This window comes from Pseudoxanthomonas sp. 97-1-1, assembly GCF_057773125.1.
Map to the genome: position 1 here is coordinate 954337 of NZ_JBYMTJ010000002.1, position 45713 is coordinate 1000049.

36 protein-coding genes and 1 pseudogene (1 of these 37 running past the window's edge) are annotated in these 45713 nt (G+C 64.9%); 16 read left to right on the top strand and 21 right to left on the bottom strand.

Translation table 11 applies throughout. The features are described 5' to 3' along the window. Positions 1-1670: the 5' portion of an ABC1 kinase family protein gene (locus AC3DET_RS11700; protein WP_337732221.1), read on the bottom strand. 16 nt of this gene lie to the left of the window's left edge; only the first 1670 of its 1686 coding nucleotides appear in the window; it begins with the start codon at positions 1668-1670; the stop codon falls past the left edge of the window. 504 nt (positions 1671-2174) lie between these two features. Here AC3DET_RS11700 and AC3DET_RS11705 point away from each other — a divergent pair. Together AC3DET_RS11705 and AC3DET_RS11710 are read left to right on the top strand one after the other, a co-directional pair. Further along, on the top strand, positions 2175-3080 hold the full coding sequence (locus AC3DET_RS11705; protein WP_446539282.1) for a L,D-transpeptidase family protein: 906 nt from the start codon (positions 2175-2177) through the stop codon (positions 3078-3080). Between the two features lie 3 nt (positions 3081-3083). Beyond that, complete coding sequence (locus tag AC3DET_RS11710) at positions 3084-3770, top strand: M23 family metallopeptidase (protein WP_446539138.1); 687 nt, start codon at positions 3084-3086, stop codon at positions 3768-3770. A gap of 326 nt (positions 3771-4096) precedes the next feature. Here AC3DET_RS11710 and AC3DET_RS11715 read toward each other — a convergent pair whose 3' ends face one another. After that, the gene (locus AC3DET_RS11715; protein WP_337731979.1) at positions 4097-4561 is read right to left on the bottom strand and encodes a hypothetical protein; all 465 of its coding nucleotides are present in this window, start codon (positions 4559-4561) and stop codon (positions 4097-4099) included. A 670-nt stretch (positions 4562-5231) separates the two neighbouring features. Here AC3DET_RS11715 and AC3DET_RS11720 point away from each other — a divergent pair. The 4 genes and pseudogenes from AC3DET_RS11720 to AC3DET_RS11735 all read left to right on the top strand — a co-directional run bounded on the left by AC3DET_RS11720 (position 5232) and on the right by AC3DET_RS11735 (position 10634). Then, positions 5232-5999 (top strand): histidine phosphatase family protein, encoded by a 768-nt coding sequence (locus AC3DET_RS11720; RefSeq protein ID WP_337731980.1) that lies wholly within the window; start codon positions 5232-5234, stop codon positions 5997-5999. Continuing rightward, a pseudogene (locus tag AC3DET_RS11725) lies at positions 5996-6856 on the top strand (NAD(P)H-hydrate dehydratase); the annotation flags it as partial. The gene AC3DET_RS11720 and the pseudogene AC3DET_RS11725, both read left to right, overlap by 4 nt. 71 nt (positions 6857-6927) lie before the next feature. Next, positions 6928-9558 carry an excinuclease ABC subunit UvrA gene (locus AC3DET_RS11730; RefSeq protein WP_488391688.1) on the top strand — a complete coding sequence of 877 codons (2631 nt, stop codon included), beginning with the start codon at positions 6928-6930 and terminating at the stop codon, positions 9556-9558. Between the two features lie 95 nt (positions 9559-9653). After that, the gene (locus tag AC3DET_RS11735) at positions 9654-10634 is read left to right on the top strand and encodes an NAD(P)/FAD-dependent oxidoreductase (protein WP_446539136.1); all 981 of its coding nucleotides are present in this window, start codon (positions 9654-9656) and stop codon (positions 10632-10634) included. Between the two features lie 146 nt (positions 10635-10780). Here AC3DET_RS11735 and AC3DET_RS11740 read toward each other — a convergent pair whose 3' ends face one another. From AC3DET_RS11740 to AC3DET_RS11755, 4 genes are all read right to left on the bottom strand, one after another. Next, complete coding sequence (locus AC3DET_RS11740) at positions 10781-11509, bottom strand: DNA-formamidopyrimidine glycosylase family protein (RefSeq protein WP_446539135.1); 729 nt, start codon at positions 11507-11509, stop codon at positions 10781-10783. Then, the gene (locus AC3DET_RS11745; protein ID WP_446539134.1) at positions 11502-12263 is read right to left on the bottom strand and encodes a DUF72 domain-containing protein; all 762 of its coding nucleotides are present in this window, start codon (positions 12261-12263) and stop codon (positions 11502-11504) included. Before AC3DET_RS11745 ends, AC3DET_RS11740 begins: the two co-directional genes overlap by 8 nt. A 160-nt stretch (positions 12264-12423) precedes the next feature. After that, the gene (locus AC3DET_RS11750) at positions 12424-13050 is read right to left on the bottom strand and encodes a DUF4142 domain-containing protein (RefSeq protein ID WP_446539133.1); all 627 of its coding nucleotides are present in this window, start codon (positions 13048-13050) and stop codon (positions 12424-12426) included. Positions 13051-13640: 590 nt separating this feature from the next. Continuing rightward, positions 13641-13967, bottom strand: coding sequence for a helix-turn-helix domain-containing protein (locus tag AC3DET_RS11755; protein ID WP_488391689.1), 327 nt, complete (start codon positions 13965-13967; stop codon positions 13641-13643). 127 nt (positions 13968-14094) lie between these two features. On the opposite strand from AC3DET_RS11755, the gene AC3DET_RS11760 reads away from it, so the two are divergent. Then, positions 14095-14814: a hypothetical protein gene (locus AC3DET_RS11760; protein ID WP_488391690.1), complete on the top strand. Its 720-nt coding sequence runs from the start codon at positions 14095-14097 to the stop codon at positions 14812-14814. On the opposite strand, the gene AC3DET_RS11765 is transcribed toward AC3DET_RS11760, so the two are convergent. Then, the gene (locus AC3DET_RS11765; RefSeq protein ID WP_488391691.1) at positions 14811-15209 is read right to left on the bottom strand and encodes an H-NS family nucleoid-associated regulatory protein; all 399 of its coding nucleotides are present in this window, start codon (positions 15207-15209) and stop codon (positions 14811-14813) included. The genes AC3DET_RS11760 and AC3DET_RS11765 overlap by 4 nt on opposite strands. 129 nt (positions 15210-15338) lie before the next feature. On the opposite strand from AC3DET_RS11765, the gene AC3DET_RS11770 reads away from it, so the two are divergent. Next, a complete protein-coding gene (locus AC3DET_RS11770; RefSeq protein ID WP_488391692.1) occupies positions 15339-16301 on the top strand; it encodes a toll/interleukin-1 receptor domain-containing protein in 963 nt (320 codons plus the stop codon). Between the two features lie 28 nt (positions 16302-16329). Here the strand turns inward: AC3DET_RS11770 and AC3DET_RS11775 are convergent, their stop codons facing one another. Then, positions 16330-17355: a hypothetical protein gene (locus AC3DET_RS11775; RefSeq protein WP_488391693.1), complete on the bottom strand. Its 1026-nt coding sequence runs from the start codon at positions 17353-17355 to the stop codon at positions 16330-16332. Between the two features lie 73 nt (positions 17356-17428). Between AC3DET_RS11775 and AC3DET_RS11780 the strand changes: the two genes are divergently transcribed. From AC3DET_RS11780 to AC3DET_RS11805, 6 genes are all read left to right on the top strand, one after another. After that, positions 17429-17725 (top strand): hypothetical protein, encoded by a 297-nt coding sequence (locus AC3DET_RS11780; RefSeq protein ID WP_488391694.1) that lies wholly within the window; start codon positions 17429-17431, stop codon positions 17723-17725. Positions 17726-17968: 243 nt separating this feature from the next. Beyond that, entirely contained in the window at positions 17969-18214 is a 246-nt protein-coding gene (locus tag AC3DET_RS11785) for a hypothetical protein (protein ID WP_488391695.1), read from the top strand. Between the two features lie 111 nt (positions 18215-18325). Continuing rightward, positions 18326-19045 (top strand): hypothetical protein, encoded by a 720-nt coding sequence (locus AC3DET_RS11790; RefSeq protein ID WP_488391696.1) that lies wholly within the window; start codon positions 18326-18328, stop codon positions 19043-19045. Between the two features lie 7 nt (positions 19046-19052). Beyond that, positions 19053-20888, top strand: a complete 1836-nt coding sequence (locus AC3DET_RS11795) for a hypothetical protein (RefSeq protein WP_488391697.1) — start codon at positions 19053-19055, stop codon at positions 20886-20888. Positions 20889-20949: 61 nt separating this feature from the next. Further along, complete coding sequence (locus AC3DET_RS11800; RefSeq protein WP_488391698.1) at positions 20950-21960, top strand: P-loop NTPase family protein; 1011 nt, start codon at positions 20950-20952, stop codon at positions 21958-21960. Continuing rightward, complete coding sequence (locus AC3DET_RS11805; protein ID WP_488391699.1) at positions 21960-23396, top strand: hypothetical protein; 1437 nt, start codon at positions 21960-21962, stop codon at positions 23394-23396. Before AC3DET_RS11800 ends, AC3DET_RS11805 begins: the two co-directional genes overlap by 1 nt. Before the next feature lie 687 nt (positions 23397-24083). On the opposite strand, the gene AC3DET_RS11810 is transcribed toward AC3DET_RS11805, so the two are convergent. Next, the gene (locus AC3DET_RS11810; protein WP_488391700.1) at positions 24084-24845 is read right to left on the bottom strand and encodes an SseB family protein; all 762 of its coding nucleotides are present in this window, start codon (positions 24843-24845) and stop codon (positions 24084-24086) included. 2 nt (positions 24846-24847) lie between these two features. Continuing rightward, the gene (locus AC3DET_RS11815; protein ID WP_488391701.1) at positions 24848-25120 is read right to left on the bottom strand and encodes a BPSL0761 family protein; all 273 of its coding nucleotides are present in this window, start codon (positions 25118-25120) and stop codon (positions 24848-24850) included. A gap of 440 nt (positions 25121-25560) precedes the next feature. Here AC3DET_RS11815 and AC3DET_RS11820 point away from each other — a divergent pair, with 440 nt between their 5' ends. Next, a complete protein-coding gene (locus AC3DET_RS11820; protein WP_488391702.1) occupies positions 25561-25914 on the top strand; it encodes a hypothetical protein in 354 nt (117 codons plus the stop codon). Between the two features lie 822 nt (positions 25915-26736). On the opposite strand, the gene AC3DET_RS11825 is transcribed toward AC3DET_RS11820, so the two are convergent. From AC3DET_RS11825 to AC3DET_RS11860, 8 genes are all read right to left on the bottom strand, one after another. Then, positions 26737-27750, bottom strand: a complete 1014-nt coding sequence (locus tag AC3DET_RS11825) for a glycoside hydrolase family 43 protein (RefSeq protein ID WP_488391703.1) — start codon at positions 27748-27750, stop codon at positions 26737-26739. A 244-nt stretch (positions 27751-27994) separates the two neighbouring features. Then, positions 27995-28849 carry an aldose epimerase family protein gene (locus AC3DET_RS11830; protein WP_488391704.1) on the bottom strand — a complete coding sequence of 285 codons (855 nt, stop codon included), beginning with the start codon at positions 28847-28849 and terminating at the stop codon, positions 27995-27997. Next, positions 28839-29876: a glycoside hydrolase family 43 protein gene (locus tag AC3DET_RS11835; protein WP_488391705.1), complete on the bottom strand. Its 1038-nt coding sequence runs from the start codon at positions 29874-29876 to the stop codon at positions 28839-28841. The genes AC3DET_RS11830 and AC3DET_RS11835 overlap by 11 nt, the downstream gene beginning before the upstream one ends. After that, the gene (locus tag AC3DET_RS11840; protein WP_488391706.1) at positions 29873-31378 is read right to left on the bottom strand and encodes an MFS transporter; all 1506 of its coding nucleotides are present in this window, start codon (positions 31376-31378) and stop codon (positions 29873-29875) included. The genes AC3DET_RS11835 and AC3DET_RS11840 overlap by 4 nt, the downstream gene beginning before the upstream one ends. 66 nt (positions 31379-31444) lie before the next feature. Then, positions 31445-34087 (bottom strand): glycoside hydrolase family 3 protein, encoded by a 2643-nt coding sequence (locus AC3DET_RS11845; RefSeq protein ID WP_488391737.1) that lies wholly within the window; start codon positions 34085-34087, stop codon positions 31445-31447. Between the two features lie 56 nt (positions 34088-34143). Beyond that, positions 34144-35820, bottom strand: a complete 1677-nt coding sequence (locus AC3DET_RS11850) for a glycoside hydrolase family 43 protein (protein ID WP_488391738.1) — start codon at positions 35818-35820, stop codon at positions 34144-34146. A gap of 83 nt (positions 35821-35903) precedes the next feature. Further along, on the bottom strand, positions 35904-37844 hold the full coding sequence (locus tag AC3DET_RS11855) for a sialate O-acetylesterase (protein WP_488391739.1): 1941 nt from the start codon (positions 37842-37844) through the stop codon (positions 35904-35906). 38 nt (positions 37845-37882) lie between these two features. Continuing rightward, positions 37883-40024, bottom strand: coding sequence for an alpha-glucuronidase family glycosyl hydrolase (locus tag AC3DET_RS11860; protein WP_488391740.1), 2142 nt, complete (start codon positions 40022-40024; stop codon positions 37883-37885). A gap of 173 nt (positions 40025-40197) precedes the next feature. Between AC3DET_RS11860 and AC3DET_RS11865 the strand changes: the two genes are divergently transcribed. Further along, entirely contained in the window at positions 40198-41265 is a 1068-nt protein-coding gene (locus tag AC3DET_RS11865; protein WP_337732931.1) for a LacI family DNA-binding transcriptional regulator, read from the top strand. A gap of 75 nt (positions 41266-41340) precedes the next feature. Here the strand turns inward: AC3DET_RS11865 and AC3DET_RS11870 are convergent, their stop codons facing one another. The 3 genes from AC3DET_RS11870 to xylB all read right to left on the bottom strand — a co-directional run. Beyond that, positions 41341-42771, bottom strand: coding sequence for a sugar porter family MFS transporter (locus AC3DET_RS11870; RefSeq protein ID WP_488391707.1), 1431 nt, complete (start codon positions 42769-42771; stop codon positions 41341-41343). Between the two features lie 83 nt (positions 42772-42854). Continuing rightward, complete coding sequence (xylA, locus tag AC3DET_RS11875) at positions 42855-44189, bottom strand: xylose isomerase (protein WP_488390327.1); 1335 nt, start codon at positions 44187-44189, stop codon at positions 42855-42857. A 41-nt stretch (positions 44190-44230) separates the two neighbouring features. Then, positions 44231-45713 (bottom strand): xylulokinase (xylB, locus tag AC3DET_RS11880; RefSeq protein WP_488391708.1); only part of this gene is annotated, 1483 nt, incomplete at its 5' end.

The window sequence follows — 45713 nt, forward strand, 5'->3', positions numbered from 1 at the left end:
TCTTCCCGCTTGCGCGCACGGTGATCGCTCAGCAGTGAGCTGATAACGATCCCGCAGCCCAGCATTACGCCGACCAGGAACAATGCCAACGCCACTACGGGATATCCCCACACCGTGTGCGGGGTCGAAACACGCATCATCAGCGACGAGGCCATGATGAGTGCTGCGGTAATTACCCCGATCGAAATGCGGTTCGCGATCTTCTGCAGGTTCTCCATCAACCGCGACTCTTCCAATCCGGTGACGCGCATCTGCAAGCGGTTCTCAGCGACGAGCGACAGAATATCGGATACTTTGCGCGGTCCGTCGCGCATCAGCGCCTGCACCTCCATCATCTCGCTGGCCAGATTGGGCGAGGACAGCGACTTGCGCAGGCGCGCACGCATCACGTGCTGCAACTGATCTTCCACCAGCCGCTGTGTGTCCAGCCCGGGGGCCAATGCATGGCACACGGTATCCAGATTCAAGAGCGTCTTGCCCAGCAAGCTCAGTTCCGGCGCCGTACGCAGACCGCACTGCGTCGCGATGCGGACCAGTTCCAGGACGACACGGCCCTCCGACATCGAGGCCTGGTGCGCGCTGTACCGCGAGATCAACTGCCCTACCTCGCGCAGGTAGCGCGGTTCGTCGTAGTCATCAAGGCGGACTCCCAGCGAGATACTCTCTTCGGCGACCTGCTCGCCCCTGCCGTCCACGGCGGCGAATAGCAGCTTCAACAAGCGGTCGCGCTGACGCGGAGGGACATTGGCCACCATGCCCAGGTCGAAGATCGCCAAGCGTCCGTCATCGGTGACGCGCAGGTTGCCGGGATGGGGATCGGCATGGATCTCGCCATGCACGAAGATCTGGTCCAGATAGCCGCGCAGCAGCTCCTCTGCCAAGGGTGTCATCGACTCCTCAGTGCGGCGCAAACCGGTGATCTGGTCGACCCGCGTGCCCTGGGCCAGCTCCATGGTCAACACACGCTTGCTCGTGTAGTCCCAGATCGGCGCGGGTACCCACAGCCGTTTGAATGGCAGCAGGTGCTGGCGGAACCGCTCGAGGTTCTCCGCCTCGGCAATGTAGTCCAGTTCCGCCATCAGCGAACGTGAGAATTCCGCCAACCACTCGGAGAAGCGCACGTGCCTGCCCAGCTCGGTCATGCGATCCGCGGCGTCGGTGACGCCCCGCAGCAGTTCCAGGTCACTAAGCAGTTGCTGCGCCACGCCCGGCCGCTGGACCTTGACCGCGACCTCGCGTCCATCGCGCAAGGTCGCGCGGTGCACCTGCGCTAGCGACGCGCATCCCAACGGTGTTTCATCGAAGGCTTCGAAAGCCTTGCTGATCCGCACACCCAGCGCATCCTCGACTTGTTCACGCACCAGATCGTAAGGAATCGGCGCGACGTTTTCCTGCATCCTCTCCAGGGCGGCGGCGTACGCAGGTGGCACGAAGTCGGGGCGCGTGGAGAGCATCTGGCCAAGCTTCACGAAGGTCGGACCCATCGCCTCCAGCTCGTCGGCGAAACGTTCCGGGCTGCCTTCCTCGGCTACGTCCTCCTGTTCGAGGTCCGCGTCCAGTGCCAGTCCGTTGAAGACCCCGGATTTCCGGTAGCGGAACAGGAACTGCAGAATGGTGGCGCGCCTTGCCAGCCGGCCGGTCTGCGGAGTCGATTCTGTCTCACTGCTCATGCCGAACCTCAATGTTGCTGTTCCGGATTGTTATGACCGAGGTAGTGAGCTTGTCGTGAACGAACACGCGGCATGATCACGTTGCGATAACCGCTGGGGCATGCTCAATGCGTATACGCCCATTCCGGGCTCTAATGAATGCAGGCACCCATATGAATCGGACCCGCACGCATCGCGATAACGCTCACAGCGACAGCGCCAAGGCGGACACGCCCGACAAGCACAGGAACGAGAAAGCACGCTGGAAGGACCACGATCAACTCCAGGATCGGGACAGCCCAAAACCCGATCCGGAACAAGACTACCCGGGGGCACACGACGCAGTACCGCGCTGAGTGCGGCCTCAGGTTTCGGCGGGCTTCGTGCCACGCACCCTACCCGCCTTCACGGAGCAAATATGCCTCTCGCGCATTCTTTAAAGCATCTCTTGTTTCCTCTGGATCATTCATGACGCGCATTCCCCGCTGTCTGTCGCTTCCGCTGGTCATTGCTCTATTGAGCACGATGACCGCCTACGCTGCGGAAAGTCCACTCGCCGTGGCAGCCAATGAACTCGACACCACCGTAGGTGCCGCAGGTCAGCTGCGTGCCCAGGTGCTGCTGGATCGCGCTCACTTTTCGCCAGGCGAAATCGATGGGTTTGCCGGCTCCAACCAGCGGCGCGCCGTTCGTGGCTACCAACAGGCCAAGGCGCTTCCAGTGACCGGCGACTTGGACGCTGGCACTTGGGCCGCACTCAATGCGGACATGGCCCCCGTGCTGGTGGCGTACGCCCTTACGGTCGAAGACGTGGGCCAGAACTACGCCTCGCTGCCCCAAGACATGATGGAGCAAGGCAAGCTGAAATCTCTTGGCTTCGAATCCATCGAAGAAGCACTGGGTGAACGTTTCCACGCCAGCCCGGCCCTACTCCGCAAGCTCAATCCCACGGCAGACTTCAGCAAGGCCGGCACGCAGCTTCAAGTGCCCAACGTCGTGGGGGTCGCAGCTCCGGCGAAGGCAACCAAGGTGGTGGTGGACAAGTCCGACTCGACCCTTACCCTGGTTGATGCCGCAGGAAACCCCTTCGCGCAGTACCCCGTGTCTTCGGGCAGCCAGCACGATCCGCTGCCCCTAGGCGAGTGGAAGATCGTGGCCACCGCGGTCAATCCAACCTTCCACTATAATCCCGCCCTGTTCTGGGATGCGGACCCCACACATGCCAGAGCCACATTGGCTGCCGGACCGAACAATCCGGTCGGCACGCGCTGGATCGACCTATCCAAGCCACACTACGGCCTGCATGGCACAGCGGAGCCTGCCAGCATCGGCAAGACCCAGTCACATGGCTGCGTTCGTCTCACCAACTGGGATGTCGAACGCGTCGCGGCGGCGATCGGGCCCGACGTCGTTGTCGTCATGCAGGAGTGAGGCATGAGATACCTGCTGGCGCTGATCGCGGCGGTGATCCTGGGTGTGGCGCTCTACCGCGGCATTGACATCTCGCGCACCCCCGATAGAGAAATGACGGCAGCATCGCAAGCTCTCACGGTACCGCCTGCCAATGCCTCGTCGGCGGTCAACGCGACGCCGTTGGAAGCCACGCATCCCGTCGTCCCCGAGATGCTGCCTCCCCCTGCCTTGCCGATCTCCAACGCGCCGTTCTCCCTGCGCGAGAAGACGTCACCTGGATTGCTCATCCCCGTGCAAGGCAAAGTTGCTTCCGACCTGGCCGACACTTTCACCGATGCGCGCAGCGAGGGCCGTTTGCACGATGCCATCGACATCATGGCGAGCGCGGGCACCCCCGTACTCGCCGTCTCGGACGGGCATGTGGAAAAGCTGTTCTACAGCGAACGCGGCGGCTTGACGATCTATCAGTTTGATCCCCAGAGAAAGTACGCCTACTACTACGCCCATTTGCAGGGGTACGTGGCCGGTCTTGCAGAAAAACAGCCGCTCAAGCGTGGACAGATGATCGGATATGTTGGTAGCACCGGCAATGCGAGCCCGGACGCTCCGCACCTGCACTTCGCCATCTTCGTGCTGGGGGCAGAGCGTCGCTGGTGGGAAGGAACCGCCATCAATCCCTATCCACTGCTTGCCTCGTCGGGTGGGTGACCGCAATAGGAACAGACGGCATCCTGCGGCGAGATTGTCCGACTTCCTTTGCACGGGAAGAATCCGTGTAAGAGAAAGCCCCCGTTGTACGGGGGCTTCGATCACTCATCTTATTCGCCCGGTTCCCTGTCCTTGCGACTGGGTGCCTTATGCGGTTCGTTCGGATTCTGCCCGGGTTGCAGTTGGCGATTGCCCTGTTGTTCGCGTGGAGTAGTCATGGGAAATCATCCGTGGCGGCTGCCACTTTCAGTGGAGTGCACTCCATAGCATGAAGTGCCTGTGTCCGCGACTGATCCATCGTCGCGTCGGATTTTCACCGAGGGAGCTCAGCGGCCGTCCCGATCGAAATCGCCCGGAAGCTTGCGCTCGATATAGTGCCAACCGTCCTTGACGGCACCTTTCGCCTGTGGCCAGTCCAGGCGCGAGCTATCGCGGGTGGCTGCCCATTTACGTTCGAGCTCGCCTTCGACATCTTCGAACTTCTGGCCGCTGTATTCGCCATACGTGTCGTAACCGTACTTGTAGGCTGGACGGTAGTCATCCCACTCTCGACCCTCCGTATAGTACGGCGTCTGGCGATACTGGCCTTCGAAGTTGGCGATGTACTCGGTCGGATTCACCAACTCTGCGAGCGAATCGCCTGCCTTCGCTCCCAGCACACCGCCCGCCACTGCGCCAACGACCGTACCGACGGGGCCTCCGACGGCGGTGCCCGCCACGGCGCCCGCGATCGCACCGCCGACGGCGCCGGTACCCGCACCAATGTTGTGGTCTTTCTTGATGTCGCTCATTGCATGTCACTCCAGCGTAATGAACCGATTGGGGAAACTGAAGCCTTTGGCATCAGTGGAGTGACAGTGAACGCAACTGCTATGCGTGCACGTGAAAATAAGCCAATTTTCTGCTCACGAGCGCGCAACGTTTACCACGGATTCCCAAAGATCAAGCTCGCGCTCACCATCGTGCATTGACTCGTTTCCGGCTTTCGTTTCCGGAGTCATCTTCCTCACGGTCTGCACACGGCGACGGGAGCAACGTGGGATTGTCTTTCGGAAGTCCAGACATGGTTATGAAGAACTCTAGACCCACACAACACCAGCCCAATGTATTCGAGAAACCGCGACGGCCCACCGCGCCTACCGTGCAAGGAGAGAACCCGGGCAAGCGGACGAATGAAGAGCGCAATGATCCCGAGTCGGAGCACGGCGCCACCGGTGGGCAACCCCGCCGCCGGACGGCTCAGGCACATGCAGGTCCATGAGGCTGCATAACATGGTCGTTGAAGCGCGATTCTGGACGCGGGCGATGGTTGTTGATCGCCAAGGCGTACTCTGAAAGTCACCTCATAGGGCTCATGGATCATCGTTACGATGGATCTGTGGGATGTATGCACGGGCGTCGCCAAAGATTTCACGCCGCTCCCGGTACGCTGAGCCTCCCATCCAGCATCAGGGAAGCGCAGTGCCGAAGCTCCAGCACACGGATTGGCCCGCCCGCCTCTGGGTGATCCGCCACGGGCAGAGTGCCGGCAACGTCGCGCGCGATGCGGCCGAACTCGCCGGCGCCACGTTGATCGATCTCGCCCACCGCGATGCCGACACACCGCTTTCCGAACTGGGTGAACAGCAGTCGCAGGCGCTGGCCGCATGGTTCGACGCGCTGCCGGCTGACGAGCGCCCCACCCACCTGATGAGTTCGCCCTTCGTGCGGTCGTACCAGACGTGTGCGGCGATCGCGACGCGCCTGCGCATCGATGCCGATGAGATCTCGCTGGATGAGCGTCTGCGCGAGAAGGAGTTCGGCATCCTGGACCGCTATACCAGCCAGGGTATCCGGGCGACCTTTCCCGAGCTGGCCGAGCAACGCGCACTGGTAGGCAAGTTCTATTTCCGCCCCCCTGGTGGTGAGAGCTGGTGCGACGTGATCCTGCGCCTGCGCAGCGTGGTGGAAGTGCTCAGGCGCGACCACGTCGGCGACCGTGTCGTGATCGTGGCGCACCAGGTCATCGTCAACTGCTTCCGCTACCTGCTCGAATGCATGGACGAGAAGGCCATCCTGGAGATCGACAGGCTGGCGGATGTTCCCAACTGCTCGATCACCGAATACGGCTTCGTGCAGGGACACGAAGGCGAGCGCTTCGCCCTGCGGCGGGCAAACTACGTGCCTCCGGAACTGGAAGACCACGCCACCGTCACGGTCGCGGCAGATGCACCCGCAGGCCCGAAATGAAGCGTGTCCACGCACCGGTGCCCGTCAATGCCAGGCTGCTGCGTGCCTGGCCACTTCCCGCGCCTGACGCCATCCGCAGCAAGGAAGATCGTGGCCGCGTGCTGGTGGTTGCCGGCTCGCCGGACGTACCGGGTGCCGCGCTGCTGGCCGGCGAAGCGGCATTGCGTGCCGGCGCGGGCAAGCTGCAGATCGGCACACCGGCCAGCGTGGCAGCGGGCCTTGCACTTGCCGTTCCGGAGGCCAAGGTAACGCCGCTGTCCACGACGCGCAGCGGCGGTTGCCGTTCGTCGCCGGCGCTCGAGCAGGCATGCGCCGGCGCCGACGCGCTCCTGATCGGCGCCGGCATGGACGACACGCCGACCCTGCGCAACCTTGTCGCCCGGTTGTCCCGGCATGCCGCGGGCGTGGTGGTCGCCGATGCAGGTGCCATCGCCGCATTTCAGCACGTGCATGGATTCCGGTCTGCCCCGGTCATCACGCCGCACGCCGGCGAGATGGCGTCCTTGTTGGACACGCCGATCGAAGACGTGCACGCGCGGCCTGCGGAACTGGCACGGGAATTCGCGGCGCATGCGCGGGTGATCGTCGTGCTGAAGGCGCCGGAGACGCTGATCGCCGCTCCGGATGGACGCCTGTGGCGGCACACCGGGGGCGGACCCGGACTGGGAACATCGGGTTCGGGTGACGTCCTCGCCGGCATCATCACCGGGCTGGCCGCCCGGGGCGCGAGCGCGGAACAGGCCGCCGTCTGGGGGGTGTACCTGCATGGCCGTGCCGGGGAGGCGCTTGCCAGAGCACAGGGCAGCCTTGGTTTCCTGGCGCGCGAACTGCCAGCGCAGGTGCCGCGTCTGCTGGAAGCATTCGGTCCGTCGCCATCGAAAGCGGCACGGAGCGGCAAGCCACGCCGCACGCTGGCAGGGGCCGCGGCATGACTGCGCGCAAGCGAGCAGGCCGTCGCCCGCCTGACAGCTTCGTCCGTGTCAGGGGCGCGCGCGAACACAACCTCAAGGACATCAATGTCGATGTGCCGCGCGATGCGCTGGTCGTGTTCTCCGGCATTTCGGGGTCCGGCAAATCATCGCTTGCCTTCGGCACCCTCTACGCGGAAGCGCAGCGTCGCTATCTGGAATCGGTGTCGCCGTATGCGCGCCGCCTGATCGACCAGGCCGGCGTGCCGGACGTGGACAGCATCGAGGGACTTCCGCCCGCGGTAGCGCTGCAGCAGCAGCGCGGCACCCCCAACGTGCGTTCCACGGTGGGCAGTGTCACCACGATTTCCAGTTCGCTGAGGATGCTGTACTCCCGCGCGGGCACCTATCCCGCCAACCAGCCGATGCTGTATGCGGAGGACTTCTCTCCCAATACGCCGCAGGGTGCCTGCCCGCATTGCCATGGCCTGGGCCACGTCTACGATGTCACCGAGAAACTGATGGTGCCCGACCCCTCGTTGAGCATCCGCGAGCGTGCGATCGCAGCGTGGCCCCCCGCCTGGCATGGCCAGAACCTGCGCGACATCTTGGTCACCCTGGGCTACGACGTCGACGCGCCCTGGCGGACGCTTCCTCGCAAGGATCGCAACTGGATCCTGTTCACCGACGAACAGCCGACCGTGCCGGTCTATCCCGGCTTCACGCCGGCGGAGACGCGCACCGCACTGCGTCGCAAGACCGAGCCCAGCTACATGGGCACCTTCATCGGCGCACGGAAGTACGTGCTGCATACCTTTGCCACCACGCAGAGCGCGCAGATGAAAAAGCGCGTGGCACGCTTCATGACCGGTGCCCCCTGTCCCGTGTGCAAGGGGCGGCGGATCAAGCGCGAAGCCTTGTCGGTGACCTTCGCTGGCATGGACATCGGAACGCTCTCCCACTTGTCACTGGACCGCATCGCCCAGACGCTGGCGCCCGCGGCGCTGGGGAAGTTTTCCCGACCCGCCCGCATGGGTACGCGGAGCAAGGCAGCCAGCCGACACGATACCGCCCAGCGCGTGGCCAAAGGCGGCCTGGCCCACGCCGGCAGCACGGATGTACGCCGCACGCCGGACTTGTCCGAAGAGAAGCGCATCGCGGCGGCACGCATTGCACAGGACCTGACCAGGCGGATCGCCGCATTGCAGGCCCTGGGCCTCGGCTACCTGTCGCTGGATCGCACCACGCCCACCTTGTCCGCCGGCGAACTGCAGAGACTGCGGCTGGCGACCCAGATCCGCTCCCAGCTCTTCGGCGTGGTGTACGTGCTGGACGAACCCACCGCCGGCCTGCATCCGGCGGATGCCGATGCACTCCATGAATCCCTCGACCAGTTGAAGGCGGCCGGAAATACCCTGTTCGTGGTCGAACACGACCTGGACATGCTGCGTCGCGCGGACTGGCTGGTCGACGTGGGGCCGGGCGCGGGACAACATGGGGGACGCGTGCTCTACAGCGGCCCGCCGGCCGGCTTGCAGCAGGTGGCCGAGTCCCATACCCGACGCTACCTGTTCCCCACCGTTGCGGTGACGCCGCGCACCCGCCGCGAAGCTTCGGGATGGTTGGGGCTTGCGGAGGTCCATCGCAACAACCTGCATGGCATCCACGTCCGTTTTCCGCTGGGCGCGTTGACCGCGGTGACGGGGATCTCGGGCTCCGGCAAGTCGAGCCTGGTGAGCCAGGCATTGGTCGAACTGGTGAGTGACCATCTGGGCCATGAACCCGTTGCCGAAGACCATGACATCGAACCGCGGCAGCCCCCGGAATCCGCCCGCGCGTCCGGCAGGCTGGTGGAGGGCGCGGCCGCGATCGATCGCCTGGTGAACGTGGACCAGAAACCCATCGGCCGTACACCACGTTCCAACCTGGCCACGTACACCGGCCTGTTCGATCACGTCCGCCGGTTGTTTGCGGCCACTCCCGCGGCCAGGGCCAGGAAGTTCGGTGCCGGCCGCTTCTCTTTCAATGTGGCGCAGGGACGATGCCCGACGTGCGAGGGCGAGGGCTCCGTGCATGTCGAGCTGCTCTTCATGCCCAGCGTTTACGCGCCATGTCCTACCTGCCATGGCAGCCGCTTCAACGAGAAGACGCTCCAGGTCCGTTGGCGCGGCAAGGACATCGCGCAGGTGCTGGCGATGACCGTCGACGAAGCATCGGCCCTGTTCCGGGAGGAAGCCTCGGTCTGGCGACCGCTGCACCTGCTGCAGGACATCGGGCTTGGCTATCTGCGGCTCGGCCAGCCGGCAACCGAACTCTCCGGCGGCGAGGCCCAGCGCATCAAGCTCGCCAGCGAACTCCAGCGGGCCCAACGCGGCCACACGCTGTACGTGCTGGACGAGCCCACCACGGGCCTGCATCCCGCCGACACGGACAAGCTGATGACGCAGCTGCACAGCCTGGTCGACGCCGGCAACACCGTCATCCTGGTGGAGCACGACATGCGCGTGGTCGCCGACAGCGACTGGGTGATCGATGTCGGGCCCGGGGCCGGCGAACAAGGGGGGCGGATCGTGGCGGAAGGCACCCCGGAGAAAGTTTCGCGCTCGAAAGGCCCCACATCGCACCATCTAGCCAATGCACTGCGCGGCTAGCTTGGAACGGGACGCGCTTCCATGCAGTTCTCTTTGGAGCACGCTCTCTGGTTCGGCCACAGCGCTTTGACGCGTCAACATATAGGGCAGCCAGGATGAGACTCAAACGCGCAGAAACGACGGCCTCCACCTACGACCCCGAGGGAGGGGACCATGGCGGCCATGCCCGACTTGATTGCATCATCGTAGGTGGCGGCCCTGCAGGACTTACGGCTGCCACATACCTGCGCCGATTCCATAGAAGTGTGCGGCTCTTCGATGATGGTTTCAGCAGGGCCCGCTGGATCCCGGAGACTCACAATTGTCCCGGTTTCCCTCAGGGCGTCTCTGGTGAGAAACTCCTCCACAAACTGCGAGAGCAGGCGCTTACCTATGGCGTTGCTCCCGTGCAACGACGCGTTGTTGGAATCTCAGCTAGCCCCAATGGCTGGCAAGTCCGTGATGAAAACCAGACCTGGCATGCGGGAAGTGTCGTACTGGCCACCGGTGTTCGGGATCGGGTTCCTGACCTGCAAGACGGATCCATTGATGATGCGATAGCGCGCGGACTGATCCGCTTGTGCGCAATCTGCGACGGATATGAGGCGACGGACCAGAACATCGGGGTTGTGGGACCCTTGGTGCAAAGCATCCAGCACGCCTGCTTTCTGCGCACTTTCTCGTCTCGCGTCAGCGTGGTTCCCTTGTCAGATTCCGTGCCTGTCCTGGCGGAGGTTCGAGAAGAGGCGTTGCGCCGTGCGGCCGAACTTCGCATCCAGGTCCTCCCCGAACTGCACCATCTCTCCTGCAGGGACGACACCTGTGAAGCGAGCGACGTGGCGGGCGGCACGCATCGGTTTGATACCCTTTATGCCGCTATGGGGGCGCCCGCGCGCAGCAATCTGGCAGCCATGGCCGGCGCGACGATGGCAAAGGACGGCGCGATCCTAACGGATGCCCATCTGCAGACGTCGCGGCCGGATCTCTACGCCATTGGCGATGTGGCTACGGATCTGAACCAGATATCCGTGGCCTTCGGCCATGCAGCCATCGCGGCTACCGCCATCCATCGTCGTCTAGACCCGGTCCTGCGCTAACGCAAAGAGTTTGCTCTTGAATCTCCTGGAAAGGATGAGCCTAGTGCTGCATTAGAAGCTACGGCTGACACTTCAGCAATTGGCTACCGGCAGCATCCAAATGGCCCTTTTTAGCAGGCCGAAAGCTGCGCTCTCCCCGCCTCCAATCAATAGAGTGTCTGGCAACGCGTGCAGAAAAATGATCGCCGTTTGCGCACGCCCAGGTATTCTTTTGTGATGCGCTGGCCGCATTGGGGGCATGTGGACTTGGTATGCACCAGCCAGTGCTTGCGAAGGACGAACTGCTTCTTCCATTCAAGGAACTCGAAGCTGTACTGGCGAGCCTGCACTATCACTTGGCCGAGCTTCCGCGGCGGGAGCGCCCCCACCTCGCTGGCAGGATGGACGCCGACGCGGAAAAGCACCTCGTTCTTGATGATGTTTCCAACGCCTGCAAAGATGTCTTGATCCAGCAAGGCATCGCAGACCAGTACCGAAGGCTGTAGTTCAAGTTTGGTCCTGGCGAGCTGTGGCTTCCATTCCGGGCTCATCACGTCGATGCGCCAGTCATAGGTATCGTCCAGAAGCCCTTCGATGTATTTGAGCGAAGATGCGTAGAAGTTCAGCACGCCATTGTCGAACAACAGGGACATGCGAGGATTGGCCGGCTTTTCTTCATCGATCAGGTAGGAACCGAACATCAGCATGTGAACACGCAGGCTGAAATCACGGAACTCGATGAGGAAATGTTTGCCCCAGCTGCGCAGCGCGACAACGCGCTCGCCTTCCATTCGGCTCAGGTCGAGCTTGCTGTTGCCCGACGCCCTGCGGACGGTCTTGCCGCTGAAGTGGGCGGCCGCCTCCTTCAGGATGACGATGGATGGGCCTTCAGGCATGCGAATTTTCGGGCGTCCGCGGCGATGAAAGTGTCCGTAGCAGATCCTGTAGGAGCGCCGCATTGCCAGTCGCATGGCCGTGTGCGGTATTGTCGAAAATGATCCACGGGCAGGCGGGCCATCTGGCGGAAACGACCGCAATGGCAAGCTGCTGCAGACTGTCCTCCGTGTATGCGCTGTAGTACATCTGCGGCGAACCGTGCCAACGCCAATATGGCCAAGGCGACACCGCTTCGGGGCGGCGGGCATCATCTACCAGGGCCGGGTCTGCGGCGACGCGGCCGACGCCGTACCGCTGCAGCAATGCCTCCGCGCTGCTGGAAAACCAGCTGGCATGCCGAGGTTCGCAGACGAGCGGTGCCTGCGAGCGATGGCGGAACATGCGAAAGAACGTCGACGCGACACGGGCGTCGAGCAGATGGCTGGGCGGCAGCTGGAGAAGGAAGCCCCCCAGCTTGCTGCCAAGCGCTTCTGTCTCGCCCAGAAAGCGGTCCAACGCCGGAGCGGAATGACGAAGGGCGAGTTCGTGGGAAATCAACTTGGGGATCTTGACGGAGAAACGGAAGTCCCTCGGAACCGAGGAGGCCCATCTCGCGTAGGTGGCCGGCTTGTGGGGTTGGTAGAATGATGAGTTCACTTCCACGACTGCGAAACGGGTGGCGTAGCGCGCGAGCATCGATTCGCCTTCGCCGAACAGTGCCAAGCTCTGGCGGGGAATGGACCAGCCTGCACAGCCGACCTTGATTGCCTGCATTGAGCTGGGTTCCTTGCACCGGGGTGTCATAGGGAACGTCACAGGGGAGTGACGTTGGTGGTCGGATCCCTTCAGCAGACGCCCGATTGATCCTTCCTCATGTGGACGGTTGGTACCGTGCACTCACGATGCCAACGCGAACGACCTGAATAGTTCTGGCCTAGTTCGCCGCGCCATTCAGTTGCTTGGCCTGCGCCAAGTGATTGGCCACATGCTCACGCGTCACAGCCAAGTGTGTCCTGACCTCTGCACGGCCGGCGGCGGGTATCAGCTTTCCATCCAGCGTCGCGAGTGCTTCCGTATGATCCTTCACCATGGCAGCAACATAAGCCTTGGAGTACACATCGCCGCTCTTGTCGTTCAGCATGGCCAGCGCTCGCTCGCTCTTCTTGCGTTGCCCATCTGCATCGGGTGCCGCGTTCTCCGGATTGAGTGCGGATGTCTTTTTTCGGTTCTCGGTATGCTGATCAATCATCATCTGCGCATAGGCTGCGACAGGTCCTTTTACGCCTTTGGCGAGGGCCTGTTTACTGGCGGCAATTTCATGGTCATTGATCGCGTTCAAGACGCCAAGAGCATTACGCTCGTCCAGGGATGGCTGGATGTCGGGTCGACCGGTGGCAGCCATGGCTTCGGCTGTTTCATCGGTGGGGTCGGTGTTCAAGACGGGGACTGCGTCTGAAGTCTCGGCCATGACGTCAGCATCGTTATGGTTGTCGCGACAGGCGGACAAGGACACCACGCCGATGGACACGGCGGCGAGGACGAACAGGTGGCGAGCTTTCATGATGCAACTCCGGCTTGTGGGGTGAGGGCCGAACCGGAAAAGCCTTCAGGATGGGAACCTGTCCGTATGTTGGCTTGGCTACTAGAGAACGCTCAGGCCCGTGAACGCAATGTGCAATATGTACAGCGTTTAGATTGGCGTGAAGGTGTTGCGAAGACGTGCTGCATCAGTTCGGGCGTGATCTCTTCTTCAATCACTGCTCCACCGGCGCGGTCAGCAAAAGGCAGCTGGAAACCTAGTTGTCCGGAAACATGGAGTAGACGATGAACAAGGTGGATGCCGTGGCCTGCCCGCATGGTCAACAGGACAGCTGATGCTGTCCATCCGTTGACAATCGCTAGTGCTCGCGACACAGCACCAAGTATTAACTGAATGGGTAGGCTGCCGCCGTCCGCCCTACCCCCGATAACGATCCCTAATCGTTCAATCCGATTCACTGACCAGAATTTTGGACCTCCGTTAGCAGCCAGTCTTCGCGCCATCAGCAGCTGACGACCCAATGTCGGGCCTCGATACGGTGAGTGAGCACGCTAGCGGAGTGAGTGCCCGACGGGGCACCTCCTCAGGATCATCGCGATGCGATGGTCCTTCTACTTTCCGGGCGTGGCCTCGACCAGCTTGACTAGCTCGCGCTTCTGCTGCTTGGTCAGCGATCCCCACCGCAGCAACAGCTTGGCCAGCAGATCGTCATCGGTGTACAGAAAGGCCGGCGGAATGCCCAAGGCCTCGGCCAGCTTTTTGGCCGTGGCCGAGCGCGGTTCATGCACGCCACGCTCGTACTGGTTGATGCGAGGGCTTGCCACGTCGGGCTCCATACCGGCCAGGATACCCAGCTGAGCCTGCGTCAGGCCTTGGCTCAGGCGCGCCTGTTTCAGGCGCCTGGCGAAATTCGATCGCTTGTCAGCTGATTCGGACACACGGGCCTCGGGTCACATCCTTATGAAAAGGATGGCCGAAGTGCCTGTCGCTGGATACTAAGTTAATCTTAGTATCCCTGCAATGCGGCCGGCCGAGATGACGCCTCACACGTTGGATGACCTGGGGTTGCCCGGTTCCGTGTACCTGTGGGCCCTGCTTCACGCACAGCAGCACCGGCTTGCCCTGGCACCCACTGCAGACCTGGCCATGGAAGCCCTGCTGGTCCTGGCTTCGCACCAGATAGTGGCGCTGCCTGGCGATGGATCGGGCTCTGCGATCGGCCAGCGCCAGACCCCCATCGAGGGCATTGCATGGCGCTGGACCTGGCACGCCTATCACGCCGACAGCGTGCTGCCGGCAGTGGAGGATTTTCTGAGCTCAGTGCCTCGCGATGATCTGGTCCTGACCCTGGGCACGGCGTTATGGCAACGCCTGGTGCACGATGAGGCCCAAGCGTTCTACGCCGAGCAACTGGCCCGCTGCCAGTTCGATGCCCACTGGCAGCAGGACATGGCATTTGCCCAACGCCTCTCACGGCTGTCGCTCAGTGCTTCGCAATGGCGGTACTGCGCGTGGGCAGCCGTACGCCAGGGCGCCACGTTGGCACGCCAAGGCACCCTACCCGCTTCACGGGTACGCGAAGGCATGTACGGGGAAATCCTGCGACGAGCCGCGGCAGTGGCGGCCGGTCGCTACGGCCGCTGTGGCTTCACCCCGGCTTCCGTACAACCACCCACGGCATTGGCGCAAGGCCTGGCATGCCAGTGGTTCAACCTCGGGCAGATCTACTGGACCGCGTTACCCAGCGTCGAGGCGCTGCAACCTAAGCCTCTGCGCTCGGGCTAGACGCCCGGATACTTGGGAAACTTCTCGTTGGGATGCTTGGCCTTCCATTCCTTGTAGGCGGCCGTGCCCTCCCATGCGGTAAAGGACCGCGGTGGGCGCCCTCGCCCGCTCCAGGTCTCCTGTGTGTGCGGCAGCCAGTACTTGGGGGCCACCTCCTGATTGCTGCCCGGCTTCTTGACCCGGACCGGACTGCTGGCACCGACGGCCGCCAAGATCTCGGCTTTCTGCCTGGCGCTGAAATGAGGGCTGTACTGACCCAGCAGATTCATGACCTCGGCAAAGGCATCGGCGGCTTGCTGCTGACGAAGCTGGGCTTCTTGTTGCTCCAGTTTGCGCAGTTCTTCCTCAAGCTTTGCTCTGGCCGTGGCGATGGAGTCCAGGGTGGGTTTACTCATGCGGGGTAATTACCTCGGAAACGTCGGATACGGGGAGAGCGTTGAGTGTAAACAACCCCGATGTGAGCGGGCGTGGTGTCCGCTGGCTAGAATCGGCACACGCCGGTCACTGGCCGCACGGAGCACCGCATGATCACCGTCTTTTTCTCCTATTCCCACGTCGATGAAGCACTGCGAGACCAGTTGGAAACCCAACTGGCCATGCTCAAGCGCCAAGGCGTCATCCAGGCCTGGCATGACCGCCGCATCGGTGCTGGGGAGCACTTCGCGCAGGCCATCGATGCGCATATCAATAGCGCGAATATCATCCTGTTGCTGGTCAGCCCGGATTTCATCGCCTCCGAGTACTGCTACGAAGTCGAAATGAAACGGGCTCTGCAGCGCCATGAGGCTGGCGAGGCGATCGTCATTCCGGTCATCTTGCGTGCCTGCGACTGGCACCCGGCACCGTTTGGCCAACTGCTGGCCACGCCGCGGGATGGAAAGCCCGTCACGTTGTGGCCGGATCGAGACGAGGCGTTCTTGCAGGTAGCCCAAGCCGTGCGTGGGGCAGTCGGTCGCCTCTCACCGTCGGCCCCTGCCAGCGTGCCGGTGACGGCGTCAGAGCCGGTGTCCCCGGTGGTGCCGGCAACGGCCAGCGGTCCGCGCTCCAGCAACCTGCGCTTGGCGAAAAACTTCTCCCAGCGGGATAAGGATCACTTCAAGCTTCAAACCTTCGAGTACATCGCACGCTACTTCCAGAACTCCTTGGACGAGTTGGAGGCCCGTAACCCTGGTTATCAGGGGACGTTTCGGCAGGTCGACGCCAATCGTTTTTTCGCCACGATCTACGAGCACGGCGCCGATGTCGCCCGCGGCACGGTGTACTTGGGCGGCATGATCGGCGGAATCAGCTACGTCCACGGCGAAACCAGTGAAAGCAACTCCTCTAACGAATGGCTCACCGTCGAAGCCGACGAGCAGATGCTGTACCTCACCAGCTCGGGCATGTCTTTCTCGGGGAACACCCGGGAAAAGCTCTCCCAAGAGGGCGCAGCTGAGGCACTCTGGGCGCTGTTAATCAGCCCACTGCAGCAGCGTCGCCGTCGCTAGCCATCGCTCACGGCTGGTCGCGATGTTTTCATCTGTGCACCAGACGCTTTGAGAATATCGGTTCCCGGCGCCCTTGGGCGAGCACGCCTTCAGCCCAGTTCCAGAGCACCTGGACGTTGGCGAGCGGGCGTCGCTTGCTTTCCTCCACCTCCGGCGCAACGTGTTTCAGACGGGGCGCAAAGCCGAACATGAGGTCGAACCCATACTTGTGTGAAAAGACATGCCGCAGGCGACGGGTGTCGGCGCCAAAACCGGCCAGCGGTCGCCCCTCATCCTCGTGCTCCAGCACCATCTCGTACAGCCATTGCGTGCGTTGCCACATCGCGTCGTGGTGCAGGTCATAGGCCACCACACTCGTGGCGGCCAGCGGAAAGATGAAGTGGATGAAGTAGGCGAAAACCTCAGGCGCGATCCAGTACGCAGAACTGGTCACGGCCATCATCAGTAGCAGGCGGTACAGGCTCCGTCCAGCTCGGTGGGCACCCTCCTGATCGCCTTTCTCGTGGGCCAGGCGAAGCACAATGGTGGCGGCGGCCACCGCATCCCAACCGGCGCGTTGCTCGAGCTTTTTCAGCAGCTTTTCCGTATTGGTCCGCAACACATAACAATCGAGTTTCAGCTCAGCCTTGTCAAAACAGGCGGTCTGAATGAGGGGATTGAGCGTGCGGATTAACGCCACCGCCTGCGTGCCGATCGGCTGCGTCACATCCAGCGCACGCCAGCCCGGCCAGTCCACCACCTGCCGTGATCCGGGAAGCTTGTCTTCCACCTCGACCAGCAGCTTGCGGGGCACATGTTTTCCTGCAGCGTACTTGGACCACAGGTTGCTGTGGCTGAGTTTGGTGTACGCGCCCGGTTGCAGTTTCTTGCCCACGCTGTAGGCATTGAGGGACCCCAGATGGCCGCGCAGCCCCTCGAACCAGCGGGCCACTTTCACCACGCCCAAGGCGGCGGCCGGGGCGCGGGGTTGATCACTGGCGGCCCACCGCAGCACGGTCGCCACCCGCACCGCGCTGTAGAGACGCACCTCTTTGACGCCATCGGGTAGGAGCATCGGCGGACCGAGTCAAATCGGAGGCGCAGTTTGACTTCTGGTCGGCGCCAGGGGCAATGGATACGCTTCTGGCATGACTGAGCCTAATAACGAGCCTCTGACGGTACTGGCCAACGAGTTTGAGCAAGGTCTGCTGCAGCGGTACGGCCCGGTGGTGGGCCAAGACGAATTGCGCCAGGCGCTGGGTTACTCCTCGCAGGACGCCTTCAGACAGGCCTTGGCGCGCGGGCGGTTACCCGTGCCGGTGTTCTCCATTGCCGGCCGCCGCGGCAAGTACGCCCTGAGCAAAGACATTGCCTTGTGGTTGGCGCAGCTGCGCCACGCCGCCATGAGCGGGCAGGCTGCCGGCGGCGGCGCTCAACAGAACTAGACGTTTGGTTTACCCGCCCGTGGCGGGTCATATCCCTGGTTGATCAGGCCATCCCGGCCCAAGGAGCACGCCGTATAGACCAACGCTAATCCATCACAACCCAGTTCCAGGAACCCCAAAAAGAAACGGGACCCCTGCAAGGGTCCCGCCGAGACTTCAGAAGCTATCGCGTTTTCTGAGCTTGGCACTTTCACGGGGCACGGTCAACTGCTGCCAACCGGCAGCCTTACCCGAGTGTCCAACATGCCTCAGTTCCAACTCCATCCCCTGACCCGCCGCGGCCACACGGCCGAGGCGGTGCTCGCGCTGCGTCGGCGTCAGCGGCGTGCACCCTGCGCTGCGGCGTCTGCCTTGGAAGAGGACCCGCCGTTATGCAGTGTGGCCCAGGTGCATTTGCCCAGCGGGCACCACTACGAGCTCGAGATACATCAGGACCGGCTCACCGGCAAGATCCTGAGCTATCGCCTGCGCCTGCGCACGCTGCGCTAGTCCGTCGGCCTGTCTGCCTCGGCGGCAGGCCCATTCCCTGAACTGCTTGGCTGGCCGTGCGCCGGCCAAGCCCTATGCGCGCATCTGCAACGGATGCGCCAAGGATCCGTCATGACCGCAGGAACCAAAGCGAGCCAATCGGCGCCCATCCAGGCCCATGCCACCACGCCGCACCTGCCCTATCACCCTCGCCCGCTCAAGCGCGGCGAGCGCAGTCGGCGCGAGGTGTTCGTCTATTTCTCTCCGCGCAACCAACGCATTGCCATGATCGCCGACATGGTCAACGTGGCGCTGGCGCTGCGCCTGGAATTTGATCCCACCCTGAGCCACTACATCGAGCGTCCGCGGCGTCTGAGGGTCTCGGACAAACACGAAATCGACATCACCTTCTGGACGCGCAGCAAGACCGGCCAGGAGGCGTTCTATCTGGTGATCCCCGACAGCGGCACCGTCGGCAGTACCGTGGGCACGCTGTCCATTCGCGATCGCGGCGTTCTGGAGGCCGCCGCCCAGCGCCAGGGCATCACGTTGCACTTCGTGACCGAGGACGAGTTGCTGTCCAGCCGGACCTGGTTGGCCACCGCCTTCGAATTGTTGCCCCTGGTCTGGCAGTACAGCCGGCTATTGAACCGCTCGATGATCCGCGCCCGCATCGAGGGACTGATGTGCAACGTGGAGCGGATGAACCTGTCCAGCCTGCTCAAGGCGCTGGACTACGAACCCTCGCACGTGCGGGCCGTGGTGGCGGCCATGGTGCATGAGGGCAACATGCGCCTGGTCGACTACCAGCCCGGCGGCGTGGATGCGGTGCTGGAGGTGCCCCATGCGTGAGCCCAGCATGGTCTACGACCCGCAGGTTCTGACGCAGTGGTACCGCCCAGTGGAGCACGAGTTGGCCGAAGGCCTGCGCGCGCGCTACCGCGAAGCATGTGCGGCCATCACTGCCGTGCTGACCGGGGAGCTATCTCTCTCCCGCGCGGCCGCTATGCACCATCTTTGCCGCAAGCGCCTGCGCAGCATGGTGACCCTGGCACCGCAGATCGCGGCCGATGGCCAGGCCTACGGCTACCGGGTCTGCGTGCCATGGGGGACCTACCAGCGTCGTCCGCTGGGCGAGAGCGCCACGCAGATGCCGCGTCTGGCCGGTGCCCACGCCATGACCCGCCTGCTGGGCGCACAGCCAGCCATTCGAAAGTGGGTCGACGATTTTGATCATCCCCTGCCGCCGGGTCGCCCGCCCAAGGTGTTCTTGCGTCTGCACAAGCAGATCGTGGCCGAACTCAGGCGACGGGATTTGGCCGACCACTATCCGCTCAACCAGCCCGACCAGGGCCGGCGTGCCCTGCTTCGCTTCCTGCGTAGCCGCCGGATGCAGGTCACGGGCGGGGATTGGGATACCGAGGTGCCGGAGGTGACCCGGCTGCAGGACATCTTCCTGTCCACGCCCTTTACCCGCACCGAGCTGGACGGCCATCGCATCGATATCGAAGCGGTCCTGGGGGTGGCCCTGCCCAACGGGGGCGTGGCCAAGGCCGAGATCACCTCGATGTGGCTGCTGGTGGAGGTCGAGGTGAGCTCGCGGGCGATCGTGGGCTGGACGCTGCGGGTGGGACGGGCCTACAACAACCTGGATGTGGCCGCGTGCCTGGCGGTGAGCCTGCGTCCGTGGGAGCGCCGCACGCTGACCATTCCCGGCCTGGATTATGCGCCCGGCGCCGGCTTGCCCTCAGGCCTGCTGGGCGTGCTCAGTGGCTGGCGCTCGCGCTCGGTGGCTATGGACAACGCCAAGGCGCATCTGGCGGCGGATCTGGAACAGGGGATCACCCGGGCCCGTGGCGGCATGCTGATCTTTGGCCGGGCCCACGAACCGCGCTCGCGCCCGATCGTAGAGCAGCTGTTCTCTCGCCTGGAGCGAGGTGCGCTGCGCGATGTCCCCGGCGGTTTCGAGCCGGCCACGCGCCTGGGGGAGAAGAAGATCCGCATCAGCAACTTCGCCCCGGGCGATCACCCCATCCAGCTCCATCTGTTCGAGGAACTGCTGGACGTGATCATCGCCAACTACAATGCCACCCCACATCCGGCATTGGGCGAATTGACGCCGCTGCAGTTCCTGCAGATGCAGCAGCGCCGGGCATTCGATTTTGCCCCGGACAGCGGACGGGACGATGCCGCGGCCATGAGCAGTGTGTTGATCCCCTTGGTCGTGCACGGCAATCGCGCCCGGGGCGTGATGCCCCACGTGAACTACGCCTACGTGCGCTATCGCAGCACTGAGTTAGACAGCAAATGGGAAATGATCGGCCAGCGGGTCCTGGCCCGGGTCGACCGCCACGATCTGCGCACGATCGTGCTGATGCGCTCGGTGACGGCCCCGATGTGCGTGGTGCGTGCGGCCGCTCCGTGGAATCGCACGCTCCACGATGAGACCACGCGCAAGCTGGTCATGCAGTGGTCCAAGTTGCGCAGGGATTTCTCGATCGCCGGCGCGGACTGCGCGGTGAAGGCGTACGTGGATTTCCTGCGCGCGCAGGCGACCAACTCGTCGCAAGCGGTGGACCAACTGGCGCGCATGGAGCAACTGCACGCAGGCAAACCGCCCACGGGGCAAACCCTGGTGTTGCATCAGGCCCCCCGCGTGCCGCCGGGCGGCTGGATCAGCCTCGATGACGACTGAGTCGACGATGACCTCGCACGGCCCTGTTGCTTGCCTTTTTATCTTCTTGCCGGAGTTCCCGATGTCCGACGAACCGCATCCGATCTTCATCACCAACGGCTACCAGATCAACACCATGCCCACCACGCGCCTGGCCAATTTCATCGTCACCAATATCAGCCAGGGCCATCACGGCTGCTCGGCCTACGGCGGCGGGGGATTGGGCAAATCCACCGCGCAGCAGTACCTGACCGATAACGCCTCGCGTTGGCTCATCGGGCCGGACAAGCAGCCCATCGGGGTGGCGGCCCGCATGCTGATGCCCAGCGGCCCGCGCCGCAGCGATCGCGCCTTCTGGGGCGTGATGAACCACCGCTTGAACGTCTCCACCGCGCTGCGGGTAGAGCCCACCTTGGCCCAGGACCGGATGCGCAACTTCATCCGCACGCGCTGCGGGCAGGCACGTGTGCGGCGCATGGTGCTGTTCATCGACAACGCCCAGCGCATCACTGATGGCGAGTTCCAGTACCTGGAAGACCTGGACGCGCAACTGGCCGATGACAGGTTGAGCCTGTTCTTGGTGCTGGTGCGCCAAAGCGATGCCGAAGGCGTGGACATCGGTGATGACTGGCTGGACCGTCCCTCCCACACCGTGCGTCGCTGGTTCATGGATACCATGCCGTTCCAGCCGTTGATGGGGCTGCGTGAGATTGCCCATGCGCTCTCGCGCTACGACAAGAGCGTGACCTGGCCCACCCCGGACATGCCCTTCACCCGGTACTTCGCGCGCGAGGCTGTCGACCGGGGCTGGACGCTGGCCTCGGAGGCGGGGCTCATCGTGGCGGAGATGAAGGCCTTGAGGAAGGCGTATCAGTTGCCGGAGAGCGAGGCCTGGCCGATGGCCACCTTCACTTTGGTCGTGCACTACCTGTTGTCCGAGGTGGCCGCCCGGCAGGAAGGCTTCAAGGCGCTGACCGCCGAACAGGTGCGCAGTGCCCTGTTGGCCACCGGCTATCTGCGCCTGGAGTTCGTGCGGGCGCGGATCCGCCTGCCGGACAGCCTGCGTCAGCCGTTGGACCAGGACGCCGCGTAATGGGCTGGGCTGAGATCATCCACACGCGGCCGGCCTTGCCGGCCGCGCTGGGGGCCGAGGTGGAGCCCTACCCGTATCTGTCCGGATTCGGGTTAGTCCATCGCGTGACCCGCCTGGCCACGCCCCTGCCCTCGCAGGTCACCAGCACACTAGGGTTCCGCAATCGCCAAGTCACCGATGTGCTGCTGGCCACGCAGACGCCGACCCAGGCCAGGTCCACTTTCCTGCGTCGCCTGCATCTGCAACACACGAACATGGCCGCCTACTGGAACCCGCAGCATTGGTCGCCGGTGCAAACCGGTGATCTGTTCGGACGTCGGCCGCGCCCGCTGCGACAGTGCCAACAATGCGCGGCTCACGGCTACCACTGCGCGCTGTTCCAGTTGCCCTCCATCACGCACTGCCCCTGGCACCGGCTGCCGCTGGACCACACCTGCCCAAATTGCGATGCGCCCTATCACGCCCGCTTTGATGACCAGGCCCGTCTGGGCGTCTGCGCATGCGGGCATGACCCATTCGATCCTCTCGAGGCCAGCGTGCAAATGTGGGACTTCCCCACGGACAAGGCCAAAGCCTGGCTGGAGGACTACCTGGCATGGGCGCAACGTCGGCGCGCATCACGGTGGATCTGCGTTCCGGCCAACTGCACGGAGTGGGACCGAGGGTTCGCGGAATTGGCCGCCCCACCCACGCGCCTGCAACACATCGACACCAACGCCACTCCTGAGATCGAGATCATCAGTGGACCCAGCGCCGATCCGGCGCCGCGGCACTTCTGGGGCTGGTCCTGCTGGGGCGGCGAACGCCCCCTGACTCTGGCACCGCTGCCTGCGACGATGTATCCGCTCTTGTGCGAGGTCACCAAAGCCGTGGTGGAGACGCTGCCGCCGGAAAGTCGGACGCCATTCGAGTTGGTGGACGCCAACGCGCTTGAAGCCAATGCCACGTTGCGGGAGAACGTCTTCCTGCGACCGGACTGTTTCATCAAACCCCGTGACCAGAGTGGCTCGGCCATGTGGCTCAACCTCTCCACAGTGGATGCGCACATTGCGACCTTCTGCGGACACTTGTTGGATCAGGCCACCGCACATTTGGGTTCATCAGGCTCAGTCCTGGCGTCCTACTCGTTGCAGGCCGCCCGCTCCACGGCGATGGATCAGATCCAGGGACGTGGGCATCTCGCCCACGCTCTGGCCCAGATCCTTACGCGGGCCTACGCTCACGGCTTGCACGTCGATCTGGGCGCCAAACTCGATGCCAGCATTCCGCGCGCCGCGTGGCCGATCCTGGAAATGATCGATGGATCCGGCCGCCTGAGGGCCGTCCGTCTGTGTTGGATTGAACAAACGCCCGCCGCACCGGCACTGCGAGAACGGCGTGGTGAGCCGCCAGCACCCACCCCGCATTCCGTTGCGGGATCGCACAAGGGCGTGTAGCCCGCGACGCGCTTAACCGCGCAGACCCTCACTCAGCACGGAGAAGCCGACTGACCTCTGAAGGACCAGACAAGTTGCCCCAAAGGCTTTTCCGTCGACTGCGGGGCATGTTGTGTGCGTATCAACAATATCCGGGGCAACTGCCGTCACTTCATCAACATCGAGGCAAGTTGTCGTCCGCCGAAAGGCTAGCAACCATCCCCATCCATTCCACCAGAACCAAGTGGATCAATCACTTAGGCATGGGGCGATTTCAGCGCGTCAGACATCAACGGGCTATATCTGGACTGGCGGGATCGGCATATCTGTTACATCCCGACCGGTAAACCTGTGACATTTCCCGATCTAGACCACTTCTGGGAATGTCACAGATTTACCGATCAACCAACCGGGCTCGGTAAACCTGTGACTTTTCACGCTGATCCTGGCTAAGTCACAGGATTGGCGTGCAGTTTGGGGCCGCGCTTTGCCGCTAGCCCCGGTGCGACCCCACGACAATTGGGTACGCTCAAGACGACTTCGACAGCCCTCTGACCCATCGCAGCAGTTCCTCATGCGGGATCGTCCGCCCAGCGTCGACGTCAGCCAAACCCTCGCGGGTCAGACGATCCTTTTCTTCCTCCGTTAGCTCCGGAGGAAGTGCTGGCAACTCATCATCGGGTTGCATGTGGACCGGGGAGCGTGGGCTCAGGTGGACTTGGTTCTAGTGAATATGGGCAGGACCTGCGGATTATCCAAGGCCCCCGGCAAAGGCTGCGACGCGTCGTGGACCATCAGATCAATGACGACATCCACCTCTGAGCATAAGGGCTGGATGGCCGTGGTCACCAGGCGGGCAGCCCTCTCGGAAAAAGCCATGTCAGCCACCAGCCAGATCAACAGCCCTGGGCGCTGGTTTGAGGCCGGCGCTGGACGGGTTTCAAGGAGGTAGGCCGCCGAGACAAAGCTGGCGTGCTCGAGGCTTTGGGCGATCGTTGGAGCCAGCCAGGCGGGTGCATGTTGCGCCGCTCTTACTTCGAACTCGAACGGCACCGGCTTTTCTACCCTGGCCAGGAAGCCCGTATCCAACCAGGTCGCGATCTCTTCCGGATACAGGACAATGCCGCCGTCGTTGGGATTGAGCATCAACGTCGCGCCACGCGAACCCTCCAACAGGTCGCGCCCCGACACCCCAAGGATTTTGACGGCCGCGGAACTGGCCAGCTCCGCCTTACCCAGCGAGGTAAAGAAGGGGATGGCGTCAAAGCCATCGGGATGCCGGAACTGGACCAACCTAGGGGTTCGAGCATCGTCCGAGACAGGCGCATGCACGTAGACCATGGCATCCATCAGCTGCTTGAAGAAGGCAAGCTCCTCATCTGAGTCGCCACGGGCTCGCTCGAGCGCAGCCTCCAGGTCTGCCTCCGCGGCAGACGGTCTTCTTCCCTGCGGCCTGGTTGCTCGCTTCATGATCAGATGCGATGCGGGCCAAGGGCAAAGCCGCGAAACCAGTCTGCCTCGAATTCACTCGTCAGATATGGGCGTACGAAGGCCGACTGGGTCAGCTCTCGCAGCCGTTCCTCGTGCTGGGCAATGGCCTCGATGTCGCTGACCGTCGGATAGTGCCGAAGCAATCGGTACGCCTCTTCCCGCACTGATTTGGGTACGGTCTTGTTGGCGGCGAGTTCTCTCAGGAACGCGCCGGCCTGGAGCACATTGCGGGTGCGTTCGGCGGGCATCGTCATGCGGGGTGTGTTCGTACTAAGGAATACTTAGCTTATTGGTGGCCGGTCGTTGTCTACCGGCGCTCTGCGATCACTATCGTTTGCGGGCCGGCTATCGCTCGCCTTGGCTCTTGCTGGATCGCGATGTGCAGGGGGCTTTGAGCGTGAGGATGGCATGGTCGAAACGTCGCTCGTGGACCAGCATTGAGGTGGCCGATCAAGCGCAACCGAAAGGGCGAACGGGATCCCGCCATGCAAAGAATGAGGCGTGCTCGCCTGCAGCGTGGCCGGGGGTGATCGGCGACCTGGCCAGAGGACAGGCGTAAATCCCAACTTGCTCGATATGAGACGATGGGTTCGCGATCCAGATTGAGCTCCAGCTTCGCCTGCGTCATCGTCTCGGCGCAGGCGGCCTTCCTTGCTTACCTTCCCCAGCCCACCTTCCTGACGATCGCTGCTCCATGGCACATCACTACGTCCCCGTCTTTGCCTATTCGATTGATGATGATGCAGTGGTAGAGGACCTCAGACAGCAAGGATTCGTGGTGCTTGTGACGACGCGCACAGAGGCAAAGCGCATTGCGGCGGCTGCGAGGCGCAAGTTAGGTATTAGCGACAATGATGACCGTGAAGATCGGCCCTTTCTTCACCATCTCGCATACCAGGGGGATGATGGCGGCTGGGAAGACTGCCTGTGGTACTCGGCCACTTCGATTTACTTGGTGGATCAGACCGAAGAGTTGACAGTCAGATCCATTCGAGCATGGAGCGCCGCCGGAGAACCGAACTACTTCATCGCCCAGTGGCGGACGTAGCCGATGGTGAGGGTCGTTGCATTCATTGAGCAGCATCCGGGGCCTAGGGGCGCCGTACAGATCTAGATTACCAAGATGCTCGGAGACTGGCAGGTCGTCAGGTCCGTAGGACATCCCGGCCGCCCCCAAGCGTGGGCGAAATCCCCCTGCACCCAATCCGCTGAGCGAGCGGAGTTCGACCATTTCGGGCAAGGCGCAGCGGATCGCACCCAGTTCCGCTAGTGGCCTACCCTCTAACGGGCAATCAGCCTGCATCCGAGACCATCAGGCTTACCTCCCAGTAAGACACGTGCCTGTTCGGATCGTTGAACCACGCTTTTTTCTGCTTAGTGTTCACCCGACGGCGAAATCTTCAGCGTTGTGCAACTGACAACGGAAAAGTCGACGTCCAAGGAGGTGGAAGCGGCACTTTGCGTAACTGAAAATATCCACGTAATCAATTACTTACGAATCTCGGTGTTTTCTACGGTGAACACCTGTGTCGGTGATCATAATTGGTGTCCCCTGACCATAATTAGCGCTTCTTATTGATTTTGCTGGGGTTCTCACCCAGCTTTCTGATCACAAATGCTGTCCAATGATGAGAATTGATGTCCAGATTCGTGTCCGGTTTGCCTCTTAGCCGCGGATCGTTTAGCTCTTCGCTTGCTCAAGGCCGCGTTGGGCTTGGCTTGCACAAGTGCTGCGCGCACCGCGGCCGGCAGATCCTTCACCTGCATTCACTGACGAGCCCCATCTAATTCGCCCAGATGGCGGTATAGCCCAACGCCTCGATGGCCGCGACCTGCGATTCTCCAGATCCGCCCACCCCGTAGCCGCGTACTAGGGAGGCCCTACCGATATCCCGGCCTCCGTCTGCCGTACCGGCTTCAAGGTTCCGTCCGGGTTGTACTGCAGATACTCGACCGTGACCGCGCGCCGACCGATCGCGCCATTCTGGTCGCCGATGGCGAGTGCGGCGTTGTGCAGGAACAGATACCAGCGGCCTTTGAACTCGGCGATGCCCGGATGGATCGTGAAGCTGTACTTGCCGGAGCCCGTCAGTTCGCCACGGTACGTCCACGGGCCAGCCAGTGATGCCGCGGTGGCGTAGGACACCTTCTCGTCGCGGTGCGTGGCACGATCCAGCGAGGCGTACGTGAGGTAATAGAGATCGCCACGTTTGTGCAGCCACGGGCCCTCTTCGAAATGCGGTGGCGTGATCTCGGTGATCGGGCCATCGAGCTCGATCATGTTCGGCTTGAGTCGTGCGATGTAGCACTGCCGGTTGCCCCATGCGATCCAGGTGGTGCCGTCGTCGTCGGTGAAGACCGTCGGATCGATGTCCTCCCAGCTGTGCGTGCCCTTGGGCGTCATCTGGTTGGTGATCAGCGCTTCGCCCTTCGCATCGACGAAGGGGCCCGTCGGGCTGTCGGCCACCGCTACGGCGATGGCCTTGCCTGGATGCGACTCGTCATGTTCGACGGCTGCGTAGAACCAGAAGCGGCCGTCCTTCTCGATGGCCTGCGATGCCCACGCATCCGCTTTGGCCCAGGCGAAATCGGCCACCTTCATGATCGGCCCGTGGTCGACCCATGTCGCCATGTCCGTGGTCGAATAGACCAGCCACTCGCGCATGTTGAACATCTCGTCGCGCTGCGCCTGGTCGTGCCCGACGTACAGATAGAGACGGTCGCCGACCACGAGCGGCGCCGGATCGGCGGTGAACTTGTCGCGGATCAGCGGGTTCGACCGCGGCGTGGCGGCATGCGTCCCCTCCCCGGTCGCCCACGATGCCAACGGCAGCTGCAACAGGACCGCCAACAGCGATACACATGCCAAGCAACGGAACATCATCGCGTCGTTTCCTCTTCTGCCCCGGTGTTCACGTCCCTGTCCGACCCGCGCCAGCCAGCCGTGCATCGCCATCCAACTCGCGAACGCATCGAACCAGCCCGTGCTCGTCGTCGGCTTGCGATCTGCGCGTGAGCAGGCGTGGCCAGCATCCACGTCAATCACGCGAGCGCGACACGGCGGACGACATCGGTGCCAGCACCGCATGCAAACGGATTGATGCGAGAAAGCCACCGCAGGCGCGGCGTCATGCCGCCCTCCCCTCGCCCGCCCGCCAGGCGAGTTCGAATGCCAGGCGCAGGCGCTGGCCGGGCAACAACACGCGCGGGGCAAGCGTGAATGCATCGGGTGGGCCGGTCTGGGGTTCGACGCAGGTCGCATGCGCGGCACCGTCGTACACCACCCAGTGATCGGTGTCGGCCCGCAGCTGCACGACCTGGTCGGCCCGATGCAGGGCGATCTCGCCGCCCGCCACGAAACAGTCGTCCCACGGGCCTGGGCCGGGTGGTATGCGCGGCAGCGTGGCGATACCGTCGGCGTCGCGCGGATACATGGCGTCGGGTTCGAAGACGAGCCGATCGGGTTTGCGGAACCACGGGTGCCAACCCAGCACGGCGGGCATCGCCTGCTTCCCCGCCTGCACAGCGAGTTGCAGGAACAGCCGATCCCCTTCCAGGTGCACCGATTGCGTCGCGGTGCCACCGAAGGGCCAGTAGTCGTCTTCCGGAAGCACGAGCGACATCTCCGCCCGGTCCGCATCGAGGACATCGACCTGCCAGGGCCGCGAGAATCCGATGCCATGGATCGCATGACCACCGAAGTTCCCCGGCACGGCATGGGCCGTGCCGTCGAGATCGAAGTGTCCGCCGCGCAGACGTCCTGCCCAGGGCACCATCGGATAGCAGCCCCAGGCGATGGTCGCGGGCCAGCCGTCGTCCGGTCCCACCAGCCAGTCCATTCCATCGAAACGGATCTGCGCGAGGCGGCCGCCGGCGTCCGGCGCCAGCGCGACCTGCAGCCGACCGGCGCGCAACCAGTGCAACGGACCGGCCGGCATCGGTGCGAGCGCATCGTCGCAAGGCGACAGCCGATCAGCCGCCATAGGGATCGATGGTGCGGATGCGCCCATCCGCTTCGTGGTGCAGCATGGTGCACTTGGCGGAACGCAGGTGCGTCACGCCGCCCGACATCAACGCATCGTGGTAGAACAGGTACCACTGCCCACCGAAGGCACAGATGGAATGGTGGGTGGTCCAGCCGACGACCGGCTTCAGGATCACGCCACCGTAAGTGAACGGGCCATACGGACTGTCGCTGATGGCATAGCACAGCAGGTGCGTGTTGCCGGTGGAGTACGACAGGTAATACCGGCCTTCGTACTTGTGTAACCAGGGACCTTCGAAGAACCGGCGCGCGTGGTCGTCGGCGCGCAGCGGCTGCCCGTGCTCGTCCAGGATCACGATCTCACGCGCGGCTTCGGCGAGCGAGGTCATGCCCGCGTCCAACCGGCCGACGCGCGGCCCCAGTGCGGGCGCATCGCCCACCGGCTCCTCGTGCGCGATGTCGTAGAGGTTGTCGCGGTACTTCTGCAGCTGGCCGCCCCAGATGCCGCCGAAGTACAGGTAATGCGTTCCGTCATCGTCCTCGAAGACGGCAGGATCGATCGAGTATGCGCCCTCGATCGGCTTCGGCTCGGCAGTGAACGGGCCTTCCGGTCTCTCGGCAACCGCCACGCCGATACGGAATAGACCACCGCCGTCCTTGGCAGGAAAATAGAGGTAGTAGCGACCATCGCGGCATGCGGCATCCGGCGCCCACATCTGCTTGTCGGCCCACGGCACATCGCGCACGTGCAAGGCCATGCCACAGTCGATGGCTTCGCCGTCCGGCGCGTCCATCCGCAGCACGTGGTAGTCCTCCATGCCGAAGTGGCCTCCCTCGTCGTCGAAGGCACCACCGCCATCGATGTCGTGCGAGGGATAGATGTAGAGACGGCCCTCGAACACGTGCGCGGAGGGATCGGCCGTGTAGATATGGGTCACCAGCGGTTTGGAGATCGCGCGTTCCGCCAGCTGCTCGAGCTCGCCCTCGCGCACCATGGTGTCGTCGTGGATCGGGGTGTCGTTCATGGTCGGGGAGGTGTGGACCACGTGGCTGCGCCTGCTGCGCGGCGACGCTGGTCGAGGTCGTGTTCGATGCGTGTCTCCATCCGCTTGTCGATCTGGTAGATGAAGAGCAGCGCCACCGCGACCAGGAACGGAATCGAGCAATAGACGCTGACGGTCAGCCGGATGCCATCGACCACCGCGTCGGGCTGGCTGGCCATACCCGCCTGGTAGCCGTAGTGCGCCAGGATGCCGGCGACCAGCGCGCCGCCGATGCTCAACCCGATCTTCAGGCCGCACAGCATGGCGGAGAAGATGATGGCGGTGGCGCGCCGGTTGTTCTTCCACTCCGAGTAGTCGGCCACGTCGGCGATCATCGCCCACAGCAGCGGAATGGTGATGCCGTAGCAGAACCCGTGCAGCATGAAGGACACGAACACGGCGGGAATCGCCGTCGGCGGGTAGACGTAGAACGCCAGCAGGAACAGCGTGGACACGAACAGTGCACCGCCGAATACATCGCGCTTGCCGAAGCGGTCGGCCAGCGGCCGCGACAGCCCGATGCCCAGGATCATGCAGATGATGCCGCTGGCGTTGAACAGGCTGAACGCCGAGGTGGCCGCATCCTTGGGCCACTGGAATTCCGTCAGGCCCGCACGGGTCATCGTGGCGTTGAGCGCGCCGATGAAGCCGTTGAACCCGATGTCCTGCAGGAACGCCGCCAGCGCCGGACCGCTGAGGTAATACTGGAAGTAATAGACATACGTACCGCCCTTCAGCGCCAGGTTGATGAACACCAGGATGGTGAGCGCCAGCATGACCTGCCACGGCCGGTTGCGTACCAGGTCCGCCAGATCCTGCATCACGCCGGAGGATTGCGCGGCGATGGGAACCACGCGCTCGCGTGTGGTGAAGAAGGTGATCAGGAAGAACACGGTGCCGACGACCGCGAACAGGGTCATCACGCTCTCGAACCCCTTCACCTTGTCACCGTCGCCCAGGATCAGCACCAGCGGCAGCAGCAGCACCTGGATGACGAACTGCGCCACCATCACCGCCACGAAGCGGTACGCCGACAGGCTGTTGCGCTGGGCCATGTTGCCGGTCAGCACGCCACTCAGCGCGGAATACGGCAGGTTGTTGGCCGCGTACACCAGTACCAGCAGGCTGTAGGTCGTCAGCGCATAGATGATCTTCCCGCGCTCGCCGAGATCCGGCGTGCTGAAGGCGAGCAGTGCCAGGATGCCGAACGGGACCGCCGTCCACAGGATCCACGGACGGAACTTGCCCCAGCGGGTGCGGGTGCGGTCGGCCGCGATGCCGATGATCGGCGTGAACACGAACGCCCCCAGCAGGCCCACCACGAAGATGATGGTGGCCGCGGTGGCCGGGGGCAGCTGGTAGACGTCGGTGTAGAAGAACGCCAGGTAGGTGATGAGCGTCTGGAAGATCAGGTTCGCCGCCAGATCACCCAGGCTGTACCCGAGTTTCTCCCGGACCGACAACGGTTGTTCAAGCGTGGGCATGCGGTTCTTCCAGGAATGCGCGATGGCGTGCGCGTGCGGCTGCGCGGGCACGATGGGAAAGGAATGTCATCGGCCGGCCGCCTGCACGTCGAACTGGTCGCTGACGCGCAGGTCGGCGCTGGACGCGCCCACCCGCACCTCGTAACGCCCCGGTGCCACGGCGTAGGCCTTGCGGGCTTCGTCGTAGCGCCGCAGAGCGGCATCGGCCGCGAGCACGAACGACACCGTGCGCCGCTCGCCCGGCTTCAGGTGGATGCGCTGGAAACCGCGCAGTTCCTGCTGCGCCCCGCCCGGCGTGTTCTGCAATGGACGCACGTACAGCTGCACGACCTCCTCGCCGGCACGGGTGCCGGTGTTGGCCACCTGTACCTGCACGGTCATACTCCCATCGGGCGCCACGACACGCTTGTCCAGCTGCAGGTCGCTGTAGTCGAACCGCGTGTAGGACAGGCCATGGCCGAACGGGTACAGCGGCGTGCCGCGGAAGTAGCGGTACGTCCGGCCCTCCATCGCATAGTCGTCGAACGCCGGCATGGTTTCGTCCGCCTTGTAGAACGTCACCGGCAGGCGGCCAGCGGGGTTCGTGTCGCCGAACAGCGTGTCCGCCACGGCGGTGCCGCCACGCTGCCCGGGATACCAGCTCATCAGGATCGCGGGCAGGTTTGCCTGCGGCCAGTCCACGGCGAGCGCGGAGCCGCCGGTCAGCACCAGCACCACCGGCTTGCCGGTGGCATGCAGCGCTTCCAGCAATGCGCGCTGCGGCGACGGCAGGCGCATGTCGGTACGGTCGCCCCCGGCGAACCCGGGATAGTTGACCGTCATTTCCTCGCCTTCCACGTCGCCGGTCAGGCCACCGACGAACACCACCACGTCCGCCTTGCGTGCCACGTCCAGCGCTTCCTCGAACGGCGGCTTCGCACCCGGCATGCGCCAGGCCAGGCGCACGCCCGCATCGCGCTCGGCGTCGTAATACTCCAGGCGCAGGTCGTACGCGCGGCCGGCCTCCAGTTCCAGTTCCACGCCGTCGCTGCGCAGGCGGTCGCTGTTCGTCCAGTGGTCGAGCACGCGCTTGCCGTCCACGTACAGGCGGTAGCCGTCGTCCGCGGCCGCTTCGATCCGGTAGCGGCCGGATACCGGCGGCAACAGCTGGCCACTCCAGCGGATGCTGAAACCATCGTTCGGAATGCCCTGCCCCGGCGCCGCCTCGCCGCGCGCCAGCAGGTTGTCGGTCGGCGAACCGCGATCCCAACGGAAGCCGATCTGCGCATCGGTGCGCACCAGGGCCGGCGTGCCGGAGAGATCCGGCGTGCGGAAGTATTCGCCGCGCAGGCCGCGCTCCGGGGAGCCGGCCGACGGCCGCAGGAAGGCCGCTTCGATCAGCGGCGTTGCCGCGGGATCGTCGCGCCCTTCCACCAGGTCCACGCCGCGCGCGTACGTCACCTCGATGCCCTTCGCGGCGTCACGGATGCCCTGCAGCACGGTCACGGGTGCGGCCGGCGTGCCGTAGTAGTTGCCGAGCAGCGCCATGGTGTCGTCGGCGGTCGGGCCGACCACCGCGATGCGCTTGAGGGTGCGCGGCAATGGCAGGGTGCCGTCGTTCTTCAGCAGCACCAGCGACGCCTGTGCCGCTTTCAGCGCCAGCGCATCATGCGCCGGGGCCTGGTTGGTCGAGTAAGGAATGCGCGCCCAGCGCACGCGTTCCGGCGGGTCGAACATGCCCAGCCGCATCCGCGCCGCGAACAGCCGCGTCACCGCATCGTCGATCTCGGCTTCGCTGATCAGTCCCTGGCGCACCGCAGCGGGCAGCGTGGCGTATTCCTCGCCGCACTCCAGTTCGGTGCCGTTCTTGACGGCCAGCGCCGCGGCTTCCTCGCGGGTGGCGACGATCTTGTGGTTCTTCCAGATGTCCACGATCGCCCAGCAGTCGGATACCACGTACCCCTTGAAGCCCCAGTCGCGACGCAGGATGTCGCGCAGCAGGAAGCGGCTGGCGCTGGCCGATTCGCCGTAGACGCGGTTGTAGGCGCCCATCACCGCGTCCACGTCGCCTTCCTTCACCAGTGTCTCGAAGGCAGGCAGGTAGGTGTCGTACAGATCGCGCTGGCTCGGGCGCGCATCGAAGTGATGGCGGTCGGCCTCGGGACCACTGTGCACGGCGAAGTGCTTGGCGGTGGCATCCAGCTTGCGATAGGTCGGGTCGTCACCCTGCAGGCCGCGCACGAACGCCACCCCCATGCGCGCGGTCAGGTACGGATCCTCGCCGTAGGTTTCCTGGCCGCGACCCCAGCGCGGGTCGCGGAAGATATTGATGTTCGGCGACCAGAAGGTGAGTCCCTGATAGCGGCCATGCGAGCCGTCGCGCACGAACTGGTGATGCTTGGCGCGCGCCTCGTCGCTGATGGTGGTGGCCACTTCGCCCATCAGCGGCACGTCGAACGTCGCGGCCAGGCCGATGGCCTGCGGGAACACCGTCGCCTGGCCCGCGCGCGCCACGCCGTGCAGCGCTTCGTTCCACCAGTCGTAGGCAGGCACGCCCAGGCGCCCGATGGCAGGCGCGGCGTTCTGCATCTGCGCCGCTTTTTCTTCCAGCGTCATCTGCCCGACCAGCGCGGCCGCGCGTGCCTCGAAGCTCTTCGATGTATCGAGCCAGGGCCTTGCGTCCGCCGCCCATCCGGGCCGCGCCACCAGCGCGAAGGCACACAGCGCCAGCGCACACAGGCCGGGGGCATGCCGGTAGGCAGGAAGGGGACGGCTCACGGTCTTCATCATTCGCTCCTCAAGGGACGTTCATCGCGTGCAAAAGGGCCCAGCAGCGTGCCGACGAAACCGCCGGCGCGATCGGTGCTCAACACGGTGCCATCGACATCGCGCGCCAGCGATTGCCAGCCCCGGCCATCGCCGGTGTCGAACGCGAAGCCGTAGGCACCTTCATCGCCTTCGATCTTCAGCCGCAGCGTGTCGCTGCCCTCGACCTCGCGCGTGGCGAGTGTGCGCGTGGTGCCGCCACCGTCGCGGCCTTCAAGGAAGATGGCCATGCGCCCATCGGCCGCGGGCCGCACGCCGAGGAAATACCAGTACGCCTCGCTCTGGAAGGCGGCCAGGCCCGCGGCGATGCCGGGCGCGGGCCGCGTCATCGCCGTGCTGGCCTCGAACCGCAGGTGCTGCTGGCGGCGCCCAAGGAATGCCGGATTGCGCAGCGTCTCCAGGCCTTCCGGCAGCGGATGCACGGCGAGCGCACCGGGGCGCGCGGCCAGGTCGGCCCACGCCTGCTTGGGCACGCGCACGTGCAGCCACTCGGTCCGCAGCGCGGTGCCGTCGAATTCGTCGCGATGCACGAAGTTGCCGGTGAAGGGCGCCTGCGTGGCCTCCCCGCGCATCCATGCAGGCGCGGCGGCGATGTAGGGAATGGTCTGCCCCGCCGGCAGGATCACCGGCCAGCCATCGCGCCACTGCACCGGCAGCAGATAGGTCTCGCGCCCGGTGTTGTAGTGGCGCTGCTGGTAGTTGCGGCTGGCCAGGAACACCGCCCACCACGTCCCGTCGGGGCCTTCGACCAGATCGGCATGGCCGGCATTGGTGATCGGCAGGCGCCGGTCCGGCGGCAGGTCGCGCTGGGTCAGGATCGGATTGCCTTCATACGGCGCATACGGTCCCCAGACATCGCGACTGCGCAGCACCACCTGCGAATGCTGCGGTCCCGTGCCGCCTTCGGCATCGGACAGGTAGTACCAGCCGTCGCGCTTGTAGATGTGCGGCCCTTCGATCCAGATCGGATTCTTCTCGGGTTCCACGCCGCCATCGATCAGCACCTTGCGCGGGCCGATGGGCTGGAAGCGGGTGATGTCGATCTGCTGCATCCAGATGGCCCGGTGGCCGTCATAACGCGCCGGTCCGGGCGGCTCGTCGTTGTTGAGCAGGTAGACCTTGCCATCGGTGTCGAAGAACAGCGACGGGTCGATGCCCCCGATGGTCGGCAGCCAGTGCGGGTCCGACCACGGGCCCGCCGGATCACGGGCGGTGGCGATGAAGTTGCCACCACTGTCCGTGGCCGTGGTCACCAGGTAGAACATGCCGTCATGGAATTCGATGGCGGGCGCGAAGATGCCCCGCGACACGCTCAGGCCGTCGAAGTCCAGCTGCGAGGGCCGGTCGATGACATTGCCGATCTGCTTCCAGTGCACCAGGTCCATGCTCTCGAACACCGGGATGCCCGGGAAGAAGGTGAAGCTGGAATTGACCAGGTAGAACTTGCCGTTCGCGCTGACGATGCTGGGGTCGGCATGGAAACCGGCCAGGATGGGATTGCGGTAGTGGCCGGACGGCAACGGCGGTTCGAATGCCACGTCGCGACCGGTGTATTCGAACCAGTCGAAGTAGACCGGTGGCGACTCCTTCGACTGGGCGTTGCCGGTGGCCGTCAGCAGCAGGAGCGCGGCGGCCATGACGGCTCGCGCGGCGTTGCGGGTTGCACCCCGCCCATCGGCGTGTCGGCGGTCGTCCTGGTGGCGACGCAGGGAGAACAGCTTCATCGGGGCACCTCGACGGCAGGGAGGGAAAGTTCGAAGGGACCGGCCGGCAACCCGGCGGTATCGCGAAGCGTGCATACCGGGCCATCCGCCCAGCAGTAGCGCACGTACATGGCGTTGGCGGCGCGCGGGCTGCGCAGCACGACGTATCGGCCGTCGAGGGCCGCATCCGCGTAGTCGCAGCGCTTCGTTGCATCGCAAAGCTCGAAGCCGATGGGACCGTTCGCGCCGGTCGTCAGCAGGGCGCCGGTGACATCGTCGAACGCCACCCTCACGCCGTCCGTCGTGCGCGCTGCGTCGCGTGCCGTCGGGCCGGTCGGTGGCAGCGCACGCTCGCCGTAGATGGTGTGGCGCGCCACGCGTGCCAGGCGGCGACCGAGTTCCTGCTTGTTCGGCGGATGGATGTCGTAGGCGTCACCGATGTCGATGGCGACCACCAGCCCGGATTGCGGATCTTCCGCGACGACACGCCGCTGCGCCTCACGCACCTGCGCCCAGCCGCTTTCCACCGGCGCCGACGGTGGCATGCCATAGCCGGCCAGCTGCACCACCAGCCACGGCACCTGTGCGCCAAAACGCTGCCGCCAGTCCTCGCGCAGCACACGCAGCCGCGCGGCATAGGCAGCGCCGTCGCCTGTATTGGATTCGCCCTGGTACCAGAGCATGCCGCGCAGGCCGGCATGCCCGAGTGGCGCGATCATCCCGTTGTACAACGTCGACAGGCCAGCCGCCGCCTGCCAGGGCGCACGCGGCGGCTCGTCGGCACCGGGCTCGGGCCGGTAGCGCCAGCGACTGTCCAGCACCGCGCGCGAGCCATCGTCGAAGGTCAGCGCGTGTGCACTGGCCGGGCCGGCCAGCCCACCGTCGCGATAGGTGTCCAGCACGTTGACCACCACCGTGTTGATGCCCGCCTTCAACAGTCCGGACGGCAGCGGGTAGCGACGCGGCTCACCGGCGCCGTAGCGGCTGCCCACGGCGGTACCGTTCACCCAGGTCATGTCGGTCTCGTCCGCGGGCCCGAGTTCCAGCGTTGCGCCACGTGCCGCCTGCGCCGCCGTCAACACCACCTGCGTGCGATACCACACCATGCCGTTGTAGTCCTCGAGCGCGGGCACGCCCCAGCGCTCCCATGCGCCCAGCGTTGCGGGCGCCGTGCGCCAGCCGGTGTCGCGCACATCCGCACGCCAGGGGGCGTCGCCCGTGGCACCTTCGCGCGTGGTCCACCAGCGCTCCCAGTGACGTCCCCATCGCGCGAGCGCGGCAGGTGTGTCCGTGGCGTAAAGCGCCAGCACGTCGAGCGCTTCACCGCTTTCCCCGCCGGCACGCAGTGCGGTGGCGCTGGTCCAGGCTTCGATCCGCGAGCCGCCCCAGGCCGCCTGGATCAGGCCCATCGGCACGTCGACCGTCTTCTGAAGTTCCCGCGCGAAGTAGAAACAGGCGGCGGAGAAATCCCGCACCGAATCCGGCGACGCCACCTGCCAGCGGGCATCGCCCTGGAAACGGGACTGCGGCGTGACGGCACCTGCCTGCGGCACCGTGAACAGCCGTATCCGTGGATGCGCCGCGGATGCGATTTCCGAGTTCGCATCAAGCGCGCGCCAGACCGGCAACTCCATGTTGGACTGCCCGGCGCAAAGCCAGACGTCGCCCACGTACACGTCGCGCACCGTCTGCACGCCCGTGCCGGCTTCCACCACCAGATCGTAGGGTCCGCCGGCGGCGCGTGCCGGCAGTACGGCTTCCCAGATGCCATCGGCCGCAGCACGCGCACGCGCCTTCGTGCCGTCCAGCATCACGCTGACGTCTTCAGCCGGCCGGGCGTGGCCCCAGACGCGGATGGCCGCGTCGCGCTGCAGCACCATGTGGTCCTGGAACAGCGCATGCAGCAGTCCGCCTTCGGATTCCCCGGCATGGGCGACGGGTGCACCCATCACGAGCATGGCGACTGACAGCACAAACCCGGTGATGCTGGGTGCCTTCATCGGCCGTCCCCCGGGGCATAAGGGAACTGCAGCGCTTCGTAATACGCCAACGGGTGCGGCGGCGCCGCCTGGCCCTCCGGCAGCGGGCGACGCGCGAACGTCTGGAAGTACGCGATGCTGGCGTCGCGCCACCACTGCGCTTCCTTTTCCTGGATGCCCAGGAAGGTCGCCACCTGCGCATGCCGCGGCGCATCGACATGCGACGACACCCCGTCCCATGTGGACCGCATGCCGCGCACGTAGTCCACGCCGCGGGCGTAGCGCATCACCAGTTCGTCCCACAACGGCCGGCCCGACGCCATCGGATGATCCCAGGGCACGTGGTGGAACCACAGGAGGAATTCCTCCGGCACGCGTGCGACATCGCCGAACTGGCGCGCCACCGGCGGGAAATACTGTGCCACCGCGTTGCTCCCCGTCACGGAACGGTCAAAGCCGATGCCGTCCTGGTCGGCCCGGTGGTAGTACACCGATGTCCAGTCGGCGCGGGGACCGTCCTGCACCCACGGGCCCGGACCGTAGTGATGACCGCGCCCCATCAGGTGGTGCAGGCCCAGCGGCGTCATGTAGTCCACGGCGGCCTGGCGCGAGCCCATCATCATCTCCACGACGGATGCCACCAGACGATCGTCGTCGGCGAAGGTCATGCGTACCCACTCGTCGGCGATGCCCCGCGCGGTCAGAGACGGATTCCAGGCAAGCCGGCCGTACACGTACCAGTTGGCCTGGTCGAAGTGCGACCCGCTCCAGTTGCGGTCCGCGCCGATGTTCGCCACGCCAGCCATGCCGGTGAGCGCGTGTCCCTCGAGCGTGCCGTCGATGACCTTCCTGACCGTGGAACCCGTGCCGCGCGCATGCGTATCCGCGGCGAGTACCTCTTCGTACATCGGACCCAGGTAGACCAGATGGGTGGCGAAGCCGAGGTATTCCTTGGTGATCTGCAGTTCCAGCATCAACGGCGTGCGCGGCATGGCGCCGAACAGTGGGTGGAACGGCTCGCGCGGCTGGAAATCGACGGGGCCGTTCTTCACCTGGACCAGGACGTTGTCGCGGAACTTGCCGTCGTGGGGCACGAATTCCGTATACGCCTGCTTGGCGCGATCGTCGGGTTCCTCATGCGAGTAGACGAACGCACGCCACATCACCGTGCCGCCGTGCGGCGCCAGCGCCTCCGCCAGCATGTTCGCCCCATCGGCGTGGGTTCTTCCGTAGTCCTGTGGACCCGGCTGGCCTTCGGAATTCGCCTTCACCAGAAAGCCGCCGAAATCCGGAATCGCGCGATAGATCTCGTCGGCCTTGTCCTTCCACCAGCGCCGCACGGCCGGGTCCAACGGGTCGGCCGTCTGCAGTCCCCCGATCTCCATTGGCGCGCTGAAGCGGGCGCTCAGGTAGACGCGGATGCCGTACGGACGCAACACGGATGCCAGCGCCCGGGTCTTGTCCAGGTACATGGGCGTCAGGCTCAGCGCATGCGAGTTGACGTTGTTGAGCACCGTGCCGTTGATGCCGAGTGATGCGTTGGCACGGGCGTAGTCGGTGTAACGCGGATCCAGGTAGTCCGGCAACGTATGCCAGTCCCAGATCGAAGCACCGGCGTAGCCGCGCTCCACATACCCGTCGAGATTGTCCCAATGGTTCAGTACGCGCAGTTTCACCCGCGGCGATTCGCGCACGTCCAGCGCATCGATCGCCTGCCCTGTCTGCAGCAAGCGAAGGAAATGGAAGCTTCCGTAGAGCACGCCGACATCCGTGTTGGCCGTGATCACCGTGGCCGCATGCCCACCCACGCGCACGCTGCGGATCAGGTAGCCCTCGTTTCCTAGCGGGCGGGTGTCCAGCCGCAGGCCGGCCACGACCGGAGAAGAAGCGGCCGTGCCGGCCACCACCGCCCCCTCGCGCGTGATCGCCGCCACGGCCTCCGGTGCGCGCCCGGTCAGGCCCGCCAGGCCGCGCAGCAGCTCCGCATGCGCGGCGGCCAGCGTGGCCGACGGCACCGGCATCACCAGCTGCGTGGTGCGTGACCGGTAGTGCTCCGCCGCTGCGGGTGCGGCGGGGGCGTAGCGCAACCAGAGGTCGTAACCGTCCTCGGCCCGCACGCCGGCTGCCTGTACGCACATCAGAACGCCCAGCACCAGCATGTGGAAGCTGTGCAGGAAGCTGCGCCCCTCGTCGCCCCGCCGGGTTGGCGATACCATGAGGCGCGACAGGAAAGCGGGCCAGCGCGCGGATTTCATGACCGTCCCCGCGTGGGCTGCTGCCGGGCGGAGCGGCCATGGGTCGACCGCCTTCCGTCCCCTGAAAGGAACGCGTTTTGGAAAAGCCGACAAGAGCCGTGCGACGCAAGAGCCGCGGCATCACCATCGACGAAGTGGCCGCACTCGCGGGCGTTTCCCCGATGACCGTGTCGCGCGTGATCAACGGCAAGTCCAAGGTCAAGGATGCGACGCGCGAACGGGTCATGCGCGCCGTCCGCAAGCTCGACTACACGCCCAACCTGGCGGCCAGCTCGCTGGCGGCCGCCCAGCACACCCGCATCGCACTGATCTATACCAATCCCACCGGCGCATACCTGCGCGAGCTGCTGCTTGGCCTGTTGCGTGTGGCTTCGCGCACGACCATCCAGCTGGTGAGCGAATACTGGGACGACCTGGATGCCGAATCCGAGCGCAAGGCGGCGCGCGAACTGGCCAAACGCGTCGATGGCGTCATCCTGCCGCCGCCCCTGTGCGAATCCCGTGCGGCGGTGAGCGAGCTGGTACGCGCCGGCGTCCCGGTGGTCGCCATCGCGTCGGGACGATTCAGCGACGAGATCTCCTGCGTTCGCATCGACGACTTCCGCGCAGGCAAGGAGATGGCCGAGCACCTCATCGAGCACGGCCATACCCACATCGGATTCATCAAGGGACGGTCCGACCTCAGCGCCAGTGCGCGCCGCTTCGAAGGCTTCCAGGCCGCCCTGCATGAAGCGGGACTGGCGCTGGAACCCGGTCTGGTGCAGCCCGGCGACTATACGTATCGCGCGGGGCTGAAGGCCGCGGAAAAGCTGCTTTCGCTGCGCCGCATGCCCAGCGCCATCATCGCCAGCAACGATGACATGGCGGCCGCGGTCATCTCGGTGGCGCACCGGCGCGGACTGGATGTGCCGCGTGATCTTTCGGTGGTGGGATTCGATGACACCTCGGCCGCCACGACGGTATGGCCGGAACTCACCACCATCCACCAGCCGATCGCGTCGATGGCCAACGATGCTATCGACGTCCTGCTGCGCAGCATCCGCCGCCAGGAAGGCACGACCCGCGTGCTCGCCGACCACGTGGCGGCACACCGCCTGGTCGTGCGCGATTCGGTCTCGGTTCCGCCCAAGGTCAGGCGCCGCTGAAACGCCACGGGCCCGCCCTGCGGACAGCGCGATAGGACAACCGGGGTAGCGCGCCACGGAAGGCATGCTCCGTTCCTAGCCTTCCATCTGCTCGAGTTCCCTGCCCTTCGTCTCGTGGACGAACCTGAGCACGAAGAAGACGGAAATGATGGCAGCCAGCGTGTAGAGGCCATAGGTAGCCGCCAGCCCGATGCCGGCCAGAAGCATCGGGAAGGTCATCGTGACGAGGAAGTTCGCGCTCCACTGGAACAGGCCCGCAACAGCCAGTCCCGAACCGCGGATCTGGTTGGGGAACATCTCGCCCAGCATCACCCACATCACCGGGCCCCAGGAGATGTTGAAGAACACCACGTACAGGTTCGCGGCCACCAGCGCCAGCACACCCATGCTGCCGGACAACTGCAGCTTGCCAGCCGCATCCAGCGAGCCACTGGCGAACGCCACCACCACTGCAGCCAGTGAGACCGCCATCCCGACCGAGCCTGTCCACAGCAGTGGCTTGCGGCCGATCCGGTCGATCAGCAGCACGGTGACGATGCAGGCGCCGATGCTCAGTGCGCCGGACAGCACGTTGATCAGCAGCGCGTCGTTCTCCGAGAAACCCACCGCCTGCCACAGCACCGCGCCGTAGTAGAACACCACGTTGATGCCCACCAGTTGCTGAAACGTGGCCAGGCCGATGCCCACCCACACGATGGGCCGCACCTTGCCCGTCGCCGTGCTGATGAGATCCGACAGGCGTGGACGATGGTGGTCCGACGCCAGGCTGCCCTGGATTTCCGCCAGCTTCCGCCGCCCTTCGTCGCTGCCATAGAGCTTCTGCAGGACCGCCAGCGCTTCCTCGTGCCTGCCCTTCACCACCAGATAGCGCGGACTCTCGGGAATGAACAGCAACGCCACCAGGAACAGGCCCGCCGGCAGGATCTCCACCCAGAACATCCAGCGCCAGGCTTCATACCCCAGCCAGTACGGGCTCACCGACCCGCCTGCTACCTTCGCGAGCAGATAATTGCTCAGGAAGGCGGCGAACAGCCCGCCGATGATCGCGATCTGCTGCACCGTGGCCAACCGCCCGCGATAGCGCGCCGAGGAGACTTCGCTGATGTATGCCGGCGACATCACGCTGGCGGCGCCCACGGCGAACCCGCCCAGTACGCGATAGATCACGAACTCCAGGGACCCGGTGGCAATGCCAGACCCCCACGCGGAGACGATGAAGAAGATGGCGGCCACGACCAGCACGTTGCGCCGGCCGTACATGTCCGCAAGACGGCCGGCAAAAAAGGCGCCGACCGCGCAGCCCAGCAACATCGAGGCGACGTTGAATCCCGTGCCTACCGAGTCGGAGTCGAAAGCCGCCTGCAACCCGTCCACGGTGCCATTGATGACCCCGCTGTCGAAGCCGAACAGGAAGCCACCAATGGTGGCCACGCAGCTGATCAGGATGATGAAGCGGGTGTTTTCTCCACTGGCGATGTTGCCACCCTCAAGCGTGGTGCTGTTCATTCGTTGCGCCCCTCCAGGCTTCGAATCGACCTGCTGCCCATGCCTCCGCCCGAACCCCGCGGGCGGAAGCTGTCATCACGCGCTCAGCGCAGCAGGTACTGGTTGAGCAGGTTCTCGTAACGCTCCTGCTTGCCGCTGATCTGCTTCGGTTCGCCCTGCCCGGTCGCCAGCGCGGCCAGATCGGCCAGGCCCAGCGTGCCGTTCTCGAAATCCTTGCCCTTGCCGCTGTCGAAGCTGGCGTAGCGTTCCTTGCGCCACTGCTCCCACGGCGAGTCGGTCAGCAGCGCGTGGGCGACTTCAAGGCCACGCGCGAACGCGTCCATGCCACCGATGTGGGCGATGAACAGGTCTTCCAGATCGGTCGACTCGCGGCGCACCTTGGCATCGAAGTTCAGCCCGCCCTCCAGCCCGCCCTGGCGCAGCACCACCAGCATGGCGCCGACGGTGTCGTACAGATCGGTGGGGAACTGGTCGGTGTCCCAGCCGTTCTGCGCATTGCCGCGGTTGGCATCGATGCTGCCCAGCAGGCCGTGGTCGCTGGCCACCTGCAGGTCGTGCTCGAACGTGTGGCCCGACAGCGTGGCGTGGTTAGCTTCGATGTTGAGCTTGAAGTCCTTCTCCAGCCCGTGCTCCTTCAGGAAGCCGGCCACCGTGGCGCTGTCGAAGTCGTACTGGTGCTTCATCGGCTCCATCGGCTTGGGCTCGATCAGGAAGTTGCCCTTCAGGCCGATGCTGCGGCCGTAGTCGCGGGCCATGGTCAGGAAGCGGGCGAAGTGCTCGACCTCGCGCTTCATGTCGGTGTTGACCAGCGAGGCGTAGCCTTCGCGGCCGCCCCAGAACACGTAGTGCTCGCCCCCCAGTTCCACCGTGGCCTCCAGCGCCGCCTTCACCTGCACCGCCGCGCGGGCGACCACGGCAAAGTCCGGATTGGTCGATGCGCCGTTCATGTAGCGCGGATGCGAGAACAGGTTGGCCGTGCCCCACAGCAGCTTGATACCGGTGGCGTCCTGGCGGGCCTTGGCCAGGCCGGTCATATGCTTGAGGTTCTTCTGGTACTGGCCGATGTCCTCGGCATCCGGGGCCAGGTCGATGTCGTGGAAGCACCAGTACGGCACGCCGAGCTTGGTGAAGAACTCGAACGCGGCATCGACCTTGGCCTCGGCCGTGGCCATCGGCGAACCCGCTTCCCACGGGAAGTGGCGCGTGCCCGGGCCGAAGGGGTCATGGCCGGCATTGCAGAAGGTGTGCCAGTAGCAGACGGCGAAGCGCAGGTGCTCGCGCATGGTCTTGCCACCGATGGTCTTGTTGGCGTCGTAGACCTTGAACGCCAGCGGGTTGTCCGAGCCGCGGCCCTCGAACGGGATGCGGCCGATGCCGGGGAAGTATTCCTGGGCGCCGATGAAGGGCTGCGTGCTCATGGTGCGTGATCCTGTGGTTGTGCGTGATGTACGTGGGGGTGTCAGCCGCGCTGCAGCGGCGTGAGGGCATCGAGGTGCTGGAGGAAGCGGCGGTAGGCCGCGGCATAGGCCTGCGTACGGGTGGGATCGGGCGTGGCGGACAAGGCCGGCTCGGTGGCGACGTGGGCGCGTGCGATGTCGGCGATGGACGATGTCTCGCCACGCGAACGGCCCCATGCCCACAGCGCCTGCAGCGCCGCACCGAAGGCCGCGCCCTCGGCCTGCACCGGCACATCCACCGGCAGGCCGAACACATCGGCCACCAGCTGCCGCCACGCGGCGCTGTTGCTGCCCCCGCCGGTCAGCACGATGCGATCGAACTGCATGCCGGCGCGCACGAAGGCATCGAAGCCGTACTTCAGGCTGTAGGTCGCCCCTTCCATCGCGGCGCGGTAGACATGCGCCGGGGTCATGTTGGTCGTATCCAGCCCGGCCAGCACGCCCTTGCCCAGCGGCAGGTCGGGCGTGCGCTCGCCGTTGAGGAAGGGCAGCATCACCAGGCCGTCTGCGCCGGGCGGCGTGGCGTGCAGGTGGGCATCGCCCTCGCGCGTGCTGAAGCCGAACGCCTTGGCCACCTGTTCGGTGGCCACGGTGCAGTTCATCGTGCAGATCAGCGGCAGCCAGCCGCCGGTGGAGGAACAGAACGCGGCCCAGGCGCCGGCCGGATCGACTACCGGGGTATCGGAGTAGGCGAACAGCGTGCCCGAGGTGCCCAGGCTCATCGCCAGCCGGCCCTCTTCCACGCAGCCGGTGCCGATGGCCGCCATCATGTTGTCGCCGCCGCCGACGGCGACCTTCGCCGTCGCCGGAAGGCCCAGTCGCGCGGCTGCGGTGGGATCGATGTCGAACAGGGCATCGGGTGCAGCGATCGGCGGCAGGCAGGCGGCCAGGTCGCGATCCGGATCGGTGGCACGCAGGAGCTCCGCCGACCATGTCCGCGTGCGCACGTCGAGCCAGCCGGTGCCGGAGGCATCGCCGTACTCGCAGAAGCGCTGGCGGGTCAGCACGAAGTTGAGGTAGTCGTGCGGCAGCAGGATGCTCGTCAGCTGTGCATAAGCCTCGGGGCGGTGGGTCTTTGTCCACGGCAACTTGGAGGCGGTGTAACCGGCCAGGATCGGGTTGCCCGCCAGCGCAATCGTCGCTGTCGAACCGCCCACCGCGTCCATGATCTGCGTGCACTCGGCCGTGGTGCTGGTGTCGCACCACAGTTTGGCCGGTGCGAGTACCTCACCCTGCGCATCCACCGGCACGAAGCCGTGCTGCTGGCCCGACACCGACAGCGCCACGATGCGCGCACGCAGTGCCGGATCGATGCGCGTGAAGCACGCCTGCATCGCGGCCACCCAGTCGGCCGGGTGCTGCTCGCGGCTGCCGTCCTCGCCGCTGATCAGCTCCAGCGGCGCGCTGGCACCGGCCACCACCGCACGTGTGGCAGCGTCGTACACCACCACCTTCAGGCTCTGCGTGCCTGCGTCGATTCCGGCG

Bases quoted from the DNA above. Each gene is read 5' to 3' on its own strand.
- AC3DET_RS11850 (WP_488391738.1), bottom strand. From the start codon at position 35,820: ATGGCCGCCGCGCTCCTGCTGCTGACGGCCACCGGCAACGCCCAGTCG.
- AC3DET_RS11805 (WP_488391699.1), top strand. From the start codon at position 21,960: ATGGGCTGGGCTGAGATCATCCACACGCGGCCGGCCTTGCCGGCCGCG.
- AC3DET_RS11860 (WP_488391740.1), bottom strand. From the start codon at position 40,024: ATGCTGGTGCTGGGCGTTCTGATGTGCGTACAGGCAGCCGGCGTGCGG.
- AC3DET_RS11745 (WP_446539134.1), bottom strand. From the start codon at position 12,263: ATGCAGGCAATCAAGGTCGGCTGTGCAGGCTGGTCCATTCCCCGCCAG.
- AC3DET_RS11810 (WP_488391700.1), bottom strand. From the start codon at position 24,845: ATGAAGCGAGCAACCAGGCCGCAGGGAAGAAGACCGTCTGCCGCGGAG.
- AC3DET_RS11765 (WP_488391691.1), bottom strand. From the start codon at position 15,209: ATGAGTAAACCCACCCTGGACTCCATCGCCACGGCCAGAGCAAAGCTT.
- AC3DET_RS11785 (WP_488391695.1), top strand. From the start codon at position 17,969: ATGCCTCAGTTCCAACTCCATCCCCTGACCCGCCGCGGCCACACGGCC.
- AC3DET_RS11820 (WP_488391702.1), top strand. From the start codon at position 25,561: ATGGCACATCACTACGTCCCCGTCTTTGCCTATTCGATTGATGATGAT.
- AC3DET_RS11740 (WP_446539135.1), bottom strand. From the start codon at position 11,509: ATGCCTGAAGGCCCATCCATCGTCATCCTGAAGGAGGCGGCCGCCCAC.
- AC3DET_RS11705 (WP_446539282.1), top strand. From the start codon at position 2,175: ATGACCGCCTACGCTGCGGAAAGTCCACTCGCCGTGGCAGCCAATGAA.
- xylA (WP_488390327.1), bottom strand. From the start codon at position 44,189: ATGAGCACGCAGCCCTTCATCGGCGCCCAGGAATACTTCCCCGGCATC.
- AC3DET_RS11750 (WP_446539133.1), bottom strand. From the start codon at position 13,050: ATGAAAGCTCGCCACCTGTTCGTCCTCGCCGCCGTGTCCATCGGCGTG.
- AC3DET_RS11730 (WP_488391688.1), top strand. From the start codon at position 6,928: ATGACTGCGCGCAAGCGAGCAGGCCGTCGCCCGCCTGACAGCTTCGTC.
- AC3DET_RS11735 (WP_446539136.1), top strand. From the start codon at position 9,654: ATGAGACTCAAACGCGCAGAAACGACGGCCTCCACCTACGACCCCGAG.
- AC3DET_RS11830 (WP_488391704.1), bottom strand. From the start codon at position 28,849: ATGGCGGCTGATCGGCTGTCGCCTTGCGACGATGCGCTCGCACCGATG.
- AC3DET_RS11835 (WP_488391705.1), bottom strand. From the start codon at position 29,876: ATGAACGACACCCCGATCCACGACGACACCATGGTGCGCGAGGGCGAG.
- AC3DET_RS11715 (WP_337731979.1), bottom strand. From the start codon at position 4,561: ATGAGCGACATCAAGAAAGACCACAACATTGGTGCGGGTACCGGCGCC.
- AC3DET_RS11710 (WP_446539138.1), top strand. From the start codon at position 3,084: ATGAGATACCTGCTGGCGCTGATCGCGGCGGTGATCCTGGGTGTGGCG.
- AC3DET_RS11780 (WP_488391694.1), top strand. From the start codon at position 17,429: ATGACTGAGCCTAATAACGAGCCTCTGACGGTACTGGCCAACGAGTTT.
- AC3DET_RS11775 (WP_488391693.1), bottom strand. From the start codon at position 17,355: ATGCTCCTACCCGATGGCGTCAAAGAGGTGCGTCTCTACAGCGCGGTG.
- AC3DET_RS11840 (WP_488391706.1), bottom strand. From the start codon at position 31,378: ATGCCCACGCTTGAACAACCGTTGTCGGTCCGGGAGAAACTCGGGTAC.
- AC3DET_RS11770 (WP_488391692.1), top strand. From the start codon at position 15,339: ATGATCACCGTCTTTTTCTCCTATTCCCACGTCGATGAAGCACTGCGA.
- AC3DET_RS11815 (WP_488391701.1), bottom strand. From the start codon at position 25,120: ATGACGATGCCCGCCGAACGCACCCGCAATGTGCTCCAGGCCGGCGCG.
- AC3DET_RS11800 (WP_488391698.1), top strand. From the start codon at position 20,950: ATGTCCGACGAACCGCATCCGATCTTCATCACCAACGGCTACCAGATC.
- AC3DET_RS11825 (WP_488391703.1), bottom strand. From the start codon at position 27,750: ATGATGTTCCGTTGCTTGGCATGTGTATCGCTGTTGGCGGTCCTGTTG.
- AC3DET_RS11790 (WP_488391696.1), top strand. From the start codon at position 18,326: ATGACCGCAGGAACCAAAGCGAGCCAATCGGCGCCCATCCAGGCCCAT.
- AC3DET_RS11870 (WP_488391707.1), bottom strand. From the start codon at position 42,771: ATGAACAGCACCACGCTTGAGGGTGGCAACATCGCCAGTGGAGAAAAC.
- AC3DET_RS11855 (WP_488391739.1), bottom strand. From the start codon at position 37,844: ATGCTCGTGATGGGTGCACCCGTCGCCCATGCCGGGGAATCCGAAGGC.
- AC3DET_RS11795 (WP_488391697.1), top strand. From the start codon at position 19,053: ATGGTCTACGACCCGCAGGTTCTGACGCAGTGGTACCGCCCAGTGGAG.